The organism is Solidesulfovibrio sp. C21, assembly GCF_047785625.1.
Taxonomy (GTDB): domain Bacteria; phylum Desulfobacterota; class Desulfovibrionia; order Desulfovibrionales; family Desulfovibrionaceae; genus Solidesulfovibrio.
Genome location: NZ_JBLODY010000011.1, coordinates 1 through 53,351, shown reverse-complemented (window position 1 = coordinate 53,351; position 53,351 = coordinate 1). Strand labels below are relative to the sequence as shown.

62 protein-coding genes and 1 pseudogene (1 of these 63 running past the window's edge) are annotated in these 53,351 nt (G+C 61.1%); 33 read left to right on the top strand and 30 right to left on the bottom strand.

Features of this window, described 5'->3' with window-relative positions:
• Together ACMZ6R_RS05880 and ACMZ6R_RS05875 are read left to right on the top strand one after the other, a co-directional pair.
• Positions 1-325, top strand: the end of a protein-coding gene (locus tag ACMZ6R_RS05880) for a radical SAM protein (RefSeq protein WP_416109952.1). The gene continues 818 nt to the left of window position 1, outside the view; 325 of the gene's 1,143 nt are visible here — the last part of the coding sequence; its start codon lies beyond the left edge, outside the window; it ends in the stop codon at positions 323-325.
• A 63-nt stretch (positions 326-388) separates the two neighbouring features.
• Positions 389-595, top strand: a complete 207-nt coding sequence (locus ACMZ6R_RS05875) for a hypothetical protein (RefSeq protein WP_416109951.1) — start codon at positions 389-391, stop codon at positions 593-595.
• A gap of 8 nt (positions 596-603) precedes the next feature.
• Here the strand turns inward: ACMZ6R_RS05875 and ACMZ6R_RS05870 are convergent, their stop codons facing one another.
• On the bottom strand, positions 604-1,494 hold the full coding sequence (locus ACMZ6R_RS05870; protein ID WP_416109950.1) for a LysR family transcriptional regulator ArgP: 891 nt from the start codon (positions 1,492-1,494) through the stop codon (positions 604-606).
• A gap of 38 nt (positions 1,495-1,532) precedes the next feature.
• On the opposite strand from ACMZ6R_RS05870, the gene ACMZ6R_RS05865 reads away from it, so the two are divergent.
• On the top strand, positions 1,533-1,958 hold the full coding sequence (locus ACMZ6R_RS05865; protein ID WP_416109949.1) for an EamA family transporter: 426 nt from the start codon (positions 1,533-1,535) through the stop codon (positions 1,956-1,958).
• A gap of 30 nt (positions 1,959-1,988) precedes the next feature.
• Here ACMZ6R_RS05865 and ACMZ6R_RS05860 read toward each other — a convergent pair whose 3' ends face one another.
• The 4 genes from ACMZ6R_RS05860 to ACMZ6R_RS05845 are packed head-to-tail and all read right to left on the bottom strand — an operon-like array spanning position 1,989 to position 4,009.
• Positions 1,989-2,276, bottom strand: coding sequence for a hypothetical protein (locus tag ACMZ6R_RS05860; protein WP_416109948.1), 288 nt, complete (start codon positions 2,274-2,276; stop codon positions 1,989-1,991).
• A 17-nt stretch (positions 2,277-2,293) separates the two neighbouring features.
• Positions 2,294-3,040, bottom strand: coding sequence for an endonuclease (locus ACMZ6R_RS05855; protein ID WP_416109947.1), 747 nt, complete (start codon positions 3,038-3,040; stop codon positions 2,294-2,296).
• 20 nt (positions 3,041-3,060) lie between these two features.
• On the bottom strand, positions 3,061-3,333 hold the full coding sequence (locus ACMZ6R_RS05850) for a hypothetical protein (protein ID WP_416109946.1): 273 nt from the start codon (positions 3,331-3,333) through the stop codon (positions 3,061-3,063).
• Between the two features lie 37 nt (positions 3,334-3,370).
• The gene (locus ACMZ6R_RS05845) at positions 3,371-4,009 is read right to left on the bottom strand and encodes a S24 family peptidase (RefSeq protein WP_416109945.1); all 639 of its coding nucleotides are present in this window, start codon (positions 4,007-4,009) and stop codon (positions 3,371-3,373) included.
• 345 nt (positions 4,010-4,354) lie between these two features.
• Here ACMZ6R_RS05845 and ACMZ6R_RS05840 point away from each other — a divergent pair, with 345 nt between their 5' ends.
• Together ACMZ6R_RS05840 and ACMZ6R_RS05835 are read left to right on the top strand one after the other, a co-directional pair.
• On the top strand, positions 4,355-4,612 hold the full coding sequence (locus ACMZ6R_RS05840; RefSeq protein WP_416109944.1) for a hypothetical protein: 258 nt from the start codon (positions 4,355-4,357) through the stop codon (positions 4,610-4,612).
• Positions 4,613-4,629: 17 nt separating this feature from the next.
• Positions 4,630-4,800 carry a hypothetical protein gene (locus tag ACMZ6R_RS05835; RefSeq protein WP_416109943.1) on the top strand — a complete coding sequence of 57 codons (171 nt, stop codon included), beginning with the start codon at positions 4,630-4,632 and terminating at the stop codon, positions 4,798-4,800.
• Positions 4,801-5,397: 597 nt separating this feature from the next.
• On the opposite strand, the gene ACMZ6R_RS05830 is transcribed toward ACMZ6R_RS05835, so the two are convergent.
• Positions 5,398-5,769 carry a hypothetical protein gene (locus tag ACMZ6R_RS05830; protein ID WP_416109942.1) on the bottom strand — a complete coding sequence of 124 codons (372 nt, stop codon included), beginning with the start codon at positions 5,767-5,769 and terminating at the stop codon, positions 5,398-5,400.
• A gap of 20 nt (positions 5,770-5,789) precedes the next feature.
• On the opposite strand from ACMZ6R_RS05830, the gene ACMZ6R_RS05825 reads away from it, so the two are divergent.
• The 7 genes from ACMZ6R_RS05825 (at position 5,790) to ACMZ6R_RS05795 (ending at position 10,591) form a co-directional block, all read left to right on the top strand.
• Positions 5,790-6,101: a hypothetical protein gene (locus ACMZ6R_RS05825; RefSeq protein ID WP_416109941.1), complete on the top strand. Its 312-nt coding sequence runs from the start codon at positions 5,790-5,792 to the stop codon at positions 6,099-6,101.
• 329 nt (positions 6,102-6,430) lie between these two features.
• The gene (locus ACMZ6R_RS05820) at positions 6,431-7,732 is read left to right on the top strand and encodes a DNA cytosine methyltransferase (protein WP_416109940.1); all 1,302 of its coding nucleotides are present in this window, start codon (positions 6,431-6,433) and stop codon (positions 7,730-7,732) included.
• On the top strand, positions 7,672-7,905 hold the full coding sequence (locus ACMZ6R_RS05815; protein ID WP_416109982.1) for a hypothetical protein: 234 nt from the start codon (positions 7,672-7,674) through the stop codon (positions 7,903-7,905). Before ACMZ6R_RS05820 ends, ACMZ6R_RS05815 begins: the two co-directional genes overlap by 61 nt.
• The gene (locus ACMZ6R_RS05810) at positions 7,902-8,156 is read left to right on the top strand and encodes a hypothetical protein (protein ID WP_416109939.1); all 255 of its coding nucleotides are present in this window, start codon (positions 7,902-7,904) and stop codon (positions 8,154-8,156) included. Before ACMZ6R_RS05815 ends, ACMZ6R_RS05810 begins: the two co-directional genes overlap by 4 nt.
• Before the next feature lie 292 nt (positions 8,157-8,448).
• Positions 8,449-9,000: a terminase small subunit gene (locus ACMZ6R_RS05805; protein ID WP_416109938.1), complete on the top strand. Its 552-nt coding sequence runs from the start codon at positions 8,449-8,451 to the stop codon at positions 8,998-9,000.
• Positions 8,997-10,370, top strand: a complete 1,374-nt coding sequence (locus tag ACMZ6R_RS05800; RefSeq protein WP_416109937.1) for a terminase large subunit domain-containing protein — start codon at positions 8,997-8,999, stop codon at positions 10,368-10,370. The genes ACMZ6R_RS05805 and ACMZ6R_RS05800 overlap by 4 nt, the downstream gene beginning before the upstream one ends.
• Positions 10,367-10,591: a hypothetical protein gene (locus tag ACMZ6R_RS05795; RefSeq protein ID WP_416109936.1), complete on the top strand. Its 225-nt coding sequence runs from the start codon at positions 10,367-10,369 to the stop codon at positions 10,589-10,591. The genes ACMZ6R_RS05800 and ACMZ6R_RS05795 overlap by 4 nt, the downstream gene beginning before the upstream one ends.
• 280 nt (positions 10,592-10,871) lie before the next feature.
• Here the strand turns inward: ACMZ6R_RS05795 and ACMZ6R_RS05790 are convergent, their stop codons facing one another.
• Together ACMZ6R_RS05790 and ACMZ6R_RS05785 are read right to left on the bottom strand one after the other, a co-directional pair.
• On the bottom strand, positions 10,872-11,177 hold the full coding sequence (locus ACMZ6R_RS05790; RefSeq protein ID WP_416109935.1) for an STAS-like domain-containing protein: 306 nt from the start codon (positions 11,175-11,177) through the stop codon (positions 10,872-10,874).
• Positions 11,171-12,079: a hypothetical protein gene (locus tag ACMZ6R_RS05785; protein ID WP_416109934.1), complete on the bottom strand. Its 909-nt coding sequence runs from the start codon at positions 12,077-12,079 to the stop codon at positions 11,171-11,173. Before ACMZ6R_RS05785 ends, ACMZ6R_RS05790 begins: the two co-directional genes overlap by 7 nt.
• 263 nt (positions 12,080-12,342) lie before the next feature.
• Here ACMZ6R_RS05785 and ACMZ6R_RS05780 point away from each other — a divergent pair, with 263 nt between their 5' ends.
• Genes ACMZ6R_RS05780 through ACMZ6R_RS05740 form a run of 9 tightly spaced genes read left to right on the top strand, consistent with a single transcriptional unit; the run spans position 12,343 to position 19,779 of the window.
• On the top strand, positions 12,343-13,131 hold the full coding sequence (locus tag ACMZ6R_RS05780) for a hypothetical protein (protein ID WP_416109933.1): 789 nt from the start codon (positions 12,343-12,345) through the stop codon (positions 13,129-13,131).
• Positions 13,128-13,349 carry a hypothetical protein gene (locus ACMZ6R_RS05775; RefSeq protein ID WP_416109932.1) on the top strand — a complete coding sequence of 74 codons (222 nt, stop codon included), beginning with the start codon at positions 13,128-13,130 and terminating at the stop codon, positions 13,347-13,349. Before ACMZ6R_RS05780 ends, ACMZ6R_RS05775 begins: the two co-directional genes overlap by 4 nt.
• Positions 13,346-13,783 carry a hypothetical protein gene (locus tag ACMZ6R_RS05770; RefSeq protein ID WP_416109931.1) on the top strand — a complete coding sequence of 146 codons (438 nt, stop codon included), beginning with the start codon at positions 13,346-13,348 and terminating at the stop codon, positions 13,781-13,783. Before ACMZ6R_RS05775 ends, ACMZ6R_RS05770 begins: the two co-directional genes overlap by 4 nt.
• Positions 13,784-13,786: 3 nt before the next feature.
• Positions 13,787-16,078, top strand: coding sequence for a hypothetical protein (locus tag ACMZ6R_RS05765; protein ID WP_416109930.1), 2,292 nt, complete (start codon positions 13,787-13,789; stop codon positions 16,076-16,078).
• Between the two features lie 25 nt (positions 16,079-16,103).
• Positions 16,104-16,451, top strand: a complete 348-nt coding sequence (locus ACMZ6R_RS05760; protein WP_416109929.1) for a hypothetical protein — start codon at positions 16,104-16,106, stop codon at positions 16,449-16,451.
• Between the two features lie 24 nt (positions 16,452-16,475).
• Positions 16,476-17,387 carry a hypothetical protein gene (locus tag ACMZ6R_RS05755; RefSeq protein ID WP_416109928.1) on the top strand — a complete coding sequence of 304 codons (912 nt, stop codon included), beginning with the start codon at positions 16,476-16,478 and terminating at the stop codon, positions 17,385-17,387.
• A 21-nt stretch (positions 17,388-17,408) separates the two neighbouring features.
• A complete protein-coding gene (locus tag ACMZ6R_RS05750; protein WP_416109927.1) occupies positions 17,409-18,377 on the top strand; it encodes a phage major capsid protein in 969 nt (322 codons plus the stop codon).
• A gap of 25 nt (positions 18,378-18,402) precedes the next feature.
• Entirely contained in the window at positions 18,403-19,122 is a 720-nt protein-coding gene (locus ACMZ6R_RS05745; RefSeq protein WP_416109926.1) for a hypothetical protein, read from the top strand.
• 9 nt (positions 19,123-19,131) lie between these two features.
• The gene (locus ACMZ6R_RS05740) at positions 19,132-19,779 is read left to right on the top strand and encodes a hypothetical protein (protein WP_416109925.1); all 648 of its coding nucleotides are present in this window, start codon (positions 19,132-19,134) and stop codon (positions 19,777-19,779) included.
• A gap of 148 nt (positions 19,780-19,927) precedes the next feature.
• Here ACMZ6R_RS05740 and ACMZ6R_RS05735 read toward each other — a convergent pair whose 3' ends face one another.
• Together ACMZ6R_RS05735 and ACMZ6R_RS05730 are read right to left on the bottom strand one after the other, a co-directional pair.
• Positions 19,928-20,374 carry a protein-export chaperone SecB gene (locus ACMZ6R_RS05735; RefSeq protein WP_416109924.1) on the bottom strand — a complete coding sequence of 149 codons (447 nt, stop codon included), beginning with the start codon at positions 20,372-20,374 and terminating at the stop codon, positions 19,928-19,930.
• Positions 20,375-20,393: 19 nt separating this feature from the next.
• Complete coding sequence (locus ACMZ6R_RS05730; protein ID WP_416109923.1) at positions 20,394-20,816, bottom strand: helix-turn-helix domain-containing protein; 423 nt, start codon at positions 20,814-20,816, stop codon at positions 20,394-20,396.
• 334 nt (positions 20,817-21,150) lie between these two features.
• On the opposite strand from ACMZ6R_RS05730, the gene ACMZ6R_RS05725 reads away from it, so the two are divergent.
• Positions 21,151-21,588 carry a hypothetical protein gene (locus tag ACMZ6R_RS05725; RefSeq protein ID WP_416109922.1) on the top strand — a complete coding sequence of 146 codons (438 nt, stop codon included), beginning with the start codon at positions 21,151-21,153 and terminating at the stop codon, positions 21,586-21,588.
• A 552-nt stretch (positions 21,589-22,140) separates the two neighbouring features.
• On the opposite strand, the gene ACMZ6R_RS05720 is transcribed toward ACMZ6R_RS05725, so the two are convergent.
• Entirely contained in the window at positions 22,141-22,422 is a 282-nt protein-coding gene (locus ACMZ6R_RS05720; protein WP_416109921.1) for a BC1872 family protein, read from the bottom strand.
• A 261-nt stretch (positions 22,423-22,683) separates the two neighbouring features.
• Between ACMZ6R_RS05720 and ACMZ6R_RS05715 the strand changes: the two are divergent.
• Positions 22,684-23,172: pseudogene (locus ACMZ6R_RS05715) on the top strand (ATP-binding protein); the annotation flags it as partial.
• A gap of 60 nt (positions 23,173-23,232) precedes the next feature.
• The gene (gene map, locus ACMZ6R_RS05710) at positions 23,233-23,976 is read left to right on the top strand and encodes a type I methionyl aminopeptidase (RefSeq protein ID WP_416109920.1); all 744 of its coding nucleotides are present in this window, start codon (positions 23,233-23,235) and stop codon (positions 23,974-23,976) included.
• A gap of 142 nt (positions 23,977-24,118) precedes the next feature.
• Here the strand turns inward: map and ACMZ6R_RS05705 are convergent, their stop codons facing one another.
• Together ACMZ6R_RS05705 and ACMZ6R_RS05700 are read right to left on the bottom strand one after the other, a co-directional pair.
• Positions 24,119-25,648, bottom strand: coding sequence for a glycosyltransferase family 39 protein (locus ACMZ6R_RS05705; RefSeq protein ID WP_416109919.1), 1,530 nt, complete (start codon positions 25,646-25,648; stop codon positions 24,119-24,121).
• Positions 25,649-25,750: 102 nt separating this feature from the next.
• On the bottom strand, positions 25,751-28,312 hold the full coding sequence (locus tag ACMZ6R_RS05700; protein ID WP_416109918.1) for a GAF domain-containing protein: 2,562 nt from the start codon (positions 28,310-28,312) through the stop codon (positions 25,751-25,753).
• A 189-nt stretch (positions 28,313-28,501) separates the two neighbouring features.
• Between ACMZ6R_RS05700 and ACMZ6R_RS05695 the strand changes: the two genes are divergently transcribed.
• Positions 28,502-28,651, top strand: a complete 150-nt coding sequence (locus ACMZ6R_RS05695) for a hypothetical protein (RefSeq protein WP_416109917.1) — start codon at positions 28,502-28,504, stop codon at positions 28,649-28,651.
• 149 nt (positions 28,652-28,800) lie between these two features.
• Here the strand turns inward: ACMZ6R_RS05695 and rfbA are convergent, their stop codons facing one another.
• Positions 28,801-29,670 carry a glucose-1-phosphate thymidylyltransferase RfbA gene (rfbA, locus tag ACMZ6R_RS05690; protein ID WP_416109916.1) on the bottom strand — a complete coding sequence of 290 codons (870 nt, stop codon included), beginning with the start codon at positions 29,668-29,670 and terminating at the stop codon, positions 28,801-28,803.
• Positions 29,671-29,769: 99 nt separating this feature from the next.
• Between rfbA and ACMZ6R_RS05685 the strand changes: the two genes are divergently transcribed.
• Positions 29,770-30,567 (top strand): MogA/MoaB family molybdenum cofactor biosynthesis protein, encoded by a 798-nt coding sequence (locus ACMZ6R_RS05685; RefSeq protein WP_416109915.1) that lies wholly within the window; start codon positions 29,770-29,772, stop codon positions 30,565-30,567.
• A 496-nt stretch (positions 30,568-31,063) separates the two neighbouring features.
• Here ACMZ6R_RS05685 and ACMZ6R_RS05680 read toward each other — a convergent pair whose 3' ends face one another.
• Positions 31,064-31,732 (bottom strand): precorrin-8X methylmutase, encoded by a 669-nt coding sequence (locus tag ACMZ6R_RS05680; RefSeq protein ID WP_416109914.1) that lies wholly within the window; start codon positions 31,730-31,732, stop codon positions 31,064-31,066.
• A gap of 158 nt (positions 31,733-31,890) precedes the next feature.
• Here ACMZ6R_RS05680 and ACMZ6R_RS05675 point away from each other — a divergent pair, with 158 nt between their 5' ends.
• Together ACMZ6R_RS05675 and ACMZ6R_RS05670 are read left to right on the top strand one after the other, a co-directional pair.
• Positions 31,891-32,649 (top strand): DUF4198 domain-containing protein, encoded by a 759-nt coding sequence (locus tag ACMZ6R_RS05675; protein ID WP_416109980.1) that lies wholly within the window; start codon positions 31,891-31,893, stop codon positions 32,647-32,649.
• Positions 32,650-32,651: 2 nt separating this feature from the next.
• Entirely contained in the window at positions 32,652-33,149 is a 498-nt protein-coding gene (locus ACMZ6R_RS05670; protein ID WP_416109913.1) for a hypothetical protein, read from the top strand.
• Between the two features lie 185 nt (positions 33,150-33,334).
• On the opposite strand, the gene ACMZ6R_RS05665 is transcribed toward ACMZ6R_RS05670, so the two are convergent.
• Positions 33,335-33,622, bottom strand: coding sequence for a hypothetical protein (locus ACMZ6R_RS05665; protein WP_416109912.1), 288 nt, complete (start codon positions 33,620-33,622; stop codon positions 33,335-33,337).
• 93 nt (positions 33,623-33,715) lie between these two features.
• On the opposite strand from ACMZ6R_RS05665, the gene ACMZ6R_RS05660 reads away from it, so the two are divergent.
• Entirely contained in the window at positions 33,716-34,582 is an 867-nt protein-coding gene (locus ACMZ6R_RS05660; protein WP_416109911.1) for an EamA family transporter, read from the top strand.
• 34 nt (positions 34,583-34,616) lie between these two features.
• Positions 34,617-35,915 carry a phenylacetate--CoA ligase family protein gene (locus tag ACMZ6R_RS05655; protein ID WP_416109910.1) on the top strand — a complete coding sequence of 433 codons (1,299 nt, stop codon included), beginning with the start codon at positions 34,617-34,619 and terminating at the stop codon, positions 35,913-35,915.
• 117 nt (positions 35,916-36,032) lie between these two features.
• Here ACMZ6R_RS05655 and ACMZ6R_RS05650 read toward each other — a convergent pair whose 3' ends face one another.
• From ACMZ6R_RS05650 to ACMZ6R_RS05615, 8 genes are all read right to left on the bottom strand, one after another.
• Positions 36,033-36,359 (bottom strand): helix-turn-helix domain-containing protein, encoded by a 327-nt coding sequence (locus tag ACMZ6R_RS05650; RefSeq protein ID WP_416109909.1) that lies wholly within the window; start codon positions 36,357-36,359, stop codon positions 36,033-36,035.
• A 13-nt stretch (positions 36,360-36,372) separates the two neighbouring features.
• A complete protein-coding gene (locus ACMZ6R_RS05645; protein ID WP_416109908.1) occupies positions 36,373-36,720 on the bottom strand; it encodes a type II toxin-antitoxin system RelE/ParE family toxin in 348 nt (115 codons plus the stop codon).
• A 230-nt stretch (positions 36,721-36,950) separates the two neighbouring features.
• Entirely contained in the window at positions 36,951-38,534 is a 1,584-nt protein-coding gene (locus tag ACMZ6R_RS05640; RefSeq protein WP_416109907.1) for a DHA2 family efflux MFS transporter permease subunit, read from the bottom strand.
• 14 nt (positions 38,535-38,548) lie between these two features.
• Positions 38,549-39,655, bottom strand: a complete 1,107-nt coding sequence (locus ACMZ6R_RS05635) for an HlyD family secretion protein (protein ID WP_416109906.1) — start codon at positions 39,653-39,655, stop codon at positions 38,549-38,551.
• A 190-nt stretch (positions 39,656-39,845) separates the two neighbouring features.
• The gene (locus ACMZ6R_RS05630) at positions 39,846-40,538 is read right to left on the bottom strand and encodes a DUF1847 domain-containing protein (RefSeq protein ID WP_416109905.1); all 693 of its coding nucleotides are present in this window, start codon (positions 40,536-40,538) and stop codon (positions 39,846-39,848) included.
• Between the two features lie 19 nt (positions 40,539-40,557).
• Positions 40,558-40,803, bottom strand: coding sequence for a Nif11-like leader peptide family natural product precursor (locus tag ACMZ6R_RS05625; RefSeq protein WP_416109904.1), 246 nt, complete (start codon positions 40,801-40,803; stop codon positions 40,558-40,560).
• A 355-nt stretch (positions 40,804-41,158) separates the two neighbouring features.
• A complete protein-coding gene (gene argC, locus ACMZ6R_RS05620; protein WP_416109903.1) occupies positions 41,159-42,211 on the bottom strand; it encodes an N-acetyl-gamma-glutamyl-phosphate reductase in 1,053 nt (350 codons plus the stop codon).
• Positions 42,212-42,229: 18 nt separating this feature from the next.
• Positions 42,230-42,544, bottom strand: a complete 315-nt coding sequence (locus ACMZ6R_RS05615; protein ID WP_416109902.1) for a DUF1844 domain-containing protein — start codon at positions 42,542-42,544, stop codon at positions 42,230-42,232.
• A gap of 181 nt (positions 42,545-42,725) precedes the next feature.
• On the opposite strand from ACMZ6R_RS05615, the gene pyk reads away from it, so the two are divergent.
• On the top strand, positions 42,726-44,153 hold the full coding sequence (gene pyk / locus ACMZ6R_RS05610) for a pyruvate kinase (RefSeq protein ID WP_416109901.1): 1,428 nt from the start codon (positions 42,726-42,728) through the stop codon (positions 44,151-44,153).
• 82 nt (positions 44,154-44,235) lie between these two features.
• On the opposite strand, the gene ACMZ6R_RS05605 is transcribed toward pyk, so the two are convergent.
• Together ACMZ6R_RS05605 and ACMZ6R_RS05600 are read right to left on the bottom strand one after the other, a co-directional pair.
• Positions 44,236-46,752, bottom strand: a complete 2,517-nt coding sequence (locus ACMZ6R_RS05605) for a response regulator (protein ID WP_416109900.1) — start codon at positions 46,750-46,752, stop codon at positions 44,236-44,238.
• A 202-nt stretch (positions 46,753-46,954) separates the two neighbouring features.
• Positions 46,955-48,343 carry an MFS transporter gene (locus tag ACMZ6R_RS05600; protein ID WP_416109899.1) on the bottom strand — a complete coding sequence of 463 codons (1,389 nt, stop codon included), beginning with the start codon at positions 48,341-48,343 and terminating at the stop codon, positions 46,955-46,957.
• Positions 48,344-48,590: 247 nt separating this feature from the next.
• Between ACMZ6R_RS05600 and phoU the strand changes: the two genes are divergently transcribed.
• Complete coding sequence (phoU, locus tag ACMZ6R_RS05595) at positions 48,591-49,247, top strand: phosphate signaling complex protein PhoU (protein WP_416109898.1); 657 nt, start codon at positions 48,591-48,593, stop codon at positions 49,245-49,247.
• A gap of 57 nt (positions 49,248-49,304) precedes the next feature.
• Positions 49,305-49,742, top strand: coding sequence for a response regulator (locus tag ACMZ6R_RS05590; protein WP_416109897.1), 438 nt, complete (start codon positions 49,305-49,307; stop codon positions 49,740-49,742).
• Here the strand turns inward: ACMZ6R_RS05590 and ACMZ6R_RS05585 are convergent.
• The 4 genes from ACMZ6R_RS05585 to trpB all read right to left on the bottom strand — a co-directional run bounded on the left by ACMZ6R_RS05585 (position 49,717) and on the right by trpB (position 53,197).
• Positions 49,717-50,814: a response regulator gene (locus tag ACMZ6R_RS05585; RefSeq protein ID WP_416109896.1), complete on the bottom strand. Its 1,098-nt coding sequence runs from the start codon at positions 50,812-50,814 to the stop codon at positions 49,717-49,719. The genes ACMZ6R_RS05590 and ACMZ6R_RS05585 overlap by 26 nt on opposite strands.
• A gap of 56 nt (positions 50,815-50,870) precedes the next feature.
• Positions 50,871-50,999, bottom strand: coding sequence for a hypothetical protein (locus ACMZ6R_RS05580; protein ID WP_416109895.1), 129 nt, complete (start codon positions 50,997-50,999; stop codon positions 50,871-50,873).
• A 246-nt stretch (positions 51,000-51,245) separates the two neighbouring features.
• Complete coding sequence (gene trpA, locus ACMZ6R_RS05575; protein WP_416109894.1) at positions 51,246-52,016, bottom strand: tryptophan synthase subunit alpha; 771 nt, start codon at positions 52,014-52,016, stop codon at positions 51,246-51,248.
• Positions 52,013-53,197, bottom strand: coding sequence for a tryptophan synthase subunit beta (gene trpB / locus ACMZ6R_RS05570; RefSeq protein ID WP_416109893.1), 1,185 nt, complete (start codon positions 53,195-53,197; stop codon positions 52,013-52,015). Before trpB ends, trpA begins: the two co-directional genes overlap by 4 nt.
• Positions 53,198-53,351: the final 154 nt, after the last annotated feature.

Here is a 53,351-nt window from a genome sequence, read left to right as displayed (position 1 = left end):
GTGGATGCTGAGAGATATCGTAATTGAAGCGAAAAATTTAATTAAAAAACTTGACTTTGAATTGCGTATTGGTGGGTTTGAATTTTACCCAACACCGAAGCTTTATGTTAGCAATTGCTATCGGTGTAATGGCGACTTGTATCAAGCAATAAATAATTTTAATGTTCACAAAAGTATCGAAGATATTTTAAACTTAGAGTGTGAATGTAGGAGTATATATGAAACAGAAAAACAGAATGAGTTGGCTTCGTTTCGAGACGCAAGTCTGCCTAGTAGGATATCAGAGATAATCGCGGAGAAGTTGCTGTCAAAGTATCGAATGTAAGTGAAAGGTAATTATCCTAACGTAATGTTGTGATAATTACAAAAAAATCAGATGGAGGTTCCCATGTCCCAGGCTGAATATCTCATCCCGTTTATCGTTAAGTTTATGGAGCCAATAATTTCCCGGGAACAAAAAATGACGTTATTGCGTTTTCGATATGAAAATGGAGTGGAGGGCTGTATTGGTATACGTGACGAAGCTGTCGAGACGTTGCGGCGTGCTCTTGAAAAAATAACAGAAAAGAATACCGACATGGAAGAGGTTGGATGAATCATATATTAATGGGTTAGCAGTTCACGTGATTTTATTTGGATTTCAGAAGTGAATTGCTTTAAATAATTGAAGTCAATATTCCAGCAATGCCAGTAAAGGTTGACGTCGATATATACACCTGGAAAAATGTCAACAAGTTCACCGTTTTTAAAATATTTATCCGCTTGCATATTAGGAACCGCGCCATAACCCAATCCAGATAAGACGGCGTCGAGTAAGCGCTCTGGTGAGGGCATGTAATGAGTGTTAAATTCTGGTGGAATCTTTTGAAAAATATTTTTGAACAATTTATAGTGGAGGTTATCTTTTGTGTTAAACATTACCGTTGGAGCGTCTGCGGCGCTGGCATAACTGACACCATTCCCAAACCATTTTTGGCAAAAGTTTTTATTTGCAGCAAAACTATATTGCATACTTCCTAGGTAATGATACGAGCATCCCTGAATAAGTTCATTGCTTGCGCTAATGCATCCAACTACCTCGCCATCTTTAAGTAACTTACGAGTTTCATCTTGATCGTCAACGATTATATTGATTAACACATTGTTTTCAATTGTAAATTCGCTGATAATGTCGTAAAACCACGTTGCCAGACTGTCAGCATTAACGCCGACAGTAAGCACTGTGTATTTATTTTTTGCACCGGAGAGTACATTAGATAGTACTTCATTCTCTAGGCACTTAACTTGCTTGTAGTGTTTAAAAAGCTGTCTACCTGCAGAGGTGGCCCTGGGGGGGGATGTCCTTACAATAAGGACTTGTCCCATATAGTCTTCGAGTTGTTTAATACGTTGCGAGACAGCAGATTGAGAAATGAATAATGATTTTGCAGCCTTTTCGAAGCCGCCACAATCAAGGACTAGACCAAATGCCTCTAGCAAATTGTTGTCTAGCATTTATTGCATCCTTATATTTTAAAGAAGGGACATATTAAATGGGAACATATTATCTGCCTATCGGCGTAGTTGTCTTGTCAAATGTCCTTTATCACGTATTCCAAAAGTCAATACCACAGCAATTTAACCCGTTTATTTCACTTATTATAACTTACATTACGGCTATATTTTTTTCTTTAGCTTTATTCCCATTTTATCCATCAAATACACCGCTCATTTGGCAGCTAAAACTATCAATTTGGCCAAGTATCGCTTTGGGGTTCGCAGTTGTTGGCCTAGAGGTTGGGTTTTTACTTGCCTACAGATTGGGTTGGAATATAAATGTTGCTTCAATTGTGTCTAATATAACCGTCGCAGTTTGCCTTCTTCCAATAGGGTTCTTGATTTATAAGGAGAGTTTTACAAGACTTAATTTTTTCGGAGTTCTACTTTGTATTATTGGTTTGATATTAGTTAATAGGTAAATTGCAGTGTCGCTTTAATCCTTGCGCCCATTATTGACGCACCCGCGCCTTCATTATTCCTTCTTTAGTAAATGCGATTGGTTGGACTTCAACCATCTGCCCAATCCCAAGGCTTTGCCGCCCCTCTATCCGCATAGTAAACCAGAAATCCTTACCCTCCTGCTGGAACCCGAATGTGTGGTCGTTGATCACCTCAACTACACGTCCATGCATCCATGGCCGGGTAGGCTTTTGGTGCGGACCAAAGAGAGCCACCGCCGCGATCACGGCAAACGCAAAAAGCCACACGCGTCCGAGTATACGCCAACGGGCTTTCAATAGACCTCCAGTCTGCTCTACTGTAGCCCCTGTTTTGCGCATGGTTCCGCGACAAACGGGTTGTGGTTGCCCTGTATTGACTCTATTCGCTTTGCCCGTGTGCACTCCCATTGAGTAATGGGGTACATTTTATCCCAGGCGTCCATTAGCTTGTTTTGAGCTTTACTCATTTTATAGCGTGGGTACGCCCACTGCATGTATTTATATGTCCTGGCGATTCTTCCGCGTGCATTTGCAGGGGGCTCAACCTTATTTCCCTCAATCTTCATGGGACAGGAGCCAAAACTTGATGCGGTGGATGGCAACATGGTGAAGTTAAAATTGCTCCGTTCTGCATTAACACAACCTATTGCCGGGTAAAGATTGTACATGTCGCTTTGCATGTATCTATATTCCATGCTCACCTTAGATGCGCAGTTTCGCCCTTTAAATTCTTTCCCTTTATTATCCACGCACTGAGGATCGCCATCACGCCATTCTGTAAATGTCCTCCCAAAATTTTCAGCTGGGACAACATGTTCCCATTCTATCCTGCCACACCGCTTGACATGCTTATCCGTATGAAATCCTGATGGGAGAGCAACATTCTTTCTTTCGTCATACTCAGCACCACAATATATCGTTTGACGGTGATCGTAGTAGATTTTTTGCTCGAGAAGTTTCTTTGTTTTGTTGAACGAGTCAATTTGAGTGTTGCCATTACCGACGGCCCATGCGGGGATTGAAAGAGCAAGAATCGCTAAAAGCAGTGTAAAAATTCGCATATAAGTTCCTGGCATCGCTTTTATTTCACGTGATGCTGTTCGCGATAAGCCTTGACCATCTTGTCAGTGACATCTTTTGGGTAGCAGAGCGGCGACCGACCGCCCGGCCGGCTGTATGCACTTCGCCCCCCACAACGCCGTCCATTGCGCATGGTGTTGTAGGGGCAGGGGCAGTTGCCAGGGTAAGACTGAAGCGACTCTTTGATGATCATATCGCGGACCTGCTGGTCCGTGACGGCAAAGGAAGATGCGGGGATTAAAACCAAGGCCAGCACAAGAAGAAGACTCTTCATGACCATGCTCCGGTTTAATATGTTTTACTTTTCCTCTTTAAAGCTCTTTTCCTGCCCATAAAATTTTACCTAAAATTGCAAAGTCATCTTGCCCTGCAAAAGGGACATGGACATCTTTGTGTTTTTTACGTTCGTTATCACCTGCAAAAAGATGCTCATCTGGTGTTTTTTTGTATCTTTTTATGTAAAGTTCTCCTCTCCATCTGATGGCGTATACCTTGTATTCAATTAGTTTTTTTGCATCATCGCTTTCATCGATAAGTACAATGTCTCCGTCATCTATTGTGGGAGACATAGAGTCGTCAAAAACACTCATTACCTTCAAATTATTAGGATTAGCTCCCTTACTTGCTATCCAGTGTCTCAAGAATGCGAGTGACCCTTCAATCTCACCACTTGTTTCAAGAGAACCTCCACCAGCTGCCAGTTTGGTCCTTGCCTTAGGTATAAAAACATATTTTGTCTCATCTGGCTCATCGTCCTCAATAATTCGCAATCCACATGCATCTGCCAGCCGACCCAATGCTTCAAACTTGGGGAGGGTTTCTTTTTTTAGCATTCGACCCAAGCCGGTCTTGTCATAATCAGCAGCCTCGGCAAGGCGCGAGTCTATGCCCCCAAAGCGCTCTTTATGGGCCTTTTTGATGGCCGCAAGTAGGTCTCGTGTAAATCCCATATTGTCACTTCAGCAGAAAGGTAGACAATTGTCTATGGACGTATATCTAGTGATCGCATTGACAATTTAGATATGTGTCTACATAATTACCCCCATGAACACCCGGATTGTCACCCAAGAAGACCTTGTGCGGTATTTTTCGACCCCCGGGGCTCCTGCCGCCAGCCACTTAGCTGAGGCCGCCGGGGTGGCTGTTCAGTCCATCACACGGCCGTGGAAAGGGGAACGAGGACGCTTCCGGTGTGGCGTTGATGTCAGCGCTAAAATCGGGAAATTCGTTCTTGACGGCCATCCCCTCCCATCTGCGCCTTCTTCTGAACCTCAGCACCCCGAGGAGGCTGCGTGATGGCTCATCATCCGCTGCCCTGCCACTGCGTCCTCTGCGGCGGCGATCCGCCAGGGGTGCGAATCGTCCACACGCTCATCATCTGCCGGCCCTGCATGGAGCGCCCCGGGGCAAGCTACCCGGACACGTGCTCATACTGCCGCCAGGAAGCCGTCTGCCATCACTGGCCGAGCCTGCGCGGGGCTGGCGGCCTACCCATTTGTGAAACGTGCCGGGTCAAATTTCTGGCTCAAATACAAGAAGCAACGGCGGCTTGACCGACTAGGAGACCACCATGACCGACCATCAATTCGAGTGCCACATGCAAATGCTGTCCGCCATCCTCGAAGAGTTACAGAGGATTTGGGGCCTGCTGGAAGTGCAACAAGCCCCCAAAGATAAGAAAAATATCAAAGATTCAACGAACGCTATGAGCGGCGTTGAATACGCCGAACGGAATCAATAAATACCAAGCTTAGACTGAATAGCCTTCAGCATATTGAAATTGTCGATAGCGATAGCGGTTCCTTGAATTATGACACAAGTATCCTCGGAATTAAATTTACAGTCTCGCTTTGGGCAATCCATTTGCCGGCCGGTTGAGTGCGTCGTGTTTTCGTTCGGATAGAATGGGCATTTTTTGAACATTTCGTCTTTCCTCTCGGTTTGGGTTTGGGTCGCACCAATCCAATACCGAGGGGAGGGGCGGAAATAAAGGGCAGCAAATGAGTGTTTCGTCTTGGGAGTCCTTCGATACTCCGGCCAATGTCGGCCGCGCGTTATGGGCACTCATTCTGGACCATCTTTCCGCACGGCCCCGTCGCCTGGATCGCCTGGCCCTGCCATCGGGAGTGCCGGACGCCACTGGATGCTGCATCGCCCACCAAACCGTGACAGCGCATAGCGGATCATCTCGGCCCGGGCACTTTCAACCTGCGTCGCGGCCGGAAATGTTCGGCGGCGCCAGATGACAAAGCTCATGCCCACCAAGCGCAATGTGAGCTTCAGCGCCTTGTCCCCCTTACGCCTCCGAATGGACACGTGCAGGTGCAGCATCTCCACGTCAGGCATCGGAGCCGTACGGGGCCGGCATGTCGCAACGGGACCACGGAAGTTGCCGTATTGCCTCCTGGAGAGAGGGCAGGGCGGTCGCTTCGATGCCGATGTAGGACTGTACTCCGGTTTCGGCCACGTAGTGCAGCAGAGCCACACCATCGTGGTGGCTGAAAATCGGGTCAAGAAATTTTGTCACGACGATGCTTGGCCGAGAGCATCCAATTATTTCCAGCCCATCCAGCACTTGGTGCAAGCTGTCAACAATGGTTACAGGAAAGCGGAGGCCTATGACGCCTTCCGTCGTTGTAGCCTGCACAAAAAATTCCCGACCATTTTTGGCCACAAGGCTGTCAAACTGGATAAATTTTAACTCTTTCATCGCAATTCCCGGAGGTAGTTATGGGTTTGTTCAGTAAGTTTTTTCGCAAAAATGATGAAGCGATAAATTTGGACCTCATTCCTGAGGTCACAATTGACGATGTCACAGAAATCGAAATGCCGCACGGCGCATTTCGAAGGAAAGGACAGAAATCTGAAATGGTGCGCGTCACCATGACTATGAACCAAAAGACGTTTGAAGAGCTGCGCCGCATGTGCGCACAGCTCAACGTCAATGCTTCACAGACGATGCGCGCCGCCTTTCATCATTCCAAACCTTCATTTTGGACTCATCCTGATATGATTCCGTTATTCGATGAAGATTTGGATTGAGCAATACTATTCGAGATGTGATTTGTAAGAAATTAAGGGCGGTTAGCGATGGAGAGTATGAATCAAAAAGGGGCGAGTGGACGCGGACGAGGAGCACGTACGCTTCCTCCGTGCCCTGGCTGCGGCGTGGCGCTGACATGGTCAATCCCGGAGCCAGGCAAGCTCCGGCTTGGCTGCGCCTGTCATTCTATCGATTTCGACACGTCAACTGCGTCTCTCGATGACGTCGCTGCCCTCAAGATCGCGGCGGAAGAAATCCTTCGCGGGGAGTATGCCAAGGTGATGGCTATGGCGGCCGTGATGGTACCGGGACAGGAGGTGAGGCAGTAATGCTTGACCTCCTTGGCTTCCTTCCCGACCAATCCCTTACCCTGGCCACCTTCTTTTCCGGTGGCGGTCTTGCGGATGCTGGTTTCGAGGAAGCCGGCTTTAGAGTGGTCTTTGCCTGCGAGATTGATCGGCAGGCCCGGGCCGTTCATCGCCGCCATTTTCCCAACGCTATCATGCGGCACGACATCAAGGAGGTGCGTGGCTGTGACGTCCCGCCAGTTGACGTTCTTTTCTTCGGCTCCCCCTGCCAAGACCTGTCCGTCGCGGGAAAGCGCGTCGGGCTTGAAGGGGTTCGAAGCGGTCTCTTTTTTGAGGCGATGCGGATCGTTGACGAAATGGCTGCGCCGCCTCCTGTCATCATCTGGGAAAATGTCAGCGGAGCCTTGTCGAGTCGAAGTGGACGGGATTTTGGAACCGTGCTCCGGGAAATGGCTCGGCGGTGGAGCGGGATCGCTTACCGAGTTCTGGACCTTCAGTTCTTCGGAGTGCCCCAGAGACGCCGTCGCGTCTACGTTGTCGGACATTCTGGAGGCTGGGAGCGTGCCGCCGCGATACTTTTTGAGCCCGAAGGCCTGCGCTGGAATCCTCCGACGCGCCCAGAGGCGGGGCAAAACGCTGCCAGCCCAGTTACGGCAGGCGCTCGGAAGTGTGATCGCGGGGACGGGAACGATAACCTCGTTGCTGGACCTCTCGGGGGACGAAGCGACCGGGGAGGATGGAACGACGATTTTGAGCGCAGCGGCGCATTCATCCCCATCGCCTTCGGTGGGAACAACACGTCCGGCCCCATAGACGTTGCCACACGCCTAGGCTGTAACGAGACTGGCAGCGGCTACCGGCTCGACTTTGAGAGCGACACGCTGGTCACGGGAACGCTTTGCCCTGGCTCCAAGGCTGCGGGTTCTGCCACCCAACAGGACGCGGAACAGGGGCTGCTTGTTGCCCATGCCCTTCGCGGCGAGGGCTTCGACGCCTCCGAGGACGGCACGGGACGCGGCACTCCGCTGGTGCCAATAGCTTTTCCCGCAAGACTTTCCGGCACGCAATGCGCCAAAGCCGTCGATCTATCCCCGGCCCTTGGCGCGTCAAACCCAGTTGCTGTTTCCCTGCGCGGACGCAACGGCGGCGGCACGGCGGAACTGTCCGGGGACCGCTGCCCATCCATGCGCGCCAGCAAGGGCGGAGGCGACAAGCCGTATGTCCTGACGCATAGGGCCGTACGTCGACTCATGCCCGTGGAGTGCGAGAGGCTTACCCGTCCCTTTTCGCCAACGTGCGTCGCCGGGTGGCCCTCAACATGAAGCGGGGGTTTTGCAGCGAGACAGCGCAATACCTGCTGACCATGGCGGGCGTGATGTCGCCCCAGGCCGAGGCCATGACCCCCGGAGAACTGCGGCAGGCGCTTGGCCATGAGGTCACTTTGGCCGCGTACACGGCCGATTGCGAATCGGTCGAAGTCGGGGGCGTCGCATGAGTGACCTGGACGTCGAACGGCTAGCCGACGCCCTGGCCGAGAAGCTCCAGGGCGGGAAATGCGGTCAGCAGGCCGCATGCTGTGCGAAGTGCAGTCTTACCCCGGAGGAGCATGCCGAGCAGCACCGTGCCATGTCCGGTGCGCTCAAAATGCGGTCGGTGGTGGTGGTCAAGATACTGGAATGGGGCGCCGTCGCCATCGTTGCGTGGGTCGCCATGCGAATGGGGTGGGTCGGCACTCCCCGACCGTAGCAGCAACGCCAAAACCTCGCGGCGGCTGTCCCGGATCGTCGGGACCAACCCCCGGCCGCCGATATGCCCCGCACGCCAAATCAGTCGGGGTGAACGGATAAACGGACGCCTTGCAATGGGCACAGAGCCCGACCGGGGGAATCCGAGCGTTAAGCCCCGGGATATAAATCAACGATCCTCGGGTGACGCACGGCAGGTCCGATAAATCGCGAGGCATAGGCACAGGCAGGATCAGGGCTTTTTTCTTTGCTTCGGGGGAGAGGTGCACGTGATGAGCGGGAAGAGGAGCGGCTTGAACAAAAAGCAGACACGTTTCGTTGAGGAGTACATTGTGGACCTCAACGCCACGCAAGCCGCTATTCGCGCCGGTTACAGCCAGAAGACCGCCTATCGGATCGGTCACGACCTCCTTCAAAAAACGTCAGTTTCCGAAGCGATACAGGCGGCTATGGCCGAGCGGTCCGAGCGGACCCAAATCACGGCCGATGGCGTTCTTCAGGAGCTCGCCCGGCTTGCCTTCTCGGACATCCGCAAGGTGACGACGTTTGGGGCTGCTGGCGTCACGATCAAGGAGTCTGCCGAGATCGACGACGCCACGGCCGCGGCCATTTCCGAGGTCAGCGAGACCACCACGCAGTTCGGGGGCTCCCGCAAGGTCAAGCTGCACGACAAGGTGAAGGCCCTGGAACTGGCCGGTCGTCACCTGGGCCTGTTCGAGAAGGACAAGGGCCCGGGTGCCGCAGTCCTGAACTTCATTTCCATGTGCCCCGAACCGGCCCCACTGCCGGATGAGTTCAAGCCCCCGGTGGAGGATGGCCAGGGCTCCCAGGACGGCCAGGGATGAACGTCCAGGCCGAATACCGCCCCCTGCCGAAGCAAGCGGCGCTCCACGCCAGCCCGGCAAATGAGATTCTGTACGGCGGGGCCGCCGGCCCGGGCAAAAGCCACGCCTTGCGCATGGAGGGCCTGCACTGGTGCATGCGCATCCCGGGCCTTAACGTCTACCTGTTCCGCCGCACGTTCCCCGAGCTCGAGAAAAACCACATCCTGCCATCCCAAGCCCATTTCCCCATGGGCGTCGGCGTCTTCAAGAGCCAGGCCAAGCGGTGGGACTTCGTCAACGGCTCCAAGCTTTTCTTTGCCTCCTGCCAGTATGAGCAGGACGTTTTCGCGTTCCAGGGGGCGGAAATCCACCTGTTGCTCATTGATGAACTGACCACGTTCACGGAGTTCCAGTACGACTACCTGCGCGGCCGTCTGCGCTGCGCCCTGGTCATCCCCGAGCAGTACCGCCACAAAATCCCCGGCATCGTCTGTGCCTCGAACCCCGGCGGCGTAGGGCATGCCTTCGCGAAGCGGCGATGGGTGGATTTCGTCAAGCCGATGCAGCTCAAAATGGCCGCCCCGGAAGAGGGCGGCATGCTGCGCACCTACATCCCCGGGCTGCTCCAGGACAACCCGATCCTCATGCAGCGTGACCCGGGATATCTGGCGCGCCTGGATGCCCTCCCGGAGCCGTACCGCACGGCCTACAAAGACGGCAATTGGGACATCTTTATTGGCCAGGCCTTCGAGTTCAGCCGGGATCGGCACGTGGTCAAGCCCATGCCGATCCCGGAGCATGCGCCGCTCTATATGACGTTCGATTGGGGCTATGGCGCGCCGTTCGCCCTGGGCTGGTGGTGGGAGGATGCCGACGGTCGGCTTTATCGGTTCGGGGAGTGGTACGGATGGAACGGCACGCCCAACCAGGGCCTGCGCCTCGTGGATACCGAGCTTGCCCGGGGCATCCTGCAGCGGGAAGAGCGGTGGGGCCTGAGGGGGCGGCCCATCGTCCGTTTGGCTGGGCCGGACTGCTTTTCCAAGAAGCCGGATTACAAGGGCGGTGGCCAGGGGCCGAGCACGGCCGAGGAGTTCGCCAAGGAGGGGGTTGACCTGACCCCGGGTGACCCTTCGCGCGTGAATAAAATCCGTCGTTTCCGGGAACGGCTGACGCTGCCCAAAGACGGCAGCGCGCCCATGCTCCTGGTCTACGAGTCCTGCGAACAGTTCATTCGTACCATCCCCTTGCTGCAAATCAACCCCCTGAACGTCGAGGACATCGACAGCACGGGCGAGGATCACATCTACGACGAGGCGTGTCACGTCTGCATGCTGCGTGCTCCGGCAGGCGACGGCCTGACGGCCGGGGCCAATTGGGGGCGCAAATCATGACCGACAGTGCGACGACAGCAATGCGTCTGGCCGGGCTGGGCGTCTACGCCAACGTGGCCGAGGACGGGACCCTCTGCTTTGTCTCGGACAAGACGTATCGCCAGTGCGCCGGGTGCGGCACGGTATTTTCTGTCCCGGGCTATCTGATGGGGCTTGTCGGGGTGGGTAAATGCCCGTTTTGCGGTTGCGACAAAACCATTCCGTTGAAGGAGGTACAATGAACGTCCAGGGTTCTGCGACATTCCATAATGTACCACCTATCCCGGAGGAATGTGATGGTGTTGATTACTCGCCCTTCCGTCATGCAGGAAAATGTCCGAGATGTGGAAAGTGGGTGAAGGCTCACACGACCAAGCCACCGGAAGGGAAATGGCGGACGCGGTATCATCGGTGTGCTTGTGGAAAAGCATTTAAAAGTCTAGAGTCGGATCCTACGCTTTAGAGTATGACATAAAAAGGCCAGGATATGATCCTGGCCTTTTGCAACGGTACGGAAGCGACCTAAGCATATGCTAGATTGCTTTGTCGCGATTCTGTTTCAAATTGAAAACGTTTTTTGATCAGGGCGTTTATTTTTTGCGTAGAGTTTGTAAACCAAAGATAGGTTTTGAGTTCTTCAAAAGACATGAGCCCTAAGAGCTCTATAAACGCTGCATTTACAAAGGAAGAAGTCGTGCTGGTTACTCCTTCAAAAGAAACTGTAACCTTGCTACGCCTCGTAATTAAGGGGCTGATAACCTTAAAGATGGCATCGCCATCTTCCTCAGTAGAGCAGCGAACAACGTAGTCGAGTACACGCACTACCATTCGAAGCCCTCCTCTGCATCCACGATGAGAGGAATATTGTCAGTTTTTATGACGAAGTCAATCATCGTCCCTGGATAAGGTGCCGACTGGTTTCTCACAACAGGGGCGTCTGTTGCAGAGCATCGGACAAATCCTTTTAAAGAATGGATGGTTACAGAACCTCCTGTCGGTCCGGCGATATTCGCGATTATGTTGTCTAGGCCTGCGCCTCTGTTTTTTGGTGTTGATTTTGTCGAAAATCCCTCTTGCAGGGCCATTGTAATTGCTTCTCCATCTGTTGTGTCAGGAGCTACTTTTCTTACATTGAATGGGATTCCAACTCCAAAATCAGAGACTGACAACATAAAATAATCTTTGTAGTGCTGAGCAAAAACGCACCCAGTATCTACTCCAGAATGATCTCTTATGTTGTTGAATATTTCTCCAAAGCACATTTCAAATTCAGGAAATTGATTCTTGATATCCATACTGAGCCATGAATTGACCTGTGGTATTAGAATTGTGTCGAGAAATTGAAATGAATCGCTAAATTTTAATAGGGTTAAAGGAAGAACTCTTCTTTGTGTGGATGGTGATTGGAATAGCTTTTCTCCTAGAAATATATCGAAAAAATTAACATCGTCTAAGTATCTGATTGGGTGCGTCTTACTTCCGCATGTGCCTGTCTCTGGAAGGTCACATAAAACATCAACTCCGTTGGCCTGCATCCAGCTTGTTGCATTTAACAAAACACATATTCCTGCGGGCTCGATAAATTTTGTCAAAGTCTTAAAATCAAGCATTACCTTTTTATGAATTGGATTGCCATTGTCGTCTATGATTTGCGAAAAAAAACCATACATCGTGTTCTTGTTGAAACGCTCTGGAAGCGGAATCGTGACATAATCGCTGTTATTTTCCATGCGGCCGCCATATGTTATAATGCCTATCATTGTTGTATAGGCAAGTATGGGTTTTTTAGGAGGGCCAAGAGCTTAAATAAAAAATATAAATAATTTTATAATATGAACCTCTAAACTGCAATATGTTTTTATCTGGTGATATGGGAAAACTACCCGGATAAAAATTCTAGCAGAGGCATCACGAATCATGCCTTGTTCCTCTGTCAAGGACTAACACCCTTCCCTTTCTCCTTATTCTCGCTCTCATGGGGCCTATGCCCCGCATGCACCAAATCCACATTCCCGGCCGCGACGTAGGCCCCTCGAACCGCGAAATCGACCGGATCGAGGGGACCACAACGTTGGCGGTCCCGCCTTCATCGGTCTGGCGAGATGTCGTCACCGGAGTCGATTACGCCTCCATCGCCGGTGGACTCGCTTGGCCGGCCCACCCCGCCCCTGGTGCGCTGGTTGTTCTCGGCCTGCGATGGGCCCCGGGCGACCGGCGCACCTACCATGCGCTGGCGGAGGTGGTGCACGACAACCTGGACGAACTCCTCAAAAGGTACCTGGCCCTATCGGGAACATGGGCCCTTGATGCTCCTGGGAAATGGTTTGGGTCGTACGGCATGAACGACGAACCGGACCCCTACTATTCGTATTCCCTCGTCTCGTGCCAGGCCTCGGGCAATCTGTTCCTCCTCACCGATTTGGCGTGGCAGCAAAAGGATCGGTGGCGAGTCTACTGCCAGCGCATCTTCGATGCCATAGGACCATCCGCCAACCTCTTCCCCGAAGGCCTGCCCGGCATCATGGCCGAGGGCACGCGGTTCACGACCATGTGGCGCGGGGGCACGCTGCCCGATCCCGCGCAGCACCCACTTATGGCGGCCCTGGGCCGGGCCTTGGAGGGTTTGGACATGGTCCAGCCTCCCCGGGACCTCGTGACCGTTCCGGGCCAGGTCTACGGAGATCCCTGGGACGATGCCGCCCGAGGTTCGCATACGCCGGCACCCGGTGATCTCATCGCCACAATCCCCGATTTTGACGCCCTCACGGAGGTGTTCTCGTGACCGTGATTCCTCTGCCGCTTTGGCAACTTCTGGCCATGGCCATTGGCCTCATGGCGCTCCTCGTGGGGGCGCTCATGCTCGGTTGGCGTCTCGGACGGGAGAGCGCGGGTCGGCCCATGTTCCAGGCCACGGCCCGCCAGCCCAAGCCTACAGCCGCCTCGTTGCTCCCGGATGAGGATCCATGGGCCAAAGCCCAAGAGCCAGGGGGTGACGCATGAGCATGGTTCTCGTGTGCGAGATGTGCGGCACCCAGCTCGGCACGTTTGAGCCTGAGTCTCTGGCCATGCCGCTTGCCGGTGCCATGTTCGGACCTCTCGGGCCCGGGTTCGCGCCGCCCTTCGACCCCGCAGCGACCTGGGAGTTCCTACTTTGCCCCATGTGCCACAGGCGGGCCATGAGTTGGGACATGAGCGCGCCCGACCTGCTGCGCCCGGACCGCCTGTTGACCACGGATGGCTACTGGATCGTCGGTCGGGGCCTGGAGACGCCGCCGCCGGCGCCCTATGTCCACAACTCGGAGGACCTGGCCAGGGAGTGGGAGGCGGTCGAAGCGGCGCGCGCGGCTGTTCGGCAGGAGCCCCCGGCGGCACAAGCGCAGCCGGCCACGCCGGCCCCGGTGCCGGCCAAGGCCAAGCGCAAGGGCAGGCGGTAGCCCATGCCCAACGACGTTTCGCCCAACATCCTCCCCCCGGCTGACCAGCCCAAGGACGTCGGCAAGGCGGTCCTCGGGCTGTTTCTCGATTGCATGGCCGACAGAGAAAGCAAAGGCCTGCCCGCGAGGTGGAACCGTAACTACCGCCTCGGGCAGGGAGTACATTGGGAACGCACGGCCAGGCAGGCGGGCGTGCCTCTGACCACTGCCAACCTGCTGCACCTGCACCGCACCCGCACAGTCAACACGCTCACGAACAACAACCCCACGTTCAACGTGTTCCGCGTTGGGCCGGAAGGTGACGAGGACGTTTTCCAGACCATCGGCCGGCTGGCCGATTACTGGTGGGCGGAGCAGGAGCAGCAGCCCGTCTTCGAGCAATCCGTCATCAACGGCGAGACATACGGCGTGACCGTGGAAAAGGTAGTCTTCGACCCGAACCTTGAGGGCATCGGGGAGGTTGAGACTGTCGTCATCGAGCCTTGGTATTTCGGGATGCACCCCGTGGATACCCGGGACATCCAAAAGGCCAATGCTGTCTTGCACTTCCAGGCCATGGACATTCGGGAGGCGCGCCGGCGCTGGCCCAAGTTCGCCGACAAGATCAAGGCGGATGCCCAAATCCTGGAGCAGGTCAACGACACCCGCAACGAGGTGGTGACCGGCTCCGCCGCGTCCGGTCTTCTCATGCGCTTCGCCGGGGCTGTGAGGGCTTTTTTCAGTGGGCCGGCCTCGAACCAGGCCAACGGGCAACAGGACAAGGTCCTGGTCATCGAGTGCTGGGCCAAGGACTACACGCAGGGGCCGGACGGCGACCTCTACCCCGGGAAAATCCGCTGCGTGACCGTGTGCAATGCCGGGACGCTGGTGCTGGCCGACCGGCCCAACCCGTCCATCAACCCGACCATGGACCAGGCCGAAGCCGCCAAGACGTGGCTGTACGATAAATTTCCGTACAGCCTGGCCGTCTCGAACATTGATCCAGCGAGCCCGTGGGGCAGCAGCGATTTTGACCAACTGGCCAGTCTCCAGATGGAAATCAACAAGTGCCTGTCCCAAATTACCTACCACAAGGACCAGGCGGCCCGGCCGAAGATAATCAACCCCCGCGACTCCGGCGTGCCCAATGAGGCGTTTTCCAACCGGATGGGCATCATCAACCCGGTTTCGGCCGCGTTGTCCCAGTCCATCCGGTACATGGAGTTCCCCAACAACACGGCCGACATCCAGGCCGTCATGGGCATCTACAAAGAATTGTTGCTGCAAATAGCCGCCACGTTCGACCTTGAGCGCGGCGACACCCCTGGCCAATCCGTCATCGCCTACAAGGCGTTGGCCGCTCTTATCGAGCAGGCCTCCACGATGGAGGCCGGCAAAATCCGGCACTACTCCAAGCTCATCCGTGACCGTGGGCGCATGTTTTTGAGTCACGTGCAGAACTGGTACACCGAGGAACGGTGGATCAGCTTTTCCGACGCCGACGGCCGCACCACGCCGATGAGCATCAACGGCAAGCTGATGCGCGTCCCGGCCCGCCTGACCGTCGTCAACGGCTCCACCATGCCGGTCTCGAAGATTCAGCAGCGCGAAGAGGCCCTGGAACTTTACAAAGAGCAGGCCATTGACCGGCAGGACCTCCTGGAAAAGCTCGAATACCCCAACGCCCGCGAGGTTTCCGCCCGCATGGCCGCAGGCCCGGCCGGGCAGGCAATTCAGAACCTCGTTGCCGCTGGCATCATCCCCGCCGAAGCCGCCGACCAAGCCACGCAGATTGCGACTATGGACCCGAAGGACGTGGCCAAGGCCGTGGAAGACGGTGAGATCAAGCCGGCCGACCAGGGCCAGCCCCAAGGCCCGAGCCCCGAAGAGCAAGCCGCCTCCCAGGCGCAGGCCATCGAAGCGCAGAAGGGGCAGGCCGAGATCAAAAATACCCAGGCCGACACCCGCCGCAAGCTGGCCGAAGCCGCGAAGCTGGAAACGGAAACGGCCCTGGCCGGCAGCCGCGAACAGCGCGAATCCGCCGACGTCGCGCAGAAAATGCAACATGACCAGGAAGTCCACAGGCTGGGCATGGTCAAGGCTGTCGGCGAGATCAAGCGCGAGTCCGAGTCCCACCGGCATAAAATGGACATGGACAGCGCCGAGGCCGGCCGCCGGGCAGTTGAGACCGAGGCCAAGGCACGCGCGGCAGCTGCGGCCGAGACCACCCCGGCCCCCGTGTCCCCGCCCGAGGAATCCCAACCCGTAACGCCGCCCCCGAGCGGCCCCGAGGGAGGCATCAATGCCGCTTTATGATTTCGCGTGCCCGGCGTGTGGCCGCGTGACTGAATTCATCGCGCCCATGGAGCAGCTTTTCGCCGCGTGTCCGGACTGCCATGCGCCGGCGCACCGCATCATTTCCAGCCGGGGTGCCCACCGCAGTGATGCGGAGTGGGTGGCGTCCTGCACGGTCGGGTTCGATCCCGAAGACACCCGCCCCGAGGTGCGCGCCTACCTGGCCAATCCGTCCGATCGTCAGGCCCTGGCCCGGGCCATGCGCGCCGCCGGCATCCGCCACAAGGACCACGGCGAGGACGAGGCCGCCAAGCACGCCCGCTCCGCGATGGCGGACATGGGGCCGGTCACGCGCGAGGTCTACGAGCGATTCCAGGCCCGTCACGGCCGTTAACCCATACCCACAGGAGAGATGACGATGCCCGATCTGATTTCGACCGTACCTGGGGACATCGGTAGCGGCGGGCCGACCCTGCCGACTGCGGACCCCGCGCCACAACCGGGCCCGGACACCGGAGCCCCCGCGCCCGGGCCCGGGCCGGACACGCCGCCCCCGGGCGACAAGGGGGGGAGTGACCCCGGGAAGTCCGGCGCGCCGGCATTGGACACCGATACGCCGTCCGCCCCCAAGCCCGATGCCACTCCGGCTCCGGCCGCGCCGGCGGAATCTCCCGAGGTGCAAGGACTGCGTGGCAAAATCGACGCACTCACCCAGCTTGTCGGCCAGCTCATGCCAACCAAGCCGGACACGCCCGCAGCCCCGCCCAGGGATTTCGCGGGGGAGAAGGCCGCCTTGGATGCTGACTTCAAGGCCGAGAAGATCGACGCCACCACCTATTCCACCAAGGTCGGCGAATTGGCCATGGCCCAGGCCGAGGCCAAAGCTTCGGCGCTTATCAACCAGGGGAACCAGAACACCGTGGAGCAGGTCCAGGCCGAACTCAAAAAGGCCCAAGACGCCACTTCCTGGAAGGCCCTGTGCGATGCCAACCCGGGCCTGTCCGGCTTCGAGCGGTCGCCCGAGTTCGCCGCGCTCAAGGCTCAAAACCCTCTCCATGATCCCTTATCGGCCTACCTGACGCACCAGCTTGCCGAGGCCAAGGCCGCCACCGAAAAGGCCGTCACAGACGCCGTAGCCGCCAAGGAGAAGGAGATGGTCGAGGCGATCCGGGCCAAGGGCCATGCGGCTGTGCTCGGCAATCCCGGGGGGCAGGCTCCGCAGGGAGGCCCGGACTTCGCCGCCATGCTCAAGGAGCCGGAGAAATACGGTGGAATGGCCGCCGTCCAAGCGGCCAAGCTCAAGCACATGCGGGCCAGCGCCGGCCGGTAGCCGGTCCAAAGGAGAAACAACATGCTGACCTTTGAAGAACTCGAATCGATCACAAACGACTATTTCGCCGCCGCCGGCGGGAAGGCCGTGGACATCTACTTCCGGGATTCGTTTCTGCTCGACCTGCTTATGAACAAGAAGCGGGGCCTCTTCGAGCGTCCGTCCGGCGGTCTCAAAATCCGCATCCCCCTCAACTACTCCGGTGCCGAGGGCGGTTTCTTCACCCGCTCCGACCCGCTGTCCTCGGATGACCGCGAGAGCATCAACGCCGCCTACTTCCTCTGGAAGCACGGCTACGGCAATGCCACCGTCTACATGACCGACGAACTGGAGAGCAGCGGCGACTACGCCGCCATCCAGTTCGTGAACCAAAAGTTGGAGAACGCGCAGAAGACGTGCACTGCCTGGCTGGCGAAGACCATCTACGCCGACGGCACCGACACCGCGCCGACCCTGACCGGTCTCGGCTCCCTGGTCAGCACCGACACCAGCCGGCCCTATGGCGGCATCGCCGAGGCCGACTTGGTGGCCGACGACGGATCGACCCCCTGGCATGCCGTTTTCAACTCCGACGCCGAAGCCATCAGCCTTGAGGGCCTGCAAACCATGCGCTCCTCGGCCAAGCTCGGCGACGGCGCCACCGGCAAGCCCAACGTGGCCGTGACCACCGAGACCCTTTACAACAAGGTCTCCCGCATCCTCCAGGTCCAGCAGCGCTTCGTCAAAGACGAGGACACGGCCAAGGCCGGTTTCACCCATCTCGTCTACGAGGGCATGACCCTGGCCGCCGACGACTACTGCCCGGCCGGGCACTGCTACGCCATCAACACCAACTACCTCGGCTTCGCCATCCACCAGGACGGCTTCTTCAAGCGTGTCCCTTGGGTTGACCTGACCGGCCCCGTCGGCCGGACCATGAAGATCCTCTGGCACGGGAACCTCATCTGCTCCAACCGCAAGGCCCACGCCGGCCACAGCAACCTGTCGTAACACGCGACTCGAAGGAGACACCGATATGTCCAAGCCCATCAAGACCATGTTCAGCCACGGCCTGTTCGAGGCCAAGGGCTCCACGCCGGAAGCCATTGGCACCCTGCGCATCCTGGCTGATGGTCGGAAGTTCCGCCTGGCCAAGGCCGGCGCCGCCGCGCTCTCCCCGGGCAAGCTGGCCATGGCCCCGGCCGCCGTTGCGGATCACATCAACCGGACCGGAGTCGCGACCAAGGTCGGGGATGCCCGCATCGAAATGACCGTCGGGGCCACGGCCGTCGGTGACGGCCAGTACGCGGGCGGCTACCTCCAAATCAACACCGGTCCCGGTGCCGGCATGCAGTACAAGATCCAGTCGCACGGCACCTGCGTCGCCTCGGGTACGCTGACGGTGGTCCTCGAGGAGACCATCCGCGTGGCCCTGGACGCCACGTCCAAGCTGTCCCTCATCCCGTCGCCCTGGATGGGCACGGTGGAGAGCGACACCGAGGAGGGCGTTCCCGCCGGCATTACCCCGTGCCCGGTCCCGGCCGGCTTCTACTACTGGGCGCAGACCTCCGGCCCCGCCGCTGCGTTGATCGCTGGCACCCCGGCCGTCGGCTCCATGCTGGTGCCCGGGGCTGTGGCCGGCAGCCTTTCCGCCATGAACGCCACCCTGGACATCGATCAGCCCGTTGTCGCCAAAACCATGGCCACGGCCGGCGTGGACACCCAGTACAAGCCCGTGCTGCTGGGCATCGAATAAGGAGCCGCCATGTCCATCACCGCCAAGCAGACCGGCGAGACCATCGAAGGAGACCAGCGGGTCCTGGCTGCCATCACGACGGCGATTGCCTGGCATGTTCTGGCGCGGCAGGCGGTGGCCGCAGCCTGGCGGATTTTCGCGCGCCGAGAGCGTGTCGCGGGCTGGCGAGTCCTTACAGGGGGCGAGCTTGGGGCGGGTTGGCGGATTTTCGGCCGACGGCAGGTCGCAGCGGCCTGGAGAACCATGGCCGCCCTGACGCGTGGCAGCGCTTGGCGCATCATGGCCGGCGCTTCCGTGACCAGCGCCTGGAGAATCTTCACACAGCGCACGGCAACCATGTCGTGGTCGATTTTACAGGCCGGGGCCTTGACGGTGCAACTGGCATGGCGCGTATTGGGCAGGACACAGGCAGCGACGGGCTGGCGTATTTTCGACCGGCAGCAGGTAGCCACGGGTTGGCACGTCCTGGCCAGTGCCAAAGCGGTCTCCGGTTGGCGCATATTTCGGCAGTTGGCCCGGGTCATCGGCTGGCGGATCGGCGAGGCGACAAGCGCGATGGGACACGAGGCAATCCACCTTAACAGCCCGATTTGCCGGGAGATGCGGGGGGCATCGACGGTCACGCGGGAAGTGAAATTGCAGTCGAAGGTATGGTGAACGGAAGGAACTGTGTGAAGGTGGCCAGTTTCAAGAAAAATAGCCCCGGTCGCCCGGGGCGGAAGGTCGAGGCACGGTAGGAGGTGGCTTGGATGGCTTGAGAAAAGAAAAGGCCCGCACAAGGCGGGCCTGAAGTGATGGTAACTGGTTATGGTTCAAGAGATTCAGTTGGAGGCTCAGGAATAAACGACGTAGTTGGCAGATAGACAGGCGGGAAAGGCCCTCTGGAGGTGATAGTCAGGAGGAACTCCCTCGCAGAACCATAAAGCATTGATGGAGCCAGGATACGCAGTAGTTTCTGAATCTTATCTTCTTCAAGGTTTGGCGGAAGACGAAACAAGCCGTTCACTTTTAATGTGATATCCTCTGCTCTAGCACCATCAGCAGTTTCATTGGTTATCGTTAAAACAACCATGTAGAGGTCATTTTCTTCCTTATTAGCAAAGATATCGACCTTCTTGGTGAAGTCGTAGTTGAAGGCCTTCCTAGATTCAATGTTTTCCTGATTCACATCAGGATTCATGGCCACATGTACTTCGCTAAAGAAGTAGTTCTCCATAGTTAAAGCTGGAGCCTTAGTCTTCTGGTCAGCCATGATTATACCCTATATTATCTTAAGCCGCATTAACAAAGTCTGAGTCAAACGACCGGAAAGTCTCAATCTCAATTTTGGAGAAGTTGTTACATTGGGGGACTCTGTTATCCTGCGGCGTTCTAACTCTCCAGAGCCAACTAATGGTTTCGGTTTTCGAGATGATTTTCGTCTTAGGTTTCGCACCCAAGGCGTTCAGGATCTTCACAAGCGTTTTTTGGGTCATATTCACGTCACCACTCAGAATCTTGGAAACGAAGGATCTACTAGTTTCCAGGCGGCGGGCCAGTTCAGCTTGGCTGATATCGTGTTGCCCCATGTATTCCACAATCTGGTCGGAGAGATCTCCAATGTAGCTGTAATAATCCCACTCGTCGGGGCTAATCTTGGAAACGGCCTCGGCGAGCTCGCCGTAGAACGTCGTATTTCCAATTTTATGTTCCATTGTTTAACTCCGTTAAGGCTAGAGTTATAAATCTGTTAGCCCTTTTTAAATCTGACTTGCTGTGTTCGTCCTTCTTTTTTCTGACACATAGAACAATAACAAATCCAGAAGTGTAAAAAAAACCAAGAAGCCTTATCTGGTGCGATTTAATTTCATATAAGTATTGTTCATTTTGTAATTTGTGGAACTTTTTCCAGTTAGAAGGAAAACTTCCGAGCTCAATATAATAGTTTATTATGCAAGCTAATTTGTTGATTTCATGCTGTTTGATGGTCGGGCAGTTGCAAAATACCCCTTCCAGCCCCTCCGGGGTTTCCGCCCAAAAAAGAACCTTATGTTCGTTTCCCTCGGCAACTATTTTCGTGGGCATTCTGTTAACCTGCAAGTTAACACTCGCTGGGAGTGTGTCAACGAATTAGGTTTACTCGTCAAGCTAATTTTTGCGGATTTTCCCGCAGGATTTTGCCAGTTAGCCGAATTAAATGACAAATTAGCAGGTGAATTGGCGTGGTCTCCTGGCTCGAAAGCGTACGCCCGCAACACCCCATCTCTCTCGAATTTGATCGGCTGGACCTTAAGCAGTTGTCCAACCCTCAAGCTGTCGCCCCTCAACACGCACAGTAAACCAGAAATGCTTGCCATTCGGCTGGACCCCGAACGTGTGCTCGTCAACTACCTCGGCCACACGCCCGCGCATCCATCGACGGGTAGACTCTTGGGGCTGACCAAAGAGGGCCACTGCTGCGATCATGGCAAACGCGGAGAGCCATAGGCGAGCAAGCATGCGCCAACGTGTTTTCAAAGGCTCTCCGCCTTGCGCAAAGTCCCGCTCTGAGTTCCAGGAGGGCGACCCACTTTCTAATTTATTTTTACCGATTCTCTTATACGTCTCCAGACGTCAAGGCCCGGAGAGGGCTTTCTTTTCCCGCATCGCTACGGCAGAGGATGGTATGCCATCCCCATTCGACCCACTGGCCTGGCTGGCCAGAAAATCGACGACGGCGTACTTGGATGATGCTGGCCAAGTGTGCTTGCGCTTTGATCGAGAGGTCCGCTTCGAGGATCGCAAGCGCATTCACCGGGTAGTCGAGCGACATTATGTGGGGCTGCTTCGGCTCCAGTTGGACGTTCCCGAGGGGACGCGCCCCCGGACGGTACCGCAGCTTATGGCGGCAGGCAGAATCAGGATCGGGAAGGATGGGCGATATGTGCTAGGGTAGGGGGAGGTATTGAAGTAAGCGGTAGTACTTGCACTCGAGACGCGCCGTAGATGCCGTAGAGAGGAGTGGACGAGGGAGAAGGCAACAAGCTCGGAAGCTGTCGACTACAAAGCGGTGGCTACAGTCTTCAGAGCAGCGAGGCAGATTGCAGCTGGCAGTCCATCATCAGACACAACCTGATGCCATTGGCGTGGACCCTTTGTAAGCATGACACGCCATCGTCCACCCGTTTCGCTTTGCATTGTCCAAATATAATTCTGTTTATCATAATGATGCACCACTTCCAGGGCTGCATTTATATCGGCAGAATAGCGTGGCGTATCAGCTCCTTCGATTTTCAACCCCAAAATTTCTTTTGCTACGCGATGGTCCATCTCATCCGACATGCTCTAACTCCTCGGGGTCGAATCTGGGGATTCACCTATCATTTTCCCTTTGTCGGTATTATCAGGCGAGAATGATTTTTTGCCAATAAAAAATTGCGAGACCTGTGCTGAGAGATTAATCGGGTGAAAGGGAGGAGGTAGGCTGAATGATTGCGGGATAAAACTGGCGTGATTGCAGGATGCCCGGTCTTGATGAGAAGGGCCGGCAACCTCTCCCGCCGATAATAAGCTTGACCTACTTGAGAACCTCTATCACAATTTTTGCACCCGCACCCATGCGGCTACATGGGCGACGAGCGGCATGCCTGCACCTGCGGCGAGGCCGAGGTGCGGCGCTACCGGTCGCGGCTGTCCGGGCCGCTTCTGGACCGCATCGACTTGCAGGTGGAGGTGCCGGCCGTGCCGTACAAGGCGCTTCGGGAGGATGCCTCGCCCATCACCTCGGCGATCATGCGGCAGCGTGTGGCCACGGCGCGGGCGGTCCAGGCGGCGCGTTACGCCGGGCTTCCCTTTGCGGTCAACAGCCGCCTGTCCGGGAGTTCGCTGGCGCGCTTTTGCCGGCTCTCGGCCGAGGGGCACGCTTTTTTGGAAGGCGCGGTACGGCGGCTGGGGCTTTCGGCCCGGGCGCATACGCGGATTTTGCGTATCGCCCGCACCATAGCCGACCTGGACGGCGACGCGGACTTGCGCGTCGAGCATCTGGCCGAGGCCGTGAATTTACGAAATATGGATCGGCAGCGGATTGTTTGAAGCATCGGGGCTCCGTCCGTTCGGACATGGAGATCCCCACCCTGCCAACGAGGTTATGCCATGACATTGCGTTCGAATGAGGATTTGGAAAAATTGCGGGCCATCGGGGCCATTGTCCGTATGAGTCTCGAGGCCATGACCGAGGCAGCCAAACCTGGCGTGACCACGGCCGAGCTGGACGCCGTCTGCGCCTCCGTGCTGGCCGCCCATGGGGCCGAGGGTTCGCCGTCCAAGGTCTACAACTTTCCGGGGACGGCCTGCATCAGCGTCAACGACGAGGCCGTGCACGGCATCCCGGGACCGCGCAAGCTGGCGGAAGGGGACCTGGTCAAGTGCGACGTCACGGCGGAAAAGGACGGCTATGTGGCCGATGCCGCCGTGACCGTGCGTGTCGGCCAGGTCGACCGCAAGGCGGACGAGCTGGTGCGTTGCGCGCAAAGCGCTTTCCACCAGGGAATGCAGGCGGCGCAGCCCGGCAATCGCGTCCGGGACATCGGCAAGGCGGTGGAAGAGGAAGTGCGCCGCTGGGGCTTCGACGTGATCAAGGATTTGTGCGGCCACGGCGTGGGGCGCTCGATCCATGAGGAACCCTGCGTGCCCAATTTTTGCGACCCGAGGGCGCGGGAAAAGCTGACCGAGGGGCTTGTCATTACCATCGAGCCCATCATCGCCGCCGGCAAGGGGCGGGTGCGGGTGCTCCCGGACAAATGGACCATCCGGACCCGGGACCGCAGCCTGTCCGCCCACTACGAACACACCCTGGTCGTGACCAAGGACGGCCCGCTGCTGGTGACGGCGGCGTAAGCCGCAGCCGCATCGAGGCCATCAGCTTGGCGTCCCCCCGTTGTCGGCCCGGCCGGCGGCGGGGGGCTACCTTCTCGTCGCCGGCCGCCGCGTGAGGCGAGGAGGGCCGGCAACGGGTTCCGGCTTCTGTTGTCCTGCGCCGTTATTTTTTGGTCCCGGCATCCGCCGGCAGCCTGCATTCCAGCAGATTGTGAAAGCGCAGGTCCGTATTGAGCCTGCGGCAGGCAAGGCCGGGATAGGTCTTGGCCAGCCGGGCCGCGACGACATCGGGAAACCCGGTGATCACGAACGCTTGGCCGTCCGGTCCGAACCGCACGGCATCGTCGCTGGCGCACACCGTATGCGTCACTCCGAACCGCTTCAGATACCAGGGCATGGAGAGTTCATCCACGTCCTTTTTCATGACATTGACCGGGATGTCCCGGCCTTTTTCGGCTTGTCGGACCAGCCGGACGATTCCCCGGACGTCGTAAAAATACTGATGCCAGTTGCTGTAGGTGTTCATCTGCCGCTGGCCGGTGGTGATGTCGGCGGCCCAGGAGCGTTCCAGCTTGTGAACCGCCAGGATGAAGGTGCCGCTCATGCCCAGGATCAGCAGCGCGATGACCGGAGTCTTGTAGCGTTGCAGCCTTGGAACGCGAAAGATGGCGTCGCAGCAGGTGGCGACAAGCAGAGCGAATATGCCGACAAGATTGACGTAGAGCCGGTAGATATAATTATCCCCACGCACGAAGCTGGTAAGGAAGGGAACCGTGTAAAGCGTCAGGAAAAAGAGGAGAAAAGGCGGGCGATAGGCCCGTTTCCAAAGAGCCATGGCAAAACATGCGGCGAGAATGATGAGAAGATAATACCGGTCGGATAAGAAAAATAAGAATATACTCGGCGTGACATCGGCCAGGATGGGCAGCGAGAACAGGCCCAGTGAGGTGACGAACCTGTTGTGGAGCACTTCCCCCAAAACAGGGGCATAGAGCAGGCTGGCGATGCCCACGGCGCAGCAAAGGCCGATGACGATGTTACGGGAATATTTCCAATCAGGTTGTTTCCGCAGGACGGCAACCAACAGCATTATTGTAAAATAGACGCCGATTGCGAAAAGAATGTACAGGTTGAGTGGTATCGTATAGAGAAGGAGTGAGAAGAGAAGGGTCATCCACACGAGGGAACGTGTTTTTCGGCGTTGTGCGTAGTCGATGGCGAAGTACAGGCCTGCCGCCAGCAGGGCCAGACTCAAAATATAGCCACGCACCTGTGTCGCGAAATTGTAGAAGGGAATGGATGTCGCGGCGACGGTGGCACCCAGTATCCCTGTTTGCGTGTCGTAGAGCTTGCGGCCGATCAGGAAGAGAAAGAAGAGGAAAATCAGCGCATAGGCCAGCATGAGGAGGCGGATTGCCCAGGGGTGCAGGACAAGCTCGTGAAGATCATGTAAGCCGATGCAGTTGAGGTAAACGTTATTGAGTATATTTAAAAAAATATGGTTGTTTGGGAAGCTGTAATCTGTGACGGTCTTTTTGAGTGGTACGCATGCATAGAGTAAAAATGTCGTTAATTCATCGTACCAGAAGTCAAGATTGATGTATCGCGCTAGCGTATAATAGAGGAAAGGTCCGACTGCAAAGATGGATAACAGGAGATTGACCAGATTATTCCGACGGTGTTGCGGCGTCACGGACGCGTCCTCCTCTTCGTGGGGCAAAACAGCCACGATGCGTAGCACGCCGCCTGTGGAGATGCAATTGGCCATCCTTTGGCCGGAACAGGCCTCTCTTTGTTATGGCCCCACCACCTTGGCCACAGCCCGCAAAAGCTGCTCCATCTCACAGGGTTTGGTCACGAACTCGTCCATGCCGGCCGCCAGGAACCGCTTGCGGTCCCCTTCCAAGGCGTAGGCCGTCAGCGCCACCACCGGCAGCCGCCGGCTCGCGCCCGGCACCTCGCCGTTACGGATGTGGGCAACCGCCGCCAGCCCATCCATCACCGGCATCTGCACGTCCATGATGACCACGTCCACCCGTTCCAGGGACAGTTGGCGCAGCGCCTCCTCGCCGTTGCCGGCCTCGAACACCGTATGCCCGAGCTTGCGCAGGCTGCGGGCCAGGGCCAGCCGGTTGACGGCCTCGTCCTCCACCACCAGAAACCTGAGCGGCGGCAGCACGGCCGGCGGCGCCTCCGCCTCGGCCGCCGGCGCGGCAACGGGCCACATGGGCAGGGTCACGGTGAAACTGCTGCCAAAACCCGGCTGGCTTTCCACTTCGATGCTGCCGCCAAGCAGCTCCGCGATGCGGTTGGCGATGGACAGCCCCATGCCCGTGCCGCCGAAACGCTTGGTCAGGCACTCCTCACCCAGGGTGAAGCTCTCGAAAATGGCGGCCTGTTTTTCCTTGGCGATGCCCACCCCGGTGTCGGTAACCGTAACGACCAGACACACGCCGGAAAAGTCCTTGGACACGTGGACCCGCGAGGCCGTTGCCGGTTGCCGGTGGTCGTAGGGCCGCACCGTCATGGACACGCCCCCGGTCGGCGTGAAACGGATGGCGTTGCCGAGCAGGTTGGCAATGATCTGGCGCAGCCGGAACGGATCGCCAAGCAGCTTGTCCGGAATGGCCGGATCGATCTCCAGGGAAAGGTTCAGCCCGGCCAGCCCGGCCCGCACCGAAAACGCGTCGCGCAGCGAAGCCAGCAGCCGGTGCAGGGAAAATTCGCGCAGCATGGGCGAAAGCGAGCCGGATTCGACGTTGGCCAGTTCCAGCAGGTTGTCGACGATCTCCACCAGCTTGTCGGTGGAATCACGCACGGTCTGCCAGTATTCGGCCTCGCGTCCGGTGGCCCCCTCGAGGATCGCCAGCTGGGCCATGCCCAGGATGCCGTTTATGGGCGTGCGCAGCTCGTGGCTGATGTTGGCCAAAAATTGGGTCTTGGCCTCGTTGGCCGCCTCGGCCCGGCGCTTGGCGAAAACAAGCTCCTCCTTGACTTCCAGCCGGGCCGCGCCCACGTCGAACAGCGTGGCCAGCCGCTGCACCGCCCGGGTGTCGCGTTCGGCGTAGGGCCGGTCGGCCCCGGTCAGCAGGATAAGTCCCCGTGGGCCGTATTGGGCGTGGCGCAACGGCATGGCCAGGAAACGGCCGCCCAGCCCCTGCCGGGAAAGGCACGGCGCGTACGCGTCCAGGGAAATCGGCTCGTTTTGCCGGATGACCGTCCCCGTGTTGAGGGTGGCGGCAAAGGGTCCGGAATAGTGGCCGAGGTTGTCGGGGTAGAATTCGCAATCCGCGCACCGTTGGGGCGTCACGCGTCCATTCGGGCCGGTGGTCGCCAACCAGTCCACACGCCCCGTGCGCTGGTCCACAAGACCGATGGTCCCGGCGGGGCTATCGGTGAGGGTGAGCGCCCGTCCGAGGACCAGGGCGGCCATGCCGGGCAGGTCGAGGTCGTCGGCCACCAGCCCCCGGGTCGTGTCGGCCATGGCCGCGCTGGCGCGAAGCGCTTGGCGCAACAGCCTTGCCGTGCGATCGCGCGCCGCCGAAACATGGAGAAAATGCAGTCCGTGGGAGACGTCGGCGGCCATCTGGTCGAGCAGCTCGATTTCTTCCCGCCTGAATTCGCGCGGCCGCGGCTCGTAAATGGACAGGGCGCCGACCACCCGGCCGTCCACGACGAGCGGGAAGGCCACGGCCGAGGCGTAACGGTCCAAGGCCGCCGGCCGGTTGGGCCATTCCTTGAAGAACACCGCCTCCCGAAAGTCGGGCACCACGGTCATGCGTCCGCTACGGATGGCCGAGGCCGCCGGACCGCGTCCCCGGGGCCCCTCGTCGTAGCGTACGTCCAGGGAGTCGAGCCAAAGGGCCTTCTCGCCGGCCCGGGCCGCGACACGCACCCGCTTGCCCGCCCCCGGCTCGGCCATGCCCACCCAGACCAGGCCGTAGCCGGATTTTTCCACCAGCACCCGGCACACGCTTTCCAGAAAGGATTCCCGGTCCCTGGCCCGGATAAGCTCGTGATTGACCGCGCCGAGAGCCGTAAGCGCCTGGTTGGTCCGGACAAGCTCGGCCCGGGCGGCGTCGATTTCCTGGCCGCGCCGCGTAAGCGCTTTTCGCAACCTGGCCTGCCTGTCGACCAGAAGCCCGACCAGAAGTCCCGGCACCAGCGCCAGCAGCACGGCCGCGATATAGAAGAAACGCAAGCCCCACAGGTCCCACGTCAGCCAGAGATGCTCACGATACCAGGAAGCGGTGACCAGCAGCACCACGGCCAGCACAAAGGCCGTGCCAAGGCCCGCCGCCAGGGGCAGGACGACGCCGGCATAGGGCGCATGGTGTTGTTCGGGTGGTTGGGTCACGTGATTCCTCTCCAACTTCCATAATTACCCCGAGTCGATAAAAAACGAAAGCGGGTTCCGCGATCCTGGCTTTTTTGCGATTCCCCCGGTCAGCCGGGCAAAACGCTTCGGAGCCTTGACGCGGGGGGGCGGGCTGACGTAAAAAATTTGCCGCGCCAATGCGCCAAACGATCCGAAGGAGTGAAGGCTATGAGCATGGTATCGGAACTTGTCACGAATATGGGCCATTCCACCGAGCAGGGCTTCTTCGGGGTGACGGCCATCTACATCTACATGGCCATCATCGTCGTCACGGCCTTCGTGCGTATTCGCCAGTCCCTGAAAAAGGACCATCACTAGCCCGCATTCCCTGAAAGGGGGACGCCGCGCGGCATGGCGGCACCCGCCCGAACGGGCGGGATCGAAATAAAAAGAAAACGCCCCCGGCGCAAGGTTTCCACCTCGTGCCGCGGGCGTTCTTGTTTTTGCAAGGACGAGGAGAGGCCGGCCTACGCCTCCCGGATCATCTCCATCAGATACTGGCCATAGGCGTTTTTGAGCATGTCGCTGGCCAGTTTTTCCACCTCGCCGGCCGTGATGTAGCCCATGCGGAAGGCGATCTCCTCGGGACAGGCCACCAGGACCCCTTGCCGCTCCTGCATGGCCTGCACGAAACTCGACGCCTGCAACAGCGACTCATGGGTGCCGGTGTCGAGCCAGGCATAGCCGCGGCCCAGAAATTCCACCTTGAGCTTGCCGCGCCGCAGGTACACGTTGTTGAGGTCCGTGATCTCCAGCTCACCGCGCGGTGAAGGTTCCAGTCCCTCGGCAATCCCCACCACGTCGTTGTCGTAGAAATACAGCCCCGTCACCGCGAACTTGGACTTGGGCTCCCTGGGCTTTTCCTCGATGCTGATGACGTTTCTTTGCGCATCGAACTCCACCACGCCATAGCGGTGCGGATCACGCACCTTGTAGCCGAAGACGATGCCGCCGTCCGTCAGCCTGGCGCACCGCTGCAACACCGTGGCCAGCCCCTGGCCGTAAAAGATGTTATCCCCAAGAACCAGACTCACCGTGTCGTTGCCGATGAATTCCTTGCCGAGCAGAAACGCCTGGGCCAGCCCCTCGGGCCTGGGCTGCACCTTGTAGGAAAACGACATGCCGAGACTCGTGCCGTCGCCGAGCATTTCCTTGAACCGGGGCAGGTCCGACGGCGTGGAAATGATGAGGATGTCCCGGATGCCGGCCAGCATCAGCACGGATAGCGGATAGTAGATCATGGGCTTGTCGTAGATGGGCAAAAGCTGCTTGCTCACCACCCGCGTAATCGGATAAAGCCGCGTCCCCGAACCGCCAGCCAGTATGATGCCTTTCATCCGTGCTCCTCGCTTGATTATCCGCCTGTCCCGGACGTATCGTTGGCACGCTTTTGACCCAACCCGCAAAAAACCGCAAGGTCCGCAAAGGATGCCGCCATGCCCGACCCGTTGCGCCTTCTCGCCGCTGCACCGCTTTCCCTGGCCGTCGCCGATCGCCTGCACCTCGTCGAAACAACAGCCCCGGAATACGCCCCGCGCCTGGCCATCGCCGCCGGCCGGCTGCCGCGCCTGGCTCCCGGGACCGTCCTGACTCCCACCGCCGGCCCGAGCCTGCGGATCGAAGGCACTTTTTCCCGACCCGGCGAGGGCGACATCCCCGCCAGCCGTGTCAGTGTCGCCACAGTCCTGACTCCCGGAGACCTGCCCGCCGGCGAAATCGCCTTCGCCACCGAAAAGCCCGGTCTGGCCCTGGCCTGGATCACCCTCAGCGACAAGGGCAGCCAGGGACTTCGCGCCGACACCGCCGGCCCGGCCATCGCCACGGCCTGCGCCGCCGCCCTGCCCGTCGCCCTGGCCAAGGGACACATCATCCCCGACGAACCCGCCATGCTCAAGGCCCTGCTCGTCGACCTCGCCCTCACCCAGGGCTACGACCTCATCGTCACCACCGGCGGCACCGGCCTGTCTCCCCGCGACACCACCCCCGAATCGACCCTCGCCGTCATCGAAAAACGCCTGCCCGGATTCGAAACGGCCATGCTCACCGCCTCCCTGGCCAAAACGCCCCACGCCATGCTCTCCCGCGCCATCGCCGGGACCCTCGGCCAAGCCATCATCGTCAACGTGCCCGGTTCGCCCAAAGCCGTGCGCGAAACCCTCGCCGCCATCCTGCCCGCCATCCCCCATGGCCTGGACAAGCTGCGCGGCGACCCCAGCGACTGCGCCCAGGCGTAGGCGGCTGAGGAGGAGGCGGAGGCAGCGAGGAGGAACCGGGGCTCTGCCCCGGACCCCGCCGGGAGGCCACGGGCCCCCCGGACTCCCCGTCCGGGGGGGGCTGGACGGGGGAGGGGTTGGCTGGCGGGAATGCGGGGAGTGGAGAAGATGGAGGCGGAATTTGTCGGGACGGTGCATGTCGCTTCGCGACAAGCTCGTCCCAAGCAAATTCCGCCTCCACCACGCCGTCGCCCCTTCGGGGCGAACATAAGAGTTTTTTCTTAAAATGCGGCGCTTCGCCGCTGGCGTGGTTGTTGCCGCAATCGTGTCCGGCGTCGAGGCGCGAAGCGCCTCGTGTCGCCGGGCCGATTGCGGCAACAAAAAAGACTCGATTCCCATCAACCCGCGCCCCCCCCCGCCCGGCAAGGCGTAAAGGGGGGACCGGGGGGCATCAAGCCCCCCGGCGGAGTGCAGAGGCGGAGCCTCTGCCGGGGCCCGGGGCAGAGCCCCGCCTCACCTAGTCTTCCTCTCCTCGCTTGTCGCCCGCCAGAATCGCCAGCGCATTGACGGTCGCGCCGGCCAGAGCCGAACCGCCTTTGCGGCCGGAGATGCTGATCCAGGGCACGTCGGAGCGGGTCATGAGCAGCGCCTTGGATTCGGCGGCGTTGACGAAGCCGACGGGCATGCCAATGACGAGGTCGGGGGCGGGGGCTCCGGCGTCCAGGCGTTTGACGAGGCGCAGCAGGGCGGTTGGGGCGTTGCCGATGGCGAAGATGATGGGGCCTTGGATGGTATCGAGGGCGGCGTCCATGGCGGCGGCGGCGCGGGTGCCGTTGGCGGCTTTGGCGGCGGCGACGACGGCCGGGTCGTTGAGCAGGCAGCGCACGGAGCATCGAAGCGGGGTGAGGCGTCTGGTCGGGACGGCGCAGCGGGCCATTTCGGTATCGGTGACGATGGTCGCGCCTTTGGCCAGGGCGGAGAGGCCGGCCTCGACGGCGCCTGGGGAGAAGCGCGCGAGGTCGAGCATTTCGAAGTCGGCTGTGGTGTGGATGAGCCGGCGCACGATGGCCCACTGGTGTCCGGCGAAGGGACGCGGCTCGGGGACTTCGGCGTCGATGATGGCCAGCGATCGCGCTTCGATGGCCTCCGGGGCGGTGACGGGTTGGATTTCGGGAGTCTCGGGCATGATGCACCTCTTGGTAGGATAGGTACCTGGGTTTCGGAAGAGGGCCAAGGGGCGCGGTCGATTATGGGGTTGACAGTAGCACGAATTATAAATTAGTCACAAATAGCAATAATGAAATTTTATTAAATATATAAAAGGAGTTCTGTATCGTGAGAAAAATGCTGGTCGTGCTGGGGCTGTTGCTGGGAATTGGCGTGGCGGGTCCGGCGGTTGCGCATGAAATCGCCATCAAGCCGGGGACGTGCGCGGCGGCCGTGGGCAAGGCCGTGCCGTTCGGCGTGCATTCGGCCCATGTGTTCATTGTCAGCGAGGAACTGGAGACGCCGGCGGACGTCAAGGCGTTTGTCGTGACCGACGGCAAGCCTGTGGAAGTGAAGCTGACGCCGGATGCCAAGACGTTTGTGTTCAACGGACAGGCGACGTTTGCCAAGCCGGGCGCGGGGCTGATTCTGGTGCACCGGCTGCCGCAGGTCTGGAGCCTGACGCCCGAGGGCATGAAGAAGGGCACGAAGAAGGACTTGCCCGGGGCGACCAAGAGCAACAGCTACGAGAAATTCGCCAAGGCCATCGTGTCGGTTGGCGGTAGCGATGCCGGGTTCGACGCCGTGGTCGGACAGAAGCTGGAGCTTGTGCCGCTGACCGATCCGGCCAAGGTCAAGGTCGGCCAGGACATGGACGTGAAGGTGCTTTTGGATGGCAAGCCCACGCCGGCCGTGGTGCTGGCGACCTATGACGGCTTTACCAAGAATCCTAATACCTACGCCTTTTATACCGAAACGGGCGATGACGGCGTGGCCAAGGTGCGGATCACGCATCCGGGGCTGTGGATGGTGCGCACCGAGATGAAGGGCCCGTCGGCGGACAAGACCATCGACCGGGAAGCCTTGCGCTCCACGTTGACGTTTTGCGTGCAGTAGCCATGGGGAGGATCGGTTTTCTTTTCGCGGCTGTGGCCGTGTGGGCGGTGATGGCCGGGTACCCCGTCACCGTCTTCGCACACGGCGTCGGTTCGCGGGAAATGGACCCGGGCGCGGCCAGGGCCATGGAGTTCCTCTACGCCGACGGGGAACCCATGGCCTTCGCCCAGGTCAAGGTGACGACCCCGGGGCAGGAAGGGACGCTCTATCAAAGCGCCCATGCCGATGCCCGGGGCCGCTTCGCCTTTGTGCCGTCCGGGCCCGGCGTGTGGAGCGTGGCCGCCTCCGACGGTCAGGGCCATCGGGCCGTGCATGCCGTCACCGTGGCGGCGCAGGCGAATCCCGGCAAGCCCGTGCCGCCGGTTGTCCAGGCTGGAAGCGGGGCGATCGGTCCCGGCTGGCGGGAAATCGTGCTGGGCGTAAGTCTGCTGGCCAACCTGGGGCTCGTTGCGGCGCTGTTGCGTCGTCGGGCCGGCCGGAAAGGGGAGTTTCGAACCTGATTTTCTCCTGCCCCTCTTGATTGCCGCGGCGTCGGGTCGTTCCGGAGCCGCGGTTTTTTTGTGTTCGATTGATTTTGATCTTGATTATTATTTTCAATTTGGCTAGAAATGCCTCCACGTCGACCGGGACATCCCGAAAGACGGAGCGCCAGTCGCCGGCTTCGGCTCGGCCGGTGGCGGGCGGTTCAAAGGAAAGGAAGCCCCGACTGTCCCCGGGGCGGTCCATAGAGCGCATCCCACAAAACCTCCACAACCCTCCAACCCCACGACGGCGGCCGGGACCGAAAGGTTCCGGCCGTTTGTCGTCGGCCGGGATGCGCCTGTGCCCGTGTCGTGAAAATATACGGCGCGGCCACGCCAGGGGCGGCCGCCCGGCGCAGCGCTTCCAGGAAGCGATCGGGATCGCCGGGGCTCACCACCACGCCGTAGCCGAGGGTCGTGGGCACGTAGCACGGCCCGGCGGCGCGCGTCACGTCCCGGCGAGGGCCGCTTGCCGCCGCGAACGTGGCTCTGTAAGGTCCGGCCGCGGCCGCTTGTGGCCGGGAAAAAAACGGAAACGGCGGCCCATGACCTGGTTTTTTCTGGCCTGCGTGACGGCCCTGACCCAGGCGGTCAAGGACACCTTTCTCAAGCGGGCGCTTGGCGGCATCGACCCCGCTCTTGTCATGTTCGCCTATTGCGTGGCGGCCTCGGTCTTTTTGTGGTCGTTTGCGGCCGCGTCTCCCGGGCCGGTGATCGTCGACGCCTTCTGGCCGCTGCTGCTTGTCGGCGGGACCCTTGGCGGCGTGACCTACTGGCTCTACGGCCGGGCCCTGGCCGCGGGCGATCTGTCCCTGACGCTCCCCATGCTGGCCTTCACGCCGCTTTTTCTCCTTTTCACCTCGCCCGTGACCGTGGGCGAATTTCCCGAACCGGCCGGCGTGGGCGGCATCCTGCTGGTGGTCGTCGGCGCGTACGTGCTCAATTTGCGCGAAAGCCGCCACGGCCTGCTCGGGCCGGTGCGGGCGCTTTTCACCAACAAGGGCTCCCGGCTGATGCTGCTGGTGGCGCTTATTTGGAGCGTTGGGGCCAATGTCGACAAGCTGGGGCTTACCGCCTCGTCGCCGCCGGTCTGGGGCGCGGCTGTCTACACGGCCACGGCCTTGGCCCTTTTTCCGGGTGTTGCCGCCGGCGTGCCGCATATCCGCCGCCAGCTCGCCCGCGCGCCGTGGGGGCTTGTCGCGGCCGGGTTTCTCGAGGCGGTGGGACTTTTTTGTCAGATGCAGGCCCTGCCGCTGACTCAGGTGTCCTACGTCATCGCGGTCAAGCGCCTCAGTATCGTTTTTGGCGTTCTCTTGGGCGCGTTCGTGCTGCGCGAGCCCGATCTGGGCCACCGTCTGCCCGGGGCACTTTTGATGGTCGCGGGCGTTTTCTTTATTGCGGTTTTCGGATAACAGGGCCGACCGATCTTGTTTTTGGGAGCCCCGCATGAGCCGTTACCGTTTTTTGCCCGAACTTTCCCCCAAAGCCCTGACCGACATTCAGACCAAAGGTCTCAACTGGACCTGCCGCCACGCCTTCGCCGGCAATCCCGTCTACCGGGAGCGGCTGGCCGGGGCCGGCTACGATCCCGGCCAGGAGCTGAGCCTGGACGATTTGTCCCGCCTGCCCGTGACCACGGTCGAGGACCTGCGCCAGGGCTATCCTTTGCCGCTTCTCTGCGTGCCCGAGGAACAGGTCGTGCGCATCCACGCCTCTTCCGGCACCACCGGCAAGCGCAAGATCCTGGCCTATACCCAGCGCGACATCGACACCTGGAAGGACATGTTCGCCCGCTGCTACGAGCTGGCCGGGCTGACCACCCTCGACCGGGTGCAGATTGCCGTGGGCTACGGCCTGTGGACGGCCGGCGCGGGGTTCCAGCTCGGCTGCGAGCGGTTCGGGGCCATGGCCCTGCCGGTCGGGCCGGGCAACATGGAAATCCATCTGCAACTCATCGAGGACATGGGCACGACGTGTCTGTGCTCCACGGCTTCCATGGCCCTGCTCCTGGCTGAGGAAGTGCAAAAGCGCGACATGAAAAAGCGCCTCAAGCTGCGAAAGGTCATTTTCGGGGCCGAGACGCACACCGACAAGATGCGCCGCCGCTTCGAGAAGTGGCTGGGTCTTGAGGAGAGCTTCGACATCACCGGCATGACCGAGCTGTACGGCCCGGGCGCGGGGCTCGAATGCTCCGCCCACAACGGCATCCACTACTGGGCCGACAAGTTCATCCTGGAAGTGCTCGATCCCAATACCTTGCAGCCGGTGGCCCCCGGCGAGGTGGGCGAGATGGTGGTGACGAGCCTTTGCAAGGAGGCCGCGCCGCTGATCCGCTACCGCACCCGGGACCTCACGCGGCTTATGCCCGAGCCCTGCCCGTGCGGCCTGTCCCTGCCGCGCCACGACCGCATCGTCGGCCGCTCCGACGACATGTTCGTTTTTCGCGGGGTCAACATCTACCCCGGCCAGATCGCCAGCGTCCTGGAAGAGTTCAGGGACGTGGACAGCGAGTTCGAGATACGCCTCCTGCGCCGTGACGGCCGTGATCAGATGGTGCTCAAGGTGGAGCGCAAACCCTCGGCCGGAAGCGACCTGGACCAGAATCTGTCCGAAGCCATCTCCACCTCGTTGCGCAAGCACCTGTTCGTGCGCATCTGGGTGGAAATCCTGCCGCCCGGCAGCCTGCCCCGCAGCTGCGGCAAGACCAAGCGCGTCCACGACGACAGGAACGGCATAGAAGAGTAGAAGAGGGGAAAAAGAAGAAGATGCGAGAGGGGGACCTTTTTTGAAAAAAAGGTCCCCCTCTCGCGCTCTCTCCTCCCAAAAACTTTCGAAGGGGTGGTGGAGCGGGCCAGGCAGCGGTCAGGCCGCGCAGAAATGAACGGACACCGGAGCGACAGCCTTCCCGGGCGTTGTATCCACGGTGATCCGCACGGAACCGCCAAGACAACCGAGCCAGCGTATCAGGCGGTCCGTGGTCACAAGACCAACGCGTCCACGAAGCACTTTCGATAGGGTGCTCTGGTCGGTCCCGCAACGTTGGGCGGCTTCAACCTGCGTGAGGCCCAGGCGCTTGATGATGTCTTCAAGAATCATGACAAGATCGGCTTTGTAGGCGCGCGCGGCGGCGTCCGGCCGCCCCAGGTCGGTGAAGACGTTTCCGGTCCCTTCGCTGATGGTTTCTTCCATGACGCTTCTCCTGCTACGCCGCATCGTGGGAACGTGCGGACTTGTAGCGCTTGACGATCAAATCCTTCTCTTTTGGCGGGATGCCTATCCCGCTTTTTGACTTCTTATGGAATGCGTGGAGGACGTAGATCCCTTTGGAAAGCTTGGCGACATAGATCACACGAAATGTTTCCTTGTCGTAGTCGACCTTGATTTCAATCACGCCGTTTAGGCCTTCGCCAAGGCCGGTCAATGGACAGGTATTATCCGGCGTCTGCCCGTATTGGATCTTTCGAAGCGTTGTACCGGCTTCATCCTGCACTTCGTCCGGAAACGCGCGGATTTGTTCTTTCGAGTTTCCGACCCAGTACAGTTTTTTCATGTCGGGTATTGCCCTGCTGTCCTCAGCCGGAGAAATATGGCAGATTTACCCTATCGTCAAGAAACATCCCCGCCCTCAAGCGCTTGTCGGTATGACGATGACGCGCTCTCCCATCCCAAAAACTTTCAACGGTTACAAATAGGGTAACGTCAACACACTGTAACCGTTAGAAGTCTTTGGAAAGGGGGCCTGGGGGGAAACCTTTCTTCAGAAAGGTTTCCCCCCGTCTTTTAGTGCCCCATGACCGGCTTGGCGCCCTTGCGCATCCGGCGCAGGAACAGCACGCACGGAATGCACAGCAGGCACAGGTAGGCCATTATCCGGAAGCCGTCCATGTAGGCGAGCAGGGTGGCCTGTTGCACGAGCAGGTCGTAGGTGAGCCCCAGGGCCTTGAGCTTGGCCGTCACCGCGTCGGTGTGGTGCGTAAGGTAGGTCTGCAAGGCTTGCAGGTAGGCCTGGAAGCGCGGATTGTCGGCCCGGATATGGCCGCCGAGAAGCATCTGGTGCGCCTGGGCTCCCCGGTCCACCACGGCGATCAGCGCCGCGATGCCGATACTGCCCCCGATATTGCGCATGAGGTTGAAGATGCCGGCCGCGTTGCCCATCTGCTCGTTTTCCAGGTTGGACATGGCCTGCGTGGTCAGCGGCACGAAAACCATGGCCATGGACAGCCCGAGCAGCACGCTCGGCCAGATGATGGCCATAAGCGAGATGTCGAGGTTGATCTCCGCGAAGCGGTACGACGAATAGGCCATGAGCATGAAGCCGCCGCCGATGAGCACCCGGTTGTCCACCTTGCCGATGAGCCGGCCCACGAAGATCATGGCGATAATCGCCCCGATGCCCCGGGGACTGAGGGCTATGCCGCTGTCGAAGGCGGAGTAGCCCATGAGGTTTTGCATGAAAAGCGGCAGCAGGGTGATGGCGCTGTAGAGCACCACCCCGACCACGGCGATCATGGCGGTGCAGGCGGCGAAATCGCGGTCGCGCAGCACGCGCAGATCGACCAGCGGATGGGCTGTGCGCAGTTCCCACCAGATGAAGGCCAGCATGGAGGCGAGACTCACCCCGGAAAACCAGCGGATCCAGACGGCGGCGAACCAGTCCACTTCCTGGCCCCGGTCGAGCACGATCTGGAGCGTGGACAGCCAGGCCACCATGAATAGAAAGCCCAGGTAATCGATCTTGCCGGCCCGGCGGGACTTGGCCTCCAGTAGATACGGCGGGTCCTCCAGAAACGTCTGGCACATGAGCAGGGCGGCGATGCCCACCGGCAGGTTGATGAAAAAGATCCAGCGCCAGGACATGTTGTCCGTGATCCAACCGCCTAAAAGCGGCCCGACGATGGGGGCAACCACCACGCCCATGCCGAAGGCGGCCATGGCCATGCCGCGTTTGTGCGGCGGAAAGCTCTCCATGAGGATGGCCTGGGACAGCGGCTGGAGCGCGCCGCCGGCCGCGCCCTGGAGCACCCGGGCCAGCACCAGCAGCGCCATGGTCGGGGCCGCGCCGCAGGCCGCCGAGGCCAGGGTGAAGCCCGTGACGCACACGAGCAAAAAGCGTTTGCGGCCGAAGGTGGTGCTGAGCCAGCCGGTCATGGGCAGCACGATGGCGTTGCTGACCAGATAGCTGGTCAGCACCCAGGTCGATTCGTCCTGGGTGGCGGCCAGGCTCCCGGCCATGTGGGGCAGGGCCACGTTGGCCACGGAGGTGTCGAGGACCTCCATGAAGGTGGCCAGCATGACCGACGCGGCGATCAGCCAGGGATTGGCCAGGGGCATCCAGGGGGCGGCCGGCGCGGAGGGGGTTTCCATGGGATCGGACCGCCTCAGCGCACGAGCACCGTGGGTTCGACGGACATGCCCGGCGCGAGGCGGGACAGCGTTTCGGGGCGTATGTCGTCAAAGACGATCTTGACGGGCACGCGCTGCACCACCTTGACGTAGTTGCCGGTGGCGTTTTCCGGGGGCAAAAGGCTGAACGCCGCGCCGGTGCCGCGCTGGATGCTGTCCACGTGCCCGGTCAATTCCCGCCCGGGAAAGGCGTCCACGACCATCGACACCGGCTGGCCCGGCCGCATGTGGGTGAGCTGCGTTTCCTTGAAATTGGCCACCACCCAGACGTCCGGCTGGACCAGGCTCATGACGGCCTGGCCGGCTTGCAGGTAATCCCCGGGCTCCACGGCCTTGTTGGTCACGCGGCCGGAAACCCGGGCGTGGACCACGGTGTGGGTCAGGTCCAGGGCGGCCTGATCCAGATCGGCCTGGGCCTCGTTCACCTTGGAGCGGGCCGTCTCGATGGCGGCGGCGGCCAGGGCGACCTGGGCCACGTCGGCGGCGTGCTTTTTGCGGGCGACGTCCAGGGCGGCCACGGACGTTCGGGCCGTGGTGTCGGCGTTGTCCTTGGACTCCTGGGACACCACGCGCTCGTTGAGCAGCTTGTCGTAGCGGCCGCGTTCCTTGACCGCATTGTCGGCCGTGGCCTTGGCCGAGGCCACCTGGGCCTCGGTGGCGTCGGCCGTGGCCAAGGCGGCGCCTTCCTGGGAAACCGCTTCCTCCAGGTTGCGTTTGGCCGTGTCCAGGGCCGCCTGGGCGGCGTCCAGGCGGGTCTGGTAATTGACCGGATCGATGCGAAACAGCACGTCGCCCTGGTGCACCTGCTGGTTGTCGGTGACGAGCACCTCTTTGACCCGGCCGGGGACGCGGGGGGCGACCGTGGTCACATGGCCGGCGACAAAGGCGTCGTCCGTGGATTCGAAGTGGCGGGTATGACGCCAGTAGAGCGCTCCCCCCACGCCGCAGCACAGGAGAAAGACGATGATGACGACAAGGCGCAGGCGGCCCTTGGGGGGGCGGCCGGCGGCCGTGGACGGATCAGAAACGGCCGTATCGGGACGCGCGGCGGCGTCCTCCTGGCCGGAAGGCGATGCGGACATAACGGTAAAGGCTCCGGGCCGGTTGTGCGTCCTTGGGAAGTACGACGTGGGGGACGGCCCTTCCCAGTCTCCAAAGGACAGGAGACAGGGCGTATAGTGGGCATTAGGTTCTTTTTGTCAACCACGCACCAAAAAGTAACCTAACCCCCGGCGGGGAAACCATCACCGGGAAGAAATCAGGGGATGCGGATCAGGGCAACGGCTTTTTGAGGTAGCGGTAGTAGCTGTCGTACTGGTTGATGGCGGCGATGGGATTGTGGCCAAGCAGCCGGTCCTTGACGGCCAGCACCGTGCCCATGGCCTCGGCGTGCTTGAAGAAAAGCGAGTCGTGGCCGACGCACAGCCCGAGCAGCACGTTGAAGTCGGTGTGGGCCTCGTTGACCACCATGGCCTGGAGCACCGGGTTGCACATGGTCTCGTGGGCCGCGCCGGGATCGACCTGCTCGGCCGGGGTGATGCCAAGCACTTCCTTGGATACGCCGCCGACCTTGCAGGAGACGGAGGCCACCTCGAAGCCGTTTGTGGCCAGGATTTCGTGGACCACGGCGGCTTCCTTGCGCAGACCGATGCAGAAGACCAGTCCCAGGCGTTTGTAGCCCATGCGGCGGGCGAATTCGACGATTTCGACGATGCGGGGCTTGAGCGGCTTGACCGCGCCGTAGCCTTCCTCGCGGCCGCCGTAGCAGGTGGCTTCCTGGAGGGAGGCCTGCTTGGCGAAGACGCCGCAGGCGGCGGAGGTGGTTTCTTCCACGGCCGGCCCGGTCAGCTTCCGCATCTTGATCGAGGGGCAGTCCTTGGGTGCTTTGCCCTTGCCCGTGCGGCAGAATCGTTCGGACCAGTCGTAGGGGCACAGCGCGCATTGGGGCAGGGGGGCATCGGCCATGGTGAGCGTCTCCTTATCGTTATGAGCCTTGCAGCATGTTCCACCAGTTGCGGAACTCGAAAAATTCCTCGGCCTCGTCATGGGTCTGGCATTTGACGTGGAGCACGCCGTCCATTTCCGCGAATTCGGCGTCGGTAAAATACAGGCCGGCTTCGCGCAGCACGGCCTCGCGGCCCTCGGGGCCCTCGGCCTTGTAGAGCTTGGCCCGAAGTTCCTTGTCGGTCTTGTAGCAGGCAAACAGCCGACGGACATTGTCGAGCGTCATATATGGTTTCCTTGTTTTCCGTTGGCTGGCCGTCGGCGGGCTGTGGCGGCCACGCGCGGCGCATATTTGAAGAATACGCCTTCGTGCCCGCCACAGCCCGCCGCCGGCCCTGACAACTTATCCCATCGTTGAAGCGTGCCGTTTTTGACGCGCTCATCAACCTTGGGTCGCCGGTCATGACAACTTATCTCATAGCTGAAACGTGCCAGTCCTGACGTGCTCGCCAATCTTGGGTCGCCAGTGATATTCCCCTGGCCCTTTTGCTCCCCTTTGAAAGTTTTTCGGGAGGGAGGGGCGCGGGGGGGGAGCCCCTTTTTTTAAAAAGGGGTTCCCTCCCCGCAGTCTTTCCTCTTCGCTAAGGCATCATCGGCGCGAGGCGCAGGCCGGCGTCGGCGGGCAGGCCGGACATCAGGTTGGCGCAGGCCACGGCCTGGCCGGAAGCGCCGCGGCACAGGTTGTCGATGGCCGAGACCACGATCAGGCGGTTGGTGCGGGGGTCGAGCACGAGGCCGATGTCGCAAAACATGGTGCCGCGCACGTAGCGCGTTTCCGGCAGTTTCCCCAGGGGCAGCACGCGCACCCAGGGCTTCTCGGCGTAGAAATTGTCGTAGCGGGCGTGGATCTCCTCCAGCGTGGCGGGCTTAACCAGCCGCGTGTAGATGGTGGAGAGGATGCCCCGGTCGATGGGGAGCAGGTGCGGATTGAAGGACACGGTGATGTCCGCGCCGGCGAGCTTTCCCAGTTCCTGCTCGATTTCCGGGGTGTGGCGGTGCTTGCCCAGGTTGTAGGCCCGGAAGCTGTCGTGGACCTCGCAAAAAAGCGTTCCCACGGCGGCCTTGCGTCCGGCTCCGGACGCGCCGGATTTGCTGTCGGCCACGATGCCGTCGGTTTCGATGAGGCCGGCGGAAAGGGCCGGGGCCAGCCCCAGGATGACGGAGGTGGGGTAGCAGCCCGGATTGGCCACGAGCCTGGCCTGCCTGATACGCGGCGCGTTGAGTTCCGGCAGGCCGTAGACGGCGTCCGGCAAGAGGTCCGGATGGCGGTGGGCCAGCCCGTACCAGGAGGCGTAGACGTCGGCGTCGGCCAGGCGGAAATCGGCCGAGAGGTCCACCACCGACAATCCGGCGGCGAGCAGTTCGGCGGCGTAGTCCATGGCCGCGCCATGGGGAACGGCCAGAAAGACCAGCTTGCAGGAGGCGGCCAGATCGGCGGCGTCCGGCTCGGTGATACCCACATCCCCGGCCTCAAATCCCTGGAGAAAGGGATACAGGGCGCGAAGCGGCTTTCCGGCTTCGGCCCGGGAGGTGGCCCGGGTGAGCCGCAGGACGGGGTGCACGGCCAGAAGGCGGGCCAGCTCCATACCGGTATAGCCGGTAACGCCGACCAGGCCGACGGGAATCGGTTCCATGAAGTCTCCCGGGGCGTTTTACTGTTTTCTCACGAAAGCCAGGCGCAACTCGCACAAGAGGTTGTCGAGCACCTTGTGTTCCTCTTCGGTGAGGTTGCCGCGCGTCTTGCAATCGAGCATGGCCAGAATGTCGATGGTGTGCTTGGCCTGGGGAAGGTTCTGCATGTATTCGCCGGTGTCCGGCTCCGGGGCTTCGCCCATGAGCACCATGGCCGACTGGGCCAGGGACAGGACGAAGGTGATGAAAGACACGGGCGGAAAACAGGGTTCCCGGTCCGCGTGGGCCTTATTGCAGCCGCAGGGGCTTTCCTTTTTTTGCGCTTCGCTGCCCATGGGGCGCTCCTCCTTGCAACGTGGCTTCGGCCTTGTCCTTGACAACCATTCCCATTAGATAAGGATACGTCGTGAAACGGCAACCAGCCGGGGGTAGTCTTATCCCAAACCCGTCCGGCATGCATCCGCTTTTTCCAGCCTTGTGGCGGGGAAAGCGGGCCGGACATGCCTGGAGGCAAGCATGCATACCAAGATCGTGGCCACGCTCGGTCCCGCGTCCATCGCGCTCGATACCATGCGCGAGATGGTGCGTTACGGGGTCCGCATTTTCCGTCTCAACTTTTCCCATGCCGATGCCGCCTACTTCGAGCCCATCATCAAGAATATCCGCACCCTGGAAAGCGAATTCGGCATTCCGCTGACGGCCCTCGGCGACCTGTGCGGCCCCAAGACCCGCATCGGCGAGGTGGCGGATTCGCCGCGCAGCGTCAACAAGGGCGAAAGCCTGCTGCTCGGGCTGCCCGACGAGCGGCCCGATCCGGCCCACGACGACCGGGTGTTCGTGTCCCTCGACGTGCCAGGGCTGCTGGCCGGCCTGCGGGTCGGCATGCCGGTCAACCTGAGCGACGGGCTGCTCCAGTTCCGCGTCACCCGGGAGGTCAAGGCCGACCGGCTCTACGCCATGGAGGCCCAAAACGCCGGGCTGCTCTCCTCGAACAAGGGCATCGCCTTTCCGGGCAAGCACCACGCGTTGCCGGCGCTGACCGCCAAGGACGTCAAGGATCTCCACGAGGGCATCGACGTGGGCGTCGACGCGCTGGCCATCTCGTTCGTGCAAAACGCCGCTGATGTGGCCATGACCAAGGAGGAGATAAAAAAGCACGGCGTGTGGGTGCCGGTGGTGTCCAAGCTTGAACGCCAGAACGCGGTGGAAAATCTCGACGAAATTTTGAAGATCACCGACGCGGTCATGGTGGCGCGCGGCGACCTGGGCCTCGAATGCCCCATTCCGGAGCTGCCGATCCTGCAGAAAAAGATCATCCGGGCCTGCCGCCATGCCCAGCGGCCGGTCATCGTGGCCACCCAGATGCTGCTGTCCATGGTCAAAAACCCCATCCCGACCCGGGCCGAGTCCACGGACGTGGCCAACGCCATCCTGGACGGGGCCGATTGCGTGATGCTGTCGGAAGAGACGGCCGTGGGCGACCATGTGGTGGAGACGGTCAAGGTGATGCGCCAGATTTCGGACAACGCCCTGGATTACTACCTGGAGCGCATCCCCTCGCCCTACGCGCCCAAGCGGGAGAAGAACCCGCGCAAGTTCGTGGCCTATTCGGCCTGCCTGATCGCGGACAACATGGAAGGCAAGGCCATCGTCTGCCACACGGTCAGCGGCACCAACGCCAGGCTGACCTCGAGCCGTCGGCCGCGCCAGCAGATCTTCGGCGTGACGCCGGATTCCCGGGTGATGCACTTCCTCAACTTCGCCTGGGGCGTGCGGCCGCGTCTGCTGGAGGCGACCAGCGGTGACCACATGGCCCGGGTGGAGGCCTTCGTGCAGAACTGTCCGGACATCAATCCCGGCGACCCGGTGGTGATCACCGCCGGCCGTCCCACGCCCGGCAACGACACGCCCGGCACCAACGAGATCAAGATCTATTACAAGTAGACGCCCCGGGCCGTCGCGGGACGGTCCGGCGTCGCCCGTGCAGGGTTCCCGCCTGCGGCGGGGCCCTGTGCCGGGGGCGGCGTCAGTTCCCCTCCGGCCTTTCCCGGTCGGGCATGATCCGCTTGAGCTCCTCCATGAGCTGGGCGATGTCGATGGGCTTGGAGACGTAGCCGTCCATGCCCGCGGCCAGGAACTTCTCCCGGTCGCCGCTCATGGCATAGGCGGTCACCGCGATGATGGGGATGGCGGCCATGGGGCCGAGCCGGGGGGAATGCCGTATCTCCCGGGTGACTTCCAGGCCGTTTTTTCCGGGCATGCGGATGTCCATCAGGATGCAGTCGAAGGGTCGCTCGGCCAAAAGCCGCAGGATTTCCTCCCCGCTTCCGGCCGGCGTCACCGCATAGCCCGCCTTTTCCAGCATCTTTTGGGCGGCAAGGCGGTTTATGGCCTCGTCCTCGGCCAGAAGTATCCGCACGCGATCCACGGGGCCCGCTTCCGCGCGGACCGGCGGCATTTCGTCCGGCGCGCCCTTTTGCGCCGCGCGCAACGGCAGGGCGCAATAGATCGTCGTGCCGCCGCCTTCCCGGTTGTCGATGGCCAGTTCGCCGCCCATCATCCGTACCAGCCGGCGCACGATGGAAAGCCCGAGCCCGGCGCCCTCCCGCAGGGCATAGGGCGCGCCCAATCCCTGGACAAAGGGTTCGACGATATCCGCCAGCCGCGCGTCGGGGATGCCGTCGCCCGTATCCCGCACGGAAAAGACCACGGGCAGCCGTCCGTCGGCGCGGGGCGGCAGGGCGAAGGCGGCAACGTCGACGCCGCCCGTCGTGGTGAACTTCAGGGCGTTGCCGACCAGATTGAACAGGATCTGCCGGATGCGCGCCTCGTCGCCGGCCAGTCGCGCCGGCATGGCGGGGTCGGTGGAAAATTCCAGGCGCAGGCCCTTGTTTCTGGCCACCAGGGAAAACACTTCCAGGATGGAGGCCTTGAGGTCGGCCACCCTGAAATCCGCTTCCTGGAGCGTCAGCTTGCCCGCCTCGATCCGGGAAAGGTCGAGGATGTCGGAAAGCAGGCCCGTCAGGCGCTGGGTGGAGATGATGGCGGCGGAGAGGTATTCGTCCTGCTCCGTGTCGAGGGAGGTCGTGCGCATCAGCTGGAGCATGCCCAGGACGCCGTTTAAGGGCGTGCGGATTTCGTGGCTCATGTTGGCCAGAAATTCCGACTTGGCGACATTGGCGGTTTCGGCCACGCGTTTGGCGTTGAGCAGCGCGGCTTCTGTCTGTTTGCGCTCCGAGATGTCGGCGAGCAGCAACAGCAGATGGTCGATCCCGCCGCGCACGAACCGGACGAAATGGCATTCGATCCAGATGTCTTTGCCAAACGACGTGACCATCCGGCATTCCAGGTGCGACGGCGCGCCGGTTTCGAGGGTCGCGACGGCGTGTTCCAGCATCCCGGCGTCCCGCCAGGAGTCCAGATGACGGAAGTTGAGGCTCTGGATGGCTTCCTTGTCGCCGCCGATAATCCGGCTGAAGCTGTCGTTGACCGAGATGCATTGCCCGCCTTGGTGATAGACCCCGATGCCGACCGGGGATGTTTCCAGGATGGTCTCGTTGAAGGTCAGCAATTGCTGGAGGTCGGCCGTGCGCAGGGCGACCAGCTCTTTAAGCCGGCGTTGCTGTTGCCGCGCCGCCAGCCGGTCGCGGCGGACCCGGATGGCCAGGGCCCCGGTCAGGACGCCGATGCCGGCCACCGCCGCCAGGGTCCCCAGGCCGATCATCCAGGCCAGCCCGTGCCATCGCCGCAGCACCGTGGACAGGGGCAGCGACAGGCATACCGACATGGGCTGGCCGGGAACGGGGCTGCCGACGCTGATGCGTCCGGAACCGTCGCGACAGGGCGGTTCGACGCGGCCGAGCAGGGTGTCGTCGAAGGGATAGGTGGCAAGCAGGGTGCCGTCGGAGCGTTGCAGGGCGATGCGGGCGCTGGGGGGCAATTCGAGGGCATGGTAGAGATGCGTGAAGTACCGCATTTCCACGGCGGCCATGAGGACGCCGGCGAAACCGCCGTCCGGGGTGGCCAGACGCCGGGAAAGGCTGATCATCCAGTTGTTGTTGACCCGGTTTCGCAGCGGCGCGGAAATGAACAGGGCATCCGTTGTGGCGTGTTTTTGGGCCTGGAAATAGTCCCGGTCGCCGACGCGGACAGGCGGGGTGGGGAAGACGCGCGAGTGGGCGCGCATCGTGCCGTCCGCACCGAACAGCAGCAGCGCCTGCCCCTGCAGCAGGCCGCGGAAGCGGTCGTGCAGCAGCCGGTGCAGGGCCGCGTCCGTTTGCGGCGAGGCAAGCCGTTCGGGTGTCAGGAGCGTTCGCGTATCCGTCAGGACGAAGTCGATTTCCTGAAAGGCCAAGCCGGTTTGGCCCGCCAGGACGAGGGACAGGCGGGCCAGGTCCTTGTGCGCTTCGCGCAGCTCGCCAAGGCGCAGGGCGTATAATCCGACGGCGCAGCCGAGGCTCAAGGCGAGGGACAGCAGGACCCCCGGCCATAGGATCGAGGCGCTGGATTTCGTCGTAGGGGCGTCCGGCTCTGCTGACCGCATGGTTCCTCGGCATCGCCCTGAAGACAGCGAGGACGCCCTCAGGCAGCACACAGGATAAAACGTTTGTTTTTGAAGGGCTCCCGGTCGCCAACACGGTCACGGAGTCCAGGTGCATCAAGTATGCACATGCCCGGCGACGACGGCGTTGTCAACGGCCCTGCCACTTCCCGCACCGGCGTCGCGGGAAGTGGCAGGGGGGCCGCTATCGCAGGCTCTTTTTCCCCCGCCAAAACGACAGGATCACCCCCAGGCACGAGAACACGGCAAAGGCGACCAGCCCCACCCGCATGCTGGCCAGAAAGGCCGGCAGCGTGTCGACGGTGACGATCGCGTCGCCCATGAGCAGCGAGAAAATGAGCGTCACGCTGGTCATGGACACGGCCATGCCGAAAGTGCGCATGGCCGCGATCATGCCCGAGGCCAACCCGAATTGGCGCTTTTGCACGCTGCCCATGATGGCCGTGGAGTTGGGGGTGATGAAGATGCCGAATCCCGCGCCGATGACTGCCAGCTCCGTGACGAGAAGCCACAGCGGCGTGTCCATGCCGATGGTCGCGGCCGTGGCGAAAAGGCCGGCGGAACTCACCAGCATGCCCACGGTGGCAAGCGTCGCCGCGGCGAAGCGCTCGGTCAGCCGGCCGGAGATGGGCGAGGCGATCACCTGGAGCACCGGCTGGGACAAAAGCACCAGTCCGGCCAGACGCGGCGGCAGGCCCTTGGCGTACTGCAGGTACAGGCTCATCATGAAGGTGATGCCGAAGGTGGCGGCGTAGTTGCCGAGGGCGGCCAGGCAGCTGAGCGTGAAAAAGCGGTTTCGGGTCAAAAGGTTGATGTCGAGCAGCGCGCTTTTGGTGCGCGCCTGCAGGCGCAAGAACACGGCCAGCCCCAAAACGCCGACCGCGATCATGGCCGGGCCGAGGGGAATTTCCTTGGCATGGGCCGCACCGAGCATGAGAAAGGCGACGCTGACGGCGTAGAAGATGCCGCCGCGCCAGTCCATGCGCTCGCCAAAGGCGTTTCGCGGCGCCTCCTTCATGCCGAAAAGGCACATGCCCGTGGCGGCCAGTCCGATGGGCACGGGCATGAGGAACACGTAGCGCCAGCCGAAGTGGCCGGTGACGTAGCCGCCGAGCACCGGGCCGAGCGACAGCCCGGCGTAGGTGCAGGCCGAGACGATGCCGATCTTGCGGCCGCGCAGTTCCGGCGGATAGGCCGCCGCCACCAGGGCCAGGGACCCGGACAGCACCATGCAGGCCCCGAGTCCCTGGAAAAAGCGCTGGAACATGATCATGTGCACGGATTCGGTGAATCCCAGGGAGCAGGTCAGGGCGGTGAAAAGGGCCAGGCCCGGCAGGAGCACCCGGCGCTGGCCGATGATGTCGCCCCAGCGCCCGAAGGCGAGCATGCCCATGGCCAGGGACACGACGTAGAGCTGTTCGATGAGCCCGAGCTGCATGGCCGTGGCGCCGAGTTCGCGGCCGAGGGAAGGCAGGGCCACGCCCACGGCCGTGAGCATGAAGGGGGCCATGAACTGGGCGATGCAGACAGTGACAAGGACCATGGCCGGGGAGCCGGCTTTCGGGGATGTCATGCGGGTATCCTTTGCAACGTGGTCGGGCGGGTTTTTCGAAGAAGGGCCTCGCCGGGAATTTCGACCGGTACGGACAAAAAAACAAGAGGCAACCAAAAAGATGCTAAGTACCCTGCGGGTATCCTTGGCTGCGGGCGTGAGAATCGGGGGAGTTCTGTGACAATTCGGCGCAGCTCTTGCCAGCCGTGTGGCGGCGGTATACGCTTTTGCCTCGCATTGTTGACGAGACTGGTTCGGGAGGGGTGCCGTGGAACGGATTATCGAGGCTGATCTGGAGAAGTTGAAGACAGATACGCTGACGATTTTCCATATGGCCCAGGCCGCCGTCGAAAAGGCCCTGCACGCGGTGTTCGACCGCGAATCGGCATCGGCCCGGACCGTCATCGACGGCGACGCGGCCATCGATGCCCGGGAATGCGCCCTGGACGCGGAAATCCTGCGCCTGCTCGCCTTGCACCAGCCCGTGGCCCGGGACCTGCGCTACATTGTCGCCAGCATGCGCATCGTCGGCGACGCGGAACGCATCGGCGACCAGGCGGTGGGCATTGCCAAGCGCAGCCTGCTTTTGGCCGGCCGCGACCCCATCGCGCCGCCCGGGCGGCTGGAGGAGCTGGCCGAGACCACGCGGGATTACCTGGCCCGCACGGCCGTGTGCTTCTCCGAGCTCGACATGGAAATCTCCCGCCGGCTGTGCGAGGAATCCGAGGAGGTCCTGGACCTCAACGTGGCCATCCTCAAGGAGATGACGGAGTACATGCGCGACGTGGCCCGGCCGGTGGAACGCGCCGTGCAGTTCTGCTTCATCGCCCATGGGCTCAAGCGCGTGTGCGACCAGTGCACCAACATCGCGGAATCGGTGGTTTTTATCCGCGAGGGCGCCTGCAGCCGCCATCGTTGCGATTAGCCTTTCTTCCCCTTGGTTTTTGCGGCGGTTTTGTCCTATTGTGAGGCGCCGTGGCGCATGCGCGCCCGAAGGAGCCGCCTCGTGGACATCCCCCCGGCCATCGCCATCCTGATCGTCGACGATCAGCAGCCCATGCGCAAGACCATCGCCTATATCCTGCGCCAGCTCGGCTTCAAGAACCTCAATTTCGCCGAGGACGGGGAAGGGGCTTGGGAGATCATCAACGACGATCCGGTGGACCTCGTGCTGCTCGACTGGAACATGCCGCGCATGTCCGGGCTCGAACTGCTCGAACGTATCCGCAGGAGCGAGCGCTACGCCAAACTGCCCGTGGTCATGATCACGGCCGAGGCCAACGAGGAGCACATCATCACGGCCATCGGCGCCGGCGTGACCAATTACGTGGTCAAGCCGTTTTCCCCGGACGTGCTGGCGCGCAAGATCCGGGAAGCCTGGGGTTCGCCCAAGGTCAGGCGACCGGAAGGCGCACCGTGACGCGCGTGCCCACGCCGTCGGTCTCCATGGCGATGTCGCCGCCGTGGGCCATGGCGATGCGTTTGGCCGAGTAGGTGCCGAGCCCGGTGCCCTTGGTCTTGCCGGCGGTGGCGTACTTGTCGAAAAAACAGCCGCGTATGCACTCGGGCACCGGGCCGGCGTTGGCGATGGCGATGTGGGCCATGTCCCCTTCGCGGCCGAGGTCCACGGAGACCGTGCCGCCCTTGGGCGAGGCCTCCACCGCGTTGGTGATGAGGTTGGCCAGCATGGAGAAGCATAAGAGCTCCTCCCCGCGCACCGTAAAGCCGCCTCCCGGCGGGACCGGCGCGCCGTCCACGGTCAGGAGCAGGGCCAGCTTGCGGATTTGGGCCGTGTCGACATGGAAACTGAAGTTTTTTTCGATGATGGGGACCAGATCCACATCCCGGGGCTCGAGCACGTACTGGTCCCGTTCCATCTTGTAGAGCGCCGTGGACAGGTTGACCATGGACAGGATCAGGTAGCCGGACTCCTCGATAAGGGCGAGCATGTCGCGCTGGTCGTCATCGAGGTTGTCGGCCATGCGCATGACCTGGGGCAGGCTGATGATGGCGGACAACGGCGATTTGAGGTCGTGGCGCATGATGCGTTCCACATCCTCCTTGAGACGGGCGTTTTCCAGGGTCACCCGCAGGAGTTCCTTTTCCGTGGCCGCCAGCCGGTAATGGTCCAGCGCCGCGTCCAGGGCGCGCGACAGGTTGGGGGTTGGGCAGGGTTTGGTCAGAAAGCGGAAGATATGGCTTTCGTTGACTGCGGCCATGGCCGTGGTCAGGTCGCCGTGGCCGGTCAGCATGATAAGGACGGCCTCCGGGGCGGCCTCATGGGCTTTTCGCAGGAAGGTCACCCCGTCCATGCCCGGCATGCGCAGGTCCGAGACGACCACGGCGAAGGGGCCGCTCTCGCCAAGGGTCCGCAGCCCCTCCATGGGGCCAAGGGCCGTGGCAACGTCGTAGGCGCGACAAAGCCCCCGCCGCACGCCGTCGAGCACGGCCTGGTCGTCGTCGACGAAGAGCACCTTGGCGCACTGGGGCATGGGATATCCTTGTCGTTTTTTTCCGTTATAGCCCAATCACACGGTGGGAACCAGCCCTATCCGAACACGAAGTAGCCGGCGCAGGCCCAAAGCGTTGCGGCCACGACACGGAAAAAGCGTCTTGCCGCGCGCGGCGAGGCCAGCGCCTTGGCCAGGAAGGCCCCGAACCGGGCATAGGCCAGCATGCCGCCGAAGGCGAGCAGGCAGATGGGCGCGGCCAGCAGCCGTGGCGCATGCCGAGGGTGAGCGCCTGCAACATGGCCGGGCCGGGTGTGAGCATGCTGGCGGTCAGGGCCGCAAGGTAGGCGGCGTAGTTTTGAAGGTGCATGGCGGCTTCCCGCGACGGGTTTGGCCGCCCGGCCGGGTCGCATTGCCGGCCGGGGACCGTTGGGCCGGTCCCGTCCGGAACCGGCCGCCCGTATCATTCGCGGTCAGCTGCGCCAGCGCTGCATGAATTCGGCGGCCGTGCCGCCGGTCTCGATGTGGGCGATCAGCGCCGAGCCGAAGACCACGGCGTCGATGCTGTCGCCGAAGGGGATGAGCTGTTCCGGGGATTTGATGCCGAACCCGAGGGCCACGGGCACGTCGAAAATGCGGCGCACCGAGGCGAGGTGCTCGGCGATTTCGGCCGGCAGCGTCTCGCGCATGCCCGTGGTGCCAAGCACCGACACGAAGTAGACGAATCCCCTGGCATGGGCCGCGTAGGCGGCGAGGCGCTCCTCGGAGGTGTTGAGCCCGACCAGCGGGATCAGGTCCAGGTCGTGTTTCCCCAGGGTCTCGGCCATGGGGCCGGCTTCCTCCAGGGGCAGGTCCGGGACGATGAAGCCCGACACGCCGGCCGCCGCCGCGTCCTCGGCAAGATTCTCCAGACCGTACTGGAGAAAAGGATTGTAGTAGCCCATGAGCACGAGGCCGGCCTTGTAGCGGCCCTTGCGGCGCTCGAGTTCGTGGAGGATCCAGGACAGGCAGGTGCCGTTTAAGAGGCAATCGAGGGAGGCCTGCTCCACCACCGGGCCGTCGGCCACGGGATCGGAAAAGGGCACGCCGATCTCGATGATGTCCGCGCCGCCGGCATCCAGCGCGTCGAGTTCGTCGAAAAACCGTTCCTTGTCCGGGAATCCGCCGGGCAGAAACGGAATGAGCGCCTTGCGTCCGGCCGCCAGCGCCTCCATGATGCGAGTGGTAAGGATGGACTGGCTCATGCGCGGCCTCCCGCCTTTTTTTCGTAGGCTTCAATGATGCCGAGGTCCTTGTCGCCCCGGCCGGACAGGCACACCACCACCTGCGACCCTTTCGGGATCTCGGCGGCATGGGTCAGCACCCAGCCCACGGCATGGGAGCTTTCGAGCGCCGGGATGATGCCCTCCCGGTGGCACAGGACCTCGAAGGCCTTGAGCGCCTCGGTATCCACGGCCATGCCGTAGTGCACCCGGCCGGTGGCGGCCAGATGGGCATGCTCGGGGCCGACGCCGGGATAGTCCAGGCCGGCGGAAACGGAATGGGAAGGCAGGATCTGTCCTTCCCTGGTTTGCAGGAGCATGGAGTGCATGCCGTGGAGTACCCCCGGCGTGCCGAGGTTTATGGGCGCGGAGTTGTAGCAGCCCGGTTCGCCCGTGCCGGCGGCTTCCACGCCGATGAGCTTGACCGACGCGTCCGGTTCGAAGTGGTGGAACATGCCGATGGCGTTGGAGCCGCCGCCCACGCAGGCGACCACGTAGTCCGGCAGACGGCCCATCTTCTCCAGGCACTGGGCCCGGGCTTCCTTGGAAATGATGGCCTGGAAGTCGCGCACCAGCGTGGGGAAGGGATGGGGCCCGGCCGCCGTGCCGAAGCAGTAGTGCGTGGTGCGCTGCTCGGCGATCCAGTAGCGCAGCGCCGCGTTGATGGCGTCCTTGAGCGTCTTGGTGCCGGATTCGATGGGCACGACCTCCGCGCCAAGGAGTTTCATCCGTTTGACGTTGTGGGACTGGCGGGAAACGTCCTCGGCTCCCATATAGACGATGCAGCCAAGGCCGAGCATGGCGGCGGCCGTGGCCGTGGCCACGCCGTGCTGGCCGGCCCCGGTCTCCGCCAAGAGCACCGGCTTGCCCATGTATTTCGTCAGCAGCCCCTGGCCCATGGTGTTGTTGATCTTGTGCGCGCCGGTATGGTTCAGATCTTCCCTTTTGAGCCACAGATCGAACCCCAGCTCCCTGGACAGGTTGGGGCAGCGGTACAAGGGCGAGGGCCGGCCCACATAATCGGCCAGCAGCGCGTTTAGTTCCTTCTGGAACTTCTCGCTCGGCACGATGGTCTTCATGGCCTCTTCCAGCTCCAGAAGCGGCGGCATGAGCAGTTCGGGGACAAATTGTCCCCCGAAGTCTCCAAAGTACGCTTTACGCATTGTTATGCCTCCGGCGGCCAGGGGGAAACTTTTTGAAAAAAGTTTCCCCCTGGACCCCCTTCAAAAACTTTTAACGGACTCCGCGTGGTGCGCGTGGTTCCTCACGTTCTCCCTTGTTGCCGGTCGCTGTTTTCCCTGGCGGAATCCGCCAGGG

Bases quoted from the DNA above. Each gene is read 5' to 3' on its own strand.
- ACMZ6R_RS05875 (WP_416109951.1), top strand. From the start codon at position 389: ATGTCCCAGGCTGAATATCTCATCCCGTTTATCGTTAAGTTTATGGAG.
- ACMZ6R_RS05870 (WP_416109950.1), bottom strand. From the start codon at position 1,494: ATGCTAGACAACAATTTGCTAGAGGCATTTGGTCTAGTCCTTGATTGT.
- ACMZ6R_RS05865 (WP_416109949.1), top strand. From the start codon at position 1,533: ATGGGAACATATTATCTGCCTATCGGCGTAGTTGTCTTGTCAAATGTC.
- ACMZ6R_RS05855 (WP_416109947.1), bottom strand. From the start codon at position 3,040: ATGCGAATTTTTACACTGCTTTTAGCGATTCTTGCTCTTTCAATCCCC.
- ACMZ6R_RS05850 (WP_416109946.1), bottom strand. From the start codon at position 3,333: ATGAAGAGTCTTCTTCTTGTGCTGGCCTTGGTTTTAATCCCCGCATCT.
- ACMZ6R_RS05845 (WP_416109945.1), bottom strand. From the start codon at position 4,009: ATGGGATTTACACGAGACCTACTTGCGGCCATCAAAAAGGCCCATAAA.
- ACMZ6R_RS05840 (WP_416109944.1), top strand. From the start codon at position 4,355: ATGGCTCATCATCCGCTGCCCTGCCACTGCGTCCTCTGCGGCGGCGAT.
- ACMZ6R_RS05835 (WP_416109943.1), top strand. From the start codon at position 4,630: ATGACCGACCATCAATTCGAGTGCCACATGCAAATGCTGTCCGCCATC.
- ACMZ6R_RS05830 (WP_416109942.1), bottom strand. From the start codon at position 5,769: ATGAAAGAGTTAAAATTTATCCAGTTTGACAGCCTTGTGGCCAAAAAT.
- ACMZ6R_RS05825 (WP_416109941.1), top strand. From the start codon at position 5,790: ATGGGTTTGTTCAGTAAGTTTTTTCGCAAAAATGATGAAGCGATAAAT.
- ACMZ6R_RS05820 (WP_416109940.1), top strand. From the start codon at position 6,431: ATGCTTGACCTCCTTGGCTTCCTTCCCGACCAATCCCTTACCCTGGCC.
- ACMZ6R_RS05810 (WP_416109939.1), top strand. From the start codon at position 7,902: ATGAGTGACCTGGACGTCGAACGGCTAGCCGACGCCCTGGCCGAGAAG.
- ACMZ6R_RS05800 (WP_416109937.1), top strand. From the start codon at position 8,997: ATGAACGTCCAGGCCGAATACCGCCCCCTGCCGAAGCAAGCGGCGCTC.
- ACMZ6R_RS05795 (WP_416109936.1), top strand. From the start codon at position 10,367: ATGACCGACAGTGCGACGACAGCAATGCGTCTGGCCGGGCTGGGCGTC.
- ACMZ6R_RS05790 (WP_416109935.1), bottom strand. From the start codon at position 11,177: ATGGTAGTGCGTGTACTCGACTACGTTGTTCGCTGCTCTACTGAGGAA.
- ACMZ6R_RS05785 (WP_416109934.1), bottom strand. From the start codon at position 12,079: ATGGAAAATAACAGCGATTATGTCACGATTCCGCTTCCAGAGCGTTTC.
- ACMZ6R_RS05780 (WP_416109933.1), top strand. From the start codon at position 12,343: ATGCACCAAATCCACATTCCCGGCCGCGACGTAGGCCCCTCGAACCGC.
- ACMZ6R_RS05770 (WP_416109931.1), top strand. From the start codon at position 13,346: ATGAGCATGGTTCTCGTGTGCGAGATGTGCGGCACCCAGCTCGGCACG.
- ACMZ6R_RS05765 (WP_416109930.1), top strand. From the start codon at position 13,787: ATGCCCAACGACGTTTCGCCCAACATCCTCCCCCCGGCTGACCAGCCC.
- ACMZ6R_RS05755 (WP_416109928.1), top strand. From the start codon at position 16,476: ATGCCCGATCTGATTTCGACCGTACCTGGGGACATCGGTAGCGGCGGG.
- ACMZ6R_RS05750 (WP_416109927.1), top strand. From the start codon at position 17,409: ATGCTGACCTTTGAAGAACTCGAATCGATCACAAACGACTATTTCGCC.
- ACMZ6R_RS05745 (WP_416109926.1), top strand. From the start codon at position 18,403: ATGTCCAAGCCCATCAAGACCATGTTCAGCCACGGCCTGTTCGAGGCC.
- ACMZ6R_RS05740 (WP_416109925.1), top strand. From the start codon at position 19,132: ATGTCCATCACCGCCAAGCAGACCGGCGAGACCATCGAAGGAGACCAG.
- ACMZ6R_RS05735 (WP_416109924.1), bottom strand. From the start codon at position 20,374: ATGGCTGACCAGAAGACTAAGGCTCCAGCTTTAACTATGGAGAACTAC.
- ACMZ6R_RS05730 (WP_416109923.1), bottom strand. From the start codon at position 20,816: ATGGAACATAAAATTGGAAATACGACGTTCTACGGCGAGCTCGCCGAG.
- ACMZ6R_RS05725 (WP_416109922.1), top strand. From the start codon at position 21,151: ATGTTCGTTTCCCTCGGCAACTATTTTCGTGGGCATTCTGTTAACCTG.
- ACMZ6R_RS05720 (WP_416109921.1), bottom strand. From the start codon at position 22,422: ATGTCGGATGAGATGGACCATCGCGTAGCAAAAGAAATTTTGGGGTTG.
- map (WP_416109920.1), top strand. From the start codon at position 23,233: ATGACATTGCGTTCGAATGAGGATTTGGAAAAATTGCGGGCCATCGGG.
- ACMZ6R_RS05695 (WP_416109917.1), top strand. From the start codon at position 28,502: ATGAGCATGGTATCGGAACTTGTCACGAATATGGGCCATTCCACCGAG.
- rfbA (WP_416109916.1), bottom strand. From the start codon at position 29,670: ATGAAAGGCATCATACTGGCTGGCGGTTCGGGGACGCGGCTTTATCCG.
- ACMZ6R_RS05685 (WP_416109915.1), top strand. From the start codon at position 29,770: ATGCCCGACCCGTTGCGCCTTCTCGCCGCTGCACCGCTTTCCCTGGCC.
- ACMZ6R_RS05680 (WP_416109914.1), bottom strand. From the start codon at position 31,732: ATGCCCGAGACTCCCGAAATCCAACCCGTCACCGCCCCGGAGGCCATC.
- ACMZ6R_RS05675 (WP_416109980.1), top strand. From the start codon at position 31,891: ATGCTGGTCGTGCTGGGGCTGTTGCTGGGAATTGGCGTGGCGGGTCCG.
- ACMZ6R_RS05670 (WP_416109913.1), top strand. From the start codon at position 32,652: ATGGGGAGGATCGGTTTTCTTTTCGCGGCTGTGGCCGTGTGGGCGGTG.
- ACMZ6R_RS05660 (WP_416109911.1), top strand. From the start codon at position 33,716: ATGACCTGGTTTTTTCTGGCCTGCGTGACGGCCCTGACCCAGGCGGTC.
- ACMZ6R_RS05655 (WP_416109910.1), top strand. From the start codon at position 34,617: ATGAGCCGTTACCGTTTTTTGCCCGAACTTTCCCCCAAAGCCCTGACC.
- ACMZ6R_RS05650 (WP_416109909.1), bottom strand. From the start codon at position 36,359: ATGGAAGAAACCATCAGCGAAGGGACCGGAAACGTCTTCACCGACCTG.
- ACMZ6R_RS05645 (WP_416109908.1), bottom strand. From the start codon at position 36,720: ATGAAAAAACTGTACTGGGTCGGAAACTCGAAAGAACAAATCCGCGCG.
- ACMZ6R_RS05640 (WP_416109907.1), bottom strand. From the start codon at position 38,534: ATGGAAACCCCCTCCGCGCCGGCCGCCCCCTGGATGCCCCTGGCCAAT.
- ACMZ6R_RS05635 (WP_416109906.1), bottom strand. From the start codon at position 39,655: ATGTCCGCATCGCCTTCCGGCCAGGAGGACGCCGCCGCGCGTCCCGAT.
- ACMZ6R_RS05630 (WP_416109905.1), bottom strand. From the start codon at position 40,538: ATGGCCGATGCCCCCCTGCCCCAATGCGCGCTGTGCCCCTACGACTGG.
- ACMZ6R_RS05625 (WP_416109904.1), bottom strand. From the start codon at position 40,803: ATGACGCTCGACAATGTCCGTCGGCTGTTTGCCTGCTACAAGACCGAC.
- argC (WP_416109903.1), bottom strand. From the start codon at position 42,211: ATGGAACCGATTCCCGTCGGCCTGGTCGGCGTTACCGGCTATACCGGT.
- ACMZ6R_RS05615 (WP_416109902.1), bottom strand. From the start codon at position 42,544: ATGGGCAGCGAAGCGCAAAAAAAGGAAAGCCCCTGCGGCTGCAATAAG.
- pyk (WP_416109901.1), top strand. From the start codon at position 42,726: ATGCATACCAAGATCGTGGCCACGCTCGGTCCCGCGTCCATCGCGCTC.
- ACMZ6R_RS05605 (WP_416109900.1), bottom strand. From the start codon at position 46,752: ATGCGGTCAGCAGAGCCGGACGCCCCTACGACGAAATCCAGCGCCTCG.
- ACMZ6R_RS05600 (WP_416109899.1), bottom strand. From the start codon at position 48,343: ATGACATCCCCGAAAGCCGGCTCCCCGGCCATGGTCCTTGTCACTGTC.
- ACMZ6R_RS05590 (WP_416109897.1), top strand. From the start codon at position 49,305: ATGCGCGCCCGAAGGAGCCGCCTCGTGGACATCCCCCCGGCCATCGCC.
- ACMZ6R_RS05585 (WP_416109896.1), bottom strand. From the start codon at position 50,814: ATGCCCCAGTGCGCCAAGGTGCTCTTCGTCGACGACGACCAGGCCGTG.
- ACMZ6R_RS05580 (WP_416109895.1), bottom strand. From the start codon at position 50,999: ATGCTGGCCTATGCCCGGTTCGGGGCCTTCCTGGCCAAGGCGCTGGCC.
- trpA (WP_416109894.1), bottom strand. From the start codon at position 52,016: ATGAGCCAGTCCATCCTTACCACTCGCATCATGGAGGCGCTGGCGGCC.
- trpB (WP_416109893.1), bottom strand. From the start codon at position 53,197: ATGCGTAAAGCGTACTTTGGAGACTTCGGGGGACAATTTGTCCCCGAA.